The 52,829-nt window shown below is 40.1% G+C and carries 49 protein-coding genes and 1 riboswitch; of the genes, 20 read left to right on the forward strand and 29 right to left on the reverse strand.

Going from position 1 to position 52,829, the window contains the following annotated elements; genetic code table 11:
- Positions 1 to 328 precede the first annotated feature (328 nt).
- Together DRW42_RS26170 and DRW42_RS26175 are read left to right on the forward strand one after the other, a co-directional pair.
- On the forward strand, positions 329 to 1,348 hold the full coding sequence (locus tag DRW42_RS26170) for a sensor histidine kinase (RefSeq protein ID WP_113951814.1): 1,020 nt from the start codon (positions 329 to 331) through the stop codon (positions 1,346 to 1,348).
- The gene (locus DRW42_RS26175) at positions 1,329 to 2,090 is read left to right on the forward strand and encodes a LytR/AlgR family response regulator transcription factor (protein WP_113951815.1); all 762 of its coding nucleotides are present in this window, start codon (positions 1,329 to 1,331) and stop codon (positions 2,088 to 2,090) included. The genes DRW42_RS26170 and DRW42_RS26175 overlap by 20 nt, the downstream gene beginning before the upstream one ends.
- On the opposite strand, the gene DRW42_RS28620 is transcribed toward DRW42_RS26175, so the two are convergent.
- The 6 genes from DRW42_RS28620 to DRW42_RS26205 form a co-directional block, all read right to left on the reverse strand.
- Entirely contained in the window at positions 1,982 to 2,554 is a 573-nt protein-coding gene (locus DRW42_RS28620) for a hypothetical protein (protein WP_147243812.1), read from the reverse strand. The two genes, DRW42_RS26175 and DRW42_RS28620, sit on opposite strands and share 109 nt — an antisense overlap.
- Positions 2,555 to 2,747: 193 nt before the next feature.
- Entirely contained in the window at positions 2,748 to 3,608 is an 861-nt protein-coding gene (locus tag DRW42_RS26190) for a heme-binding domain-containing protein (RefSeq protein ID WP_208643651.1), read from the reverse strand.
- Positions 3,609 to 3,624: 16 nt separating this feature from the next.
- Positions 3,625 to 4,668 (reverse strand): alpha/beta fold hydrolase, encoded by a 1,044-nt coding sequence (locus DRW42_RS26195; RefSeq protein WP_113951818.1) that lies wholly within the window; start codon positions 4,666 to 4,668, stop codon positions 3,625 to 3,627.
- 147 nt (positions 4,669 to 4,815) lie between these two features.
- The gene (locus tag DRW42_RS26200; RefSeq protein WP_113951819.1) at positions 4,816 to 5,265 is read right to left on the reverse strand and encodes an organic hydroperoxide resistance protein; all 450 of its coding nucleotides are present in this window, start codon (positions 5,263 to 5,265) and stop codon (positions 4,816 to 4,818) included.
- Between the two features lie 120 nt (positions 5,266 to 5,385).
- On the reverse strand, positions 5,386 to 5,562 hold the full coding sequence (locus DRW42_RS28915; protein WP_158544410.1) for a hypothetical protein: 177 nt from the start codon (positions 5,560 to 5,562) through the stop codon (positions 5,386 to 5,388).
- Positions 5,563 to 5,574: 12 nt separating this feature from the next.
- Entirely contained in the window at positions 5,575 to 6,384 is an 810-nt protein-coding gene (locus DRW42_RS26205) for a DUF1223 domain-containing protein (RefSeq protein ID WP_113951820.1), read from the reverse strand.
- A 995-nt stretch (positions 6,385 to 7,379) separates the two neighbouring features.
- Here DRW42_RS26205 and DRW42_RS26215 point away from each other — a divergent pair.
- Positions 7,380 to 7,580 (forward strand): YtxH domain-containing protein, encoded by a 201-nt coding sequence (locus DRW42_RS26215; protein WP_113951822.1) that lies wholly within the window; start codon positions 7,380 to 7,382, stop codon positions 7,578 to 7,580.
- Between the two features lie 247 nt (positions 7,581 to 7,827).
- On the opposite strand, the gene DRW42_RS26220 is transcribed toward DRW42_RS26215, so the two are convergent.
- Positions 7,828 to 9,261, reverse strand: a complete 1,434-nt coding sequence (locus DRW42_RS26220) for a SusD/RagB family nutrient-binding outer membrane lipoprotein (protein WP_113951823.1) — start codon at positions 9,259 to 9,261, stop codon at positions 7,828 to 7,830.
- A gap of 11 nt (positions 9,262 to 9,272) precedes the next feature.
- A complete protein-coding gene (locus tag DRW42_RS26225; protein ID WP_113951824.1) occupies positions 9,273 to 12,437 on the reverse strand; it encodes a SusC/RagA family TonB-linked outer membrane protein in 3,165 nt (1,054 codons plus the stop codon).
- 323 nt (positions 12,438 to 12,760) lie between these two features.
- A riboswitch (SAM riboswitch) is annotated at positions 12,761 to 12,867 on the reverse strand.
- Positions 12,868 to 13,004: 137 nt separating this feature from the next.
- Here DRW42_RS26225 and DRW42_RS26230 point away from each other — a divergent pair.
- Positions 13,005 to 14,273, forward strand: a complete 1,269-nt coding sequence (locus DRW42_RS26230) for a peroxiredoxin family protein (protein WP_113951825.1) — start codon at positions 13,005 to 13,007, stop codon at positions 14,271 to 14,273.
- A 389-nt stretch (positions 14,274 to 14,662) separates the two neighbouring features.
- On the opposite strand, the gene DRW42_RS26235 is transcribed toward DRW42_RS26230, so the two are convergent.
- The 8 genes from DRW42_RS26235 to DRW42_RS26270 form a co-directional block, all read right to left on the reverse strand.
- Positions 14,663 to 15,229, reverse strand: a complete 567-nt coding sequence (locus DRW42_RS26235; RefSeq protein ID WP_113951826.1) for a biliverdin-producing heme oxygenase — start codon at positions 15,227 to 15,229, stop codon at positions 14,663 to 14,665.
- A gap of 27 nt (positions 15,230 to 15,256) precedes the next feature.
- Positions 15,257 to 17,617, reverse strand: coding sequence for a TonB-dependent receptor (locus tag DRW42_RS26240; RefSeq protein ID WP_113951827.1), 2,361 nt, complete (start codon positions 17,615 to 17,617; stop codon positions 15,257 to 15,259).
- A 44-nt stretch (positions 17,618 to 17,661) separates the two neighbouring features.
- On the reverse strand, positions 17,662 to 18,891 hold the full coding sequence (locus DRW42_RS26245) for a S41 family peptidase (protein WP_158544411.1): 1,230 nt from the start codon (positions 18,889 to 18,891) through the stop codon (positions 17,662 to 17,664).
- 52 nt (positions 18,892 to 18,943) lie between these two features.
- Complete coding sequence (locus tag DRW42_RS26250; protein WP_113951829.1) at positions 18,944 to 19,921, reverse strand: DUF5018 domain-containing protein; 978 nt, start codon at positions 19,919 to 19,921, stop codon at positions 18,944 to 18,946.
- 161 nt (positions 19,922 to 20,082) lie between these two features.
- A complete protein-coding gene (locus DRW42_RS26255; protein ID WP_147243813.1) occupies positions 20,083 to 20,676 on the reverse strand; it encodes a hypothetical protein in 594 nt (197 codons plus the stop codon).
- Positions 20,677 to 20,753: 77 nt separating this feature from the next.
- Positions 20,754 to 21,719, reverse strand: coding sequence for a hypothetical protein (locus tag DRW42_RS26260; protein WP_113951831.1), 966 nt, complete (start codon positions 21,717 to 21,719; stop codon positions 20,754 to 20,756).
- 29 nt (positions 21,720 to 21,748) lie between these two features.
- A complete protein-coding gene (locus tag DRW42_RS26265; RefSeq protein WP_147243814.1) occupies positions 21,749 to 22,495 on the reverse strand; it encodes an HmuY family protein in 747 nt (248 codons plus the stop codon).
- Positions 22,496 to 22,512: 17 nt separating this feature from the next.
- Positions 22,513 to 23,241 carry an HmuY family protein gene (locus DRW42_RS26270; protein WP_113951833.1) on the reverse strand — a complete coding sequence of 243 codons (729 nt, stop codon included), beginning with the start codon at positions 23,239 to 23,241 and terminating at the stop codon, positions 22,513 to 22,515.
- Positions 23,242 to 23,566: 325 nt separating this feature from the next.
- On the opposite strand from DRW42_RS26270, the gene DRW42_RS26275 reads away from it, so the two are divergent.
- The 4 genes from DRW42_RS26275 to DRW42_RS26290 are packed head-to-tail and all read left to right on the forward strand — an operon-like array spanning position 23,567 to position 26,712.
- On the forward strand, positions 23,567 to 24,409 hold the full coding sequence (locus DRW42_RS26275) for a heme/hemin ABC transporter substrate-binding protein (protein WP_113951834.1): 843 nt from the start codon (positions 23,567 to 23,569) through the stop codon (positions 24,407 to 24,409).
- Positions 24,409 to 25,452: a FecCD family ABC transporter permease gene (locus DRW42_RS26280; protein WP_113951835.1), complete on the forward strand. Its 1,044-nt coding sequence runs from the start codon at positions 24,409 to 24,411 to the stop codon at positions 25,450 to 25,452. Before DRW42_RS26275 ends, DRW42_RS26280 begins: the two co-directional genes overlap by 1 nt.
- Positions 25,452 to 26,348 (forward strand): heme ABC transporter ATP-binding protein, encoded by an 897-nt coding sequence (locus DRW42_RS26285; protein ID WP_482811917.1) that lies wholly within the window; start codon positions 25,452 to 25,454, stop codon positions 26,346 to 26,348. The genes DRW42_RS26280 and DRW42_RS26285 overlap by 1 nt, the downstream gene beginning before the upstream one ends.
- Positions 26,349 to 26,361: 13 nt before the next feature.
- Positions 26,362 to 26,712 (forward strand): transcriptional repressor, encoded by a 351-nt coding sequence (locus DRW42_RS26290; protein WP_113951837.1) that lies wholly within the window; start codon positions 26,362 to 26,364, stop codon positions 26,710 to 26,712.
- Here DRW42_RS26290 and DRW42_RS26295 read toward each other — a convergent pair.
- Positions 26,693 to 27,673, reverse strand: a complete 981-nt coding sequence (locus tag DRW42_RS26295; RefSeq protein ID WP_113951838.1) for a helix-turn-helix transcriptional regulator — start codon at positions 27,671 to 27,673, stop codon at positions 26,693 to 26,695. The genes DRW42_RS26290 and DRW42_RS26295 overlap by 20 nt on opposite strands.
- 483 nt (positions 27,674 to 28,156) lie before the next feature.
- The gene (locus DRW42_RS26300) at positions 28,157 to 28,621 is read right to left on the reverse strand and encodes an anthrone oxygenase family protein (RefSeq protein WP_208643652.1); all 465 of its coding nucleotides are present in this window, start codon (positions 28,619 to 28,621) and stop codon (positions 28,157 to 28,159) included.
- Between the two features lie 627 nt (positions 28,622 to 29,248).
- Here DRW42_RS26300 and DRW42_RS26305 point away from each other — a divergent pair.
- Both DRW42_RS26305 and DRW42_RS26310 read left to right on the forward strand, forming a co-directional pair.
- Positions 29,249 to 29,974 carry a LytR/AlgR family response regulator transcription factor gene (locus DRW42_RS26305; RefSeq protein WP_113951840.1) on the forward strand — a complete coding sequence of 242 codons (726 nt, stop codon included), beginning with the start codon at positions 29,249 to 29,251 and terminating at the stop codon, positions 29,972 to 29,974.
- Between the two features lie 236 nt (positions 29,975 to 30,210).
- Positions 30,211 to 31,356, forward strand: a complete 1,146-nt coding sequence (locus tag DRW42_RS26310; protein WP_113951841.1) for a sensor histidine kinase — start codon at positions 30,211 to 30,213, stop codon at positions 31,354 to 31,356.
- 4 nt (positions 31,357 to 31,360) lie between these two features.
- Here DRW42_RS26310 and DRW42_RS26315 read toward each other — a convergent pair whose 3' ends face one another.
- The 3 genes from DRW42_RS26315 to DRW42_RS26325 all read right to left on the reverse strand — a co-directional run bounded on the left by DRW42_RS26315 (position 31,361) and on the right by DRW42_RS26325 (position 32,877).
- Positions 31,361 to 31,828 (reverse strand): hypothetical protein, encoded by a 468-nt coding sequence (locus DRW42_RS26315; RefSeq protein WP_113951842.1) that lies wholly within the window; start codon positions 31,826 to 31,828, stop codon positions 31,361 to 31,363.
- 14 nt (positions 31,829 to 31,842) lie between these two features.
- Positions 31,843 to 32,223, reverse strand: a complete 381-nt coding sequence (locus DRW42_RS26320) for a LytR/AlgR family response regulator transcription factor (protein WP_113951843.1) — start codon at positions 32,221 to 32,223, stop codon at positions 31,843 to 31,845.
- A gap of 279 nt (positions 32,224 to 32,502) precedes the next feature.
- Positions 32,503 to 32,877, reverse strand: a complete 375-nt coding sequence (locus DRW42_RS26325; RefSeq protein ID WP_113951844.1) for a hypothetical protein — start codon at positions 32,875 to 32,877, stop codon at positions 32,503 to 32,505.
- Between the two features lie 636 nt (positions 32,878 to 33,513).
- Here DRW42_RS26325 and DRW42_RS26330 point away from each other — a divergent pair.
- Entirely contained in the window at positions 33,514 to 34,200 is a 687-nt protein-coding gene (locus DRW42_RS26330; protein WP_244215371.1) for a hypothetical protein, read from the forward strand.
- An 11-nt stretch (positions 34,201 to 34,211) separates the two neighbouring features.
- Positions 34,212 to 34,943 (forward strand): hypothetical protein, encoded by a 732-nt coding sequence (locus DRW42_RS26335; protein WP_113951846.1) that lies wholly within the window; start codon positions 34,212 to 34,214, stop codon positions 34,941 to 34,943.
- A 58-nt stretch (positions 34,944 to 35,001) separates the two neighbouring features.
- Here DRW42_RS26335 and DRW42_RS26340 read toward each other — a convergent pair whose 3' ends face one another.
- Complete coding sequence (locus DRW42_RS26340) at positions 35,002 to 35,463, reverse strand: PA2169 family four-helix-bundle protein (protein WP_113951847.1); 462 nt, start codon at positions 35,461 to 35,463, stop codon at positions 35,002 to 35,004.
- 546 nt (positions 35,464 to 36,009) lie between these two features.
- Between DRW42_RS26340 and DRW42_RS26345 the strand changes: the two genes are divergently transcribed.
- Positions 36,010 to 36,396: a DoxX family protein gene (locus DRW42_RS26345; RefSeq protein WP_113951848.1), complete on the forward strand. Its 387-nt coding sequence runs from the start codon at positions 36,010 to 36,012 to the stop codon at positions 36,394 to 36,396.
- A 170-nt stretch (positions 36,397 to 36,566) separates the two neighbouring features.
- On the opposite strand, the gene DRW42_RS26350 is transcribed toward DRW42_RS26345, so the two are convergent.
- Positions 36,567 to 36,947 carry a winged helix-turn-helix transcriptional regulator gene (locus DRW42_RS26350; protein ID WP_113951849.1) on the reverse strand — a complete coding sequence of 127 codons (381 nt, stop codon included), beginning with the start codon at positions 36,945 to 36,947 and terminating at the stop codon, positions 36,567 to 36,569.
- Between the two features lie 81 nt (positions 36,948 to 37,028).
- Between DRW42_RS26350 and DRW42_RS26355 the strand changes: the two genes are divergently transcribed.
- Positions 37,029 to 37,775 (forward strand): SDR family oxidoreductase, encoded by a 747-nt coding sequence (locus tag DRW42_RS26355; RefSeq protein ID WP_113951850.1) that lies wholly within the window; start codon positions 37,029 to 37,031, stop codon positions 37,773 to 37,775.
- Between the two features lie 693 nt (positions 37,776 to 38,468).
- Here the strand turns inward: DRW42_RS26355 and DRW42_RS26360 are convergent.
- Both DRW42_RS26360 and tam read right to left on the reverse strand, forming a co-directional pair.
- Positions 38,469 to 39,155: a DUF2461 domain-containing protein gene (locus DRW42_RS26360; RefSeq protein WP_113951851.1), complete on the reverse strand. Its 687-nt coding sequence runs from the start codon at positions 39,153 to 39,155 to the stop codon at positions 38,469 to 38,471.
- Positions 39,156 to 39,363: 208 nt separating this feature from the next.
- Entirely contained in the window at positions 39,364 to 40,149 is a 786-nt protein-coding gene (gene tam, locus DRW42_RS26365; protein WP_244215372.1) for a trans-aconitate 2-methyltransferase, read from the reverse strand.
- 157 nt (positions 40,150 to 40,306) lie between these two features.
- Between tam and map the strand changes: the two genes are divergently transcribed.
- Together map and DRW42_RS26375 are read left to right on the forward strand one after the other, a co-directional pair.
- Complete coding sequence (map, locus tag DRW42_RS26370; protein WP_113951853.1) at positions 40,307 to 41,107, forward strand: type I methionyl aminopeptidase; 801 nt, start codon at positions 40,307 to 40,309, stop codon at positions 41,105 to 41,107.
- A gap of 513 nt (positions 41,108 to 41,620) precedes the next feature.
- On the forward strand, positions 41,621 to 44,263 hold the full coding sequence (locus tag DRW42_RS26375; RefSeq protein WP_113951854.1) for a TonB-dependent receptor: 2,643 nt from the start codon (positions 41,621 to 41,623) through the stop codon (positions 44,261 to 44,263).
- 442 nt (positions 44,264 to 44,705) lie between these two features.
- Here the strand turns inward: DRW42_RS26375 and DRW42_RS26380 are convergent, their stop codons facing one another.
- The 4 genes from DRW42_RS26380 to DRW42_RS26395 form a co-directional block, all read right to left on the reverse strand.
- The gene (locus DRW42_RS26380) at positions 44,706 to 45,431 is read right to left on the reverse strand and encodes a hypothetical protein (RefSeq protein WP_147243816.1); all 726 of its coding nucleotides are present in this window, start codon (positions 45,429 to 45,431) and stop codon (positions 44,706 to 44,708) included.
- Positions 45,432 to 45,504: 73 nt separating this feature from the next.
- On the reverse strand, positions 45,505 to 46,413 hold the full coding sequence (locus DRW42_RS26385; RefSeq protein ID WP_147243817.1) for a DUF4097 family beta strand repeat-containing protein: 909 nt from the start codon (positions 46,411 to 46,413) through the stop codon (positions 45,505 to 45,507).
- Positions 46,414 to 46,436: 23 nt separating this feature from the next.
- Entirely contained in the window at positions 46,437 to 47,219 is a 783-nt protein-coding gene (locus DRW42_RS26390) for a HEAT repeat domain-containing protein (protein ID WP_113951857.1), read from the reverse strand.
- Positions 47,212 to 47,772: an RNA polymerase sigma factor gene (locus DRW42_RS26395; RefSeq protein ID WP_158544412.1), complete on the reverse strand. Its 561-nt coding sequence runs from the start codon at positions 47,770 to 47,772 to the stop codon at positions 47,212 to 47,214. Before DRW42_RS26395 ends, DRW42_RS26390 begins: the two co-directional genes overlap by 8 nt.
- A 316-nt stretch (positions 47,773 to 48,088) precedes the next feature.
- On the opposite strand from DRW42_RS26395, the gene DRW42_RS26400 reads away from it, so the two are divergent.
- The 4 genes from DRW42_RS26400 (at position 48,089) to lpdA (ending at position 52,696) form a co-directional block, all read left to right on the forward strand.
- Positions 48,089 to 49,570 carry a PAS domain-containing sensor histidine kinase gene (locus DRW42_RS26400; protein ID WP_113951859.1) on the forward strand — a complete coding sequence of 494 codons (1,482 nt, stop codon included), beginning with the start codon at positions 48,089 to 48,091 and terminating at the stop codon, positions 49,568 to 49,570.
- 107 nt (positions 49,571 to 49,677) lie between these two features.
- Complete coding sequence (gene blaB3PEDO / locus DRW42_RS26405; RefSeq protein WP_113951860.1) at positions 49,678 to 50,538, forward strand: PEDO-1 family subclass B3 metallo-beta-lactamase; 861 nt, start codon at positions 49,678 to 49,680, stop codon at positions 50,536 to 50,538.
- Between the two features lie 116 nt (positions 50,539 to 50,654).
- Positions 50,655 to 51,236, forward strand: coding sequence for a TetR/AcrR family transcriptional regulator (locus DRW42_RS26410; RefSeq protein ID WP_113951861.1), 582 nt, complete (start codon positions 50,655 to 50,657; stop codon positions 51,234 to 51,236).
- Between the two features lie 53 nt (positions 51,237 to 51,289).
- A complete protein-coding gene (lpdA, locus tag DRW42_RS26415) occupies positions 51,290 to 52,696 on the forward strand; it encodes a dihydrolipoyl dehydrogenase (RefSeq protein ID WP_113951862.1) in 1,407 nt (468 codons plus the stop codon).
- The last annotated feature ends 133 nt before the right edge of the window (positions 52,697 to 52,829 follow it).

The following is a 52,829-nucleotide window of genomic DNA, read 5'->3' on the forward strand; positions in this document are numbered from 1 at the left end:
ATAACACTAAGTTAATAGCATTGGTGTCCCCACAGACCACCTCAACTACTCTTTCTTAAATTTCACACACCTGCCCAGCCATTCAGGCGGGGATGTACCCAGATACCTATCGGTAGAGGGCACGCCCATCAAAACAGCGTAATAATTGCCACAGAGACACTGATTAACACGGAACAGGGCTTACCCATTCTTTGTGTCATCATGATCGGAGAATGATTCCGTGCTTCCCGTGCATCCGTGGCAAAAAACAAAACAAGATCTGTTCACCGTCAGATCGCAACATCTGACAGCAATCAGTCAACCAGATTTATATTATCTTTGGGCAGGCATGAAAAAGAAAACATTTAAGATTTCGCACAAAGTAATATGGCTGAGTTCCTTTTTTCTCGGGATATTAACTTCTGTGCCCAAAATTGCCGAGCATCGTTTTAACCTTTACGAGGCACTGGTTGATGCTGCCGTAACTTTTCTCTTTGCCGTAATCATCTGGTATTACAATGTACTAACCCTCCCCGCCTATTCATCGCGTGATGTAGCCAGCGGTTTTTCGGTAATGCGCCTGGTTAAAGGGCTTTTCTTCGGGATACTTTTAATGTTTATCCTGGCCTGTTTACAGCAGTTTTTATTATCGCATATCAATTTCGGACCAATTATGCTGATGTTTGAGGTAAGGGGAATATTGGTGAACATTACCTTTTACATGTTCCTGAACCTGCTTTACCAGAATTACCAGAACCAGCAGGTAGGCATTGAACTGGAACGTACAAAATCCGACAACCTGGGCGCACAATACGAGCTATTGAAACAACAGGTTAACCCGCATTTTCTGTTCAACAGCCTTAATACGCTTAAATATATGGTTGAGAGCAGCGATAAACACAGTGTAGAGTTTATCCTTAAACTTTCTGATTTTTACCGCTATACGCTCGAGAGCCGCAAACATGACCTGATCAAACTTGCAGAAGAACTCGATATTTTAGATGCTTATCTTTTTTTATTAAAAGCCCGTTTTGAGGAAGGTATCGATCTTGCCATTGATATGGATAAAAGCTACCACCAAACCCTTATCCCTCCTTTTACTTTACAGCTTTTGATCGAAAACTGCATCAAACACAATGTGCTTTCCCTTCAAAAACCGCTGCATATTAAAATCTTTATCGAAGGTGATTTTATTGTGGTGGAGAATAAGATCCAGCCGAAACGTACACCAGAAGCATCAACCGGAATTGGTCTCGAAAACATCAACCAGCGCTACCAGCACCTGTTAGATAAGGAAATCGAAATTATTAAAAACGAAACCCATTTTAGTATAAAACTCCCTGTTATACATGAAGATTATCATCATTGAAGATGAGTTAAAGGCTGCAAAGTCATTGGCAAACCTGATTACCAAAATACGTCCGAAGGCGCAGATTGTGGCCAACCTGCAAAGTATTGATGATGCGGTGCAGTATTTTTCGGAAAACGAAAATCCCGACTTGATATTTATGGATATCCAGCTATCAGACGGATTGTCATTTGAAATTTTTCAATCGGTTAAAATCAGCTGTCCGGTAATTTTTTGTACCGCTTATGGGGAATACGCCATGGATGCCATCAAGGCCAATGGGATCGATTATCTCCTGAAACCTTTCTCTCAGGACGACCTTCAAAAAGCATTTGAAAAGGTAGATCAGTTTCAGAATTTCTTCCAGCAGAACAAGCTGCCCAATATGAATGAACTGCTTAAACGCATTGGTCCGGATGAAGGAAAAAAGAGTTTTCTGGTGTTTAAACACAACAAATATACTACAGTGCCTACCGAGCAGATTGCTTTTATTTACATCAGGAATGAATCGCCTACCATCATGACATTGAAGGAGGAAGAATATACATTAAGTCAGTCGCTCGATACCATACAAAATCAACTCTCCAGTTTACAGTTTTTCAGGCTTAACAGGCAGTATATCATTAATTTCAGCGCGATTAAAGAAGTAGAACATTATTTCGACCGCAAATTATTCGTAAAACTGGTGATCCCTTCTCCCGAAAAATTATTGATCGGGAAAGAGAAAACTACGGCATTTTTAAACTGGCTTGAAAACCGGTAATTAATCAGGGAACTGCGAAAAATTTTGTGACAAAATATACCTGATCCGCTTCCTGACATCCATTTCTTCAGCCTTTTCTCCATTTGGAGCTGATTGTTTTTGGTAATGAATGTCTGTGAAGCCGTTGGCATCTTTTGAGAGGTTATTTTCTCCACCGAAAGTATTTTGCCATTGGTATTTCCGCCAAACCATAAGGGATGTGGTTTCTGTTCCCAGCGCACCAGGGTATATTTCCCGGCACCTGTATGAAGGTTTTTTCTCACCACATCATTCGCATAGAGGACAGAAATTACCTGCTTTTTGGTATTAAAGCTAGAAGTAACAGGGTGCATTCCCATTTCCTGATAAAGGGCTGTTGGTGCCAGTTCGGGCTGTTTTTCTCTGCTGCAGGCGTTAAAGATGAGCATTGCAAAGGCCGACGCCAGGCATTTAATGATGAGGTTATTATTTGTAGTTGTTTTCATTTTTATTATTTTTTTGGTCGTCATCTCGACCGAAACGCAGTGAAGTGGAGAGATCTATCTCGAGATAGATTTCTCGATTTCGTTACACTTCACTCGAAATGACGGTACGGTATTAGCTACTTCTTCGGAATATCAAAAACAAAACCCGTTTTTGAAGCCAGCTGATGGCAATTGATACACTCGGTGGCAAAACCTACATTTTACCATAAGCCAGTAATTTCTGACCAGAAAATCTGGCGAAGCCCCAACCTTCAGTACTCTTAAACTTTTTACTGTTTTTTACCATAAACTGCGCATTGTTAAAATCGCCGGTACGTACTTCTCCGTTTTCATCTTCGGCACTTTTATTCCATACTACTTTTACAATAACCGAACCTTCGGGCCATGGATTGATCCGCCCCTCTTTAATCGCTTTTACGGTAATGGCATTGCCATAAATAATCCGCATGGTGCCATTATCAAAGCGGTTGGTTGTGCTGATCACCTCCCAGTTTTTATAATCGCCGCTATAAGCCACTCCATTTAAGGCCACTGGTTGTTGAAGTTTAATGTCTGTTTCATTATGCATGGTTACAACCTTCAATCCTTTCTTTTTCATAGCTTTTTCTGCCGAATAGGAAATCACAAATGTTTTTAGCAATGCCAGTTCCTCTTTTGAAACTCTTGCCGAAGGATGCAGCGCGACATAACTTTTTAAGGGCATTTTACCCTGACCGATCATGTTTACAATGTACCAGAGTTTTGTTTCCTGCTCGGCTTCACTAAGATCATTCCATTGCGAGAAGTTAAAACGGCTTCTGGCATTAGCTACATCGTTGGCTACCTTCCAGGATATGGGCGCAATTTTATCATACCAGGCCAGGTCCGTTTCGTTTGAATGGCAATCGTAACAGGCTTTTTTAAAAATCTGCTCTACGGCTGCAGGTCCTTTAAAGGTGTTTTTAACTGCCGGGTTTGCCACTTTTGGCCCCGTAAACTGGATACTGATGAAGATAAATACGGCAATTACTCCTGCAATTGATAGCAGCCTTTTTCTTTGCTTTAAATTTTCCATGGCCTATATCGATTATCTATTTATTTTTCGCGTAACCATCTACCGTTACTATCGCATCAGTAAATGCATCAGGCTGTTCCTGAGGCAGGTTATGCCCGGCACCTTTAACAATCAGGTGTTTGTATTTCCCTGTAAATTTATTGGCATAAGCAGCGCCATCAGTTGCGAGGGCCACGCCATCGGCATCACCATCAAGTGTAATGACAGGTACCGTAATTACCGGGGCTTGGGCCAGTTTATTTTCGTACACTTCATATTTGGCTTCGCCAGGTTCTAAACTTAATCTCCAGCGGTAATTGTGGATCACGATATTGATGTAATCAGGATTGTGGAATGCAGCAGCACTGCGCTGAAAAGTCTGCTCATCAAATTTCCATTCGGGCGATACATTTTTCCAGATCAGTTTGGCAAATTCGTTCCTGTTGGCTTCATAACCTGCCTTTCCGCGTGCTGTTGCAAAATAATACTGATACCACCAACCCTGTTCTGCTTTTGGCGAAAGTGGTAATTTATTCCGCTCCAGGTTGTTGATCAGGTAGCCACTTACCGAAACCAGTCCGATGGTACGTTCAGGCCATAAAGCAGCAATAATATCAGCCGTTCTGGCACCCCAATCATAACCGCCCAAAATGGCTTTATCTATCTTCAAGGCATCCATTAAGGCTATGATATCCAGGGCTACCGCAGCCTGCTGTCCGTTGCGAAAGGTTTTATCAGAAAGAAAAGTTGTGGTGCCATGTCCCCTTAAATAAGGAACAATTACGTGGTAACCTTTAGCCGCTAAACCTGGTGTTACGGTTTCGTAACTGTGGATATCGTAAGGCCAGCCATGTAGTAAAATTACGGGTGTGCCGTTGGCTGGTCCGGCTTCTACGTAGCCTACATTTAACAGACCTGCATTTATCTGTTTCAATTTTCCGAAGGTAGTCTGATCAGCAGTGATTATATTTATTGCTGATTGTGCAAGAACCGCTTTAGCAGCAAATAGCTGTACAAATGCGATTAATAATACCGCAAATACTGATGTGTAATTCCGGTGGTTTTTATGTTTTGGTATCATGTTTTTAGTTTTAAAGGATCGTCATTTCGAGTGGAGTGCAATGCAGTCGAGAACCACGTAAGTGCTCAGCGAAGCTAAATCTGTTTCGAGATAGATCTCTCCATTTCGCTGCGCTTCAGTCGAGATGACGATGTGTGTGAAGGTTATTTACACCAAATTAATTTCTACATTGATGTTGCCACGGGTTGCTTTAGAATACGGACAGGTTTGGTGTGCAGCATCGGTTAGCAATCGCGCTATTTCAGGCGATAAACCCGGAAGGCTCACATTTAACCTGGCCTGCAAACTGTATGCACCATCTGCTAAACAAAGATCTACTTCGGTATCAACTGCTAAATCAGCAGGTAAAGTGATTTTGTTTTTTGCAGCTGCCAGCCCAATAGCGCCGATAAAACATGCCGACCAGCCAGCGGCGAACAATTGCTCGGGGTTGGTACCGGCTCCGTTCGAACCCGGAGAAGAAAGCGAAATATCAAGTCTTCCATCTGAGCTTTTCGAGCTGCCATCTCTGCCACCTGTAGTGTGGGTTTTTCCTGTATACAATACTTTTTGTGCTTTAGCATCCACTGTTGGGTTGCTGTTCTGATTATTTTCCATTTTGTTATTTATTTATTTGTTGATCAAAATTATAGTGTTAAAGGCCTTTTAACGACCTTATTCGGGTGAAGCAGGCAGATTAATAGCTGAATTAGTCATTTAATAACCCGGATATTTTTGTTATTCCATTTCGCCATCCAACAGAAATCCGGTTTTCTTTTTCCTGCCGATTTCCCTGATCATTTCGCATTGTTGTACATTCCTTTCGAAGGGTGGAGTGATGAGAAAGAGCATCGATAACATCGAAATGATGGCGACTAAAAATCGGCTCTGGCTTCTTTTATGTGTATTTTCCATGGCTTTATTATTTTAATGTTGATTGTGATCAACAATGGTTTCGAATTTTGTGGCTTTTGCTGCCGCGATTACCTTTCCATTGCTTTGATTCTGAATCAGGCCGATTACTTCCCAATCTTTTTCGTTGTATCCTTTGGGTAGTGTAACCGTAACTGCTCCGTTTCCGGCTTCCGTTAACTTTTCGTACTGTAGTTTACGTACAATCTGAACATGCGATAAGGTGCGGCCTTCATTCTCCCCCCTGGCCACTTGGGTACGAGCTGCCTTTTGTATAATAGCAATTAAAAGATTGCTCCCCTGAACTGCTCCGGAAGCCTGATAATGTACCTTAAATGAATTTTCGCTAAGGTGCGATTGAAGTTTTATTTCTGGATTCGACCTGGTATTTAACTGAGCCGAGATTGCCTTACGGATACTGGCTTCTTCTGAACCGATAAACTCAGTGCTGCCGTTAACAATTACCTGCGGGGTATAAATTTGCGGTAACCTTAACCATTGACCATACTGCACCTGTCGTTTGGAGTATTCGGGACTACCGAAAGTATCTTTCCAGTCCAAACGATCGAAATAATCTACATGGTAAGCCAGTACAAACAGTTCTTTACCTGCCGATTCCTTTTCTAACCTGGCAAGTAATTCATCGGCGGGCGGACAGCTGGAGCAGCCTTCGGAAGTAAAAAGTTCTACCACTGCAAAACCTTTTCCGGGATTGTTAACCGTTATCTTTTTTACCGGTGTTTTATACATTGCCGCAAAGGCCGTAATGGAAAGGGTAATTGCAAGGAAGAAATTAGCCAGCCATAAAATTTTCGTTGTTTTCATGTTTCTGTGTTTTTTGTTGATCAAAACTATTTCAAAAGATGCCCCTCACAGAGTAGAAAATAGCTTAGTCAGGCGTAATCAGATCCGAATTGGGAAATGTGGGGATTGAAATAGACAGGCCTCCAAAGAAGTCAAGTTTTTAGACATCGTTTACATACAACATATTTTAAAACTCGACTTCACTGGCAAGATGGTAGGTAATGCTTCGTATCGCCACGAACCATGGCAGGAGATCGTCATTACAGAAAGGCTTTTTCAGCCGACAGCCTGCCCCGGTTTTCGGGAAAGCAATCTTATATCGCTCGCTACCAGCATGCGCTTTAAATTCAAAAAGGGCCTTTAAACGTATTTAAAAGTACTTCGGAAGCGCAATTTGGTCTTCCGAAGTAGAAAAAGGTACTCCGGTAGTACAAAAAAGTCCTTCCGGAGTAATAAAAGCTACTCGCGGAGTATAAAAAGGTCCTTCCAGAGGACTATTAAATAGCTCCGGAAGTAGAAAAAGGTACCCCGGAAGTACTAAGCCGAACTACAGGAGTACTAAAAGCTACTGCCGGAGTACAATTAAAGAGCTTCAGAAGTAGAAAAAGGTACTCCGGAAGTACCAAGCCGAACTGCTGAAGTACTAAAAGCTACTGCCGGAGTACAATTAAAGAGCTTCAGAAGTAGAAAAATGTCCTTCCGGGGTACTAAAAGCTATTCGCGGAGTACAAAAGGGTCTTTTGGAAGTACTAAGCCGGGCTCTAGAGAGACTAAAAGCTACTGCCAAAGCATAAAAAGATACTCCGGAAACACAAAAATGCGATTTGTCATCCTGAGCGTAGTCGAAGGATCCCATTACAATATTTTTCCTTGCCTCCGTGGCTAAAAGAATAAGAATTGTTTCAGTATCAGATGCTAACATCCAGTAGCACTCAAAGCTATTTGTAACAATGCCAATATTAAATCGTCTAAAACTTTTAACGATCTTATAATGTTTAACTAAAAAAGACAAGAACATGGGAATTTTAAAAACAGCAATTATTGGCGCCGCAGTATATGCAGGCGTAAAATATATCACAAAGAAAGATCCGGTTACCGGACAATCAATTGTAGACGATTTATTCGATAGAGCACCACAGTGGGCAGATAAAGCGAAAGGTTATGCAGAAGAACTGAAAACCAGAGCAAGCAACGCCGCTGAAGATTTAGCGAGATGAATACCAATTAAAAGAAAGCAACCTGAACAGGTTTATCTTTTTCTTTGATGGTAAAAAGCAAAAAAGTCCCGGTTTTAAAAACCCGGGACTTTTGTTTTAAAAGGATGTACCGTAAATATAGATTGTCATCCTGAGCTTGTCGAAGGATCTTCCATAACACCTTTTAAGGCGTTTCGACAAGCTCAACATGACAATTTTCTTGAGAAACCAAGTTTATGACACAGCTTCCACTAAAACCACTATTGACTTAAAAAGCATCAAACCAAAGTTTGGTGGTTAATAAATCAGCTCCCTGACTGCTTACCGCATTTTTATAACTCTGTCCGTTTAACGATTGCTCGGTACCCGGGTAAATAAAACGTACCGGGATTTTACCGTTAAGCACTGTATTTACCGATGCGCTTAACTGAGGATAATCCAGCCTGCGTTGCTCAGCCCAGGCTTCTAAACCCTGACCAAATAAAGCAATCCATTTTTGCTCACCGATTGATTTTTTATAGTTGCTGGCATCATACTGCACTGCGGCCTGCGCTGCGTAAGTATCGGCAGTTGCATCGCTGATATTGTATTGCTTTAAAGATGCTTTAATTGCTTGTTTATATAAATCAGCCGCATTTTCGGTGGTTAATCCCCTTGCCGCAGCTTCTGCCCTGTCGAAAAGTAATTCCGAATAACTAAAAATAACCGCAGGTGCCTGTGGCAACAGGAAATAAGCTCCTGGTTTTGATGTTTTTGCAAAACCTAAGGCACTCGCTTCCGAATTGGTTGATCCGTTAGGTACGCCGATATATTCTTCTGGTGTTGGCGTTTGTGTTTTACTTGCATAAACCGGTAAACGTGGATCGTTTAAGGCAAAAAGCTTATCTACAAGGGTTTTGCTCACCCTATAATCATCCCTGGTTTCGAAAAGTGCACTCACCGGGTTTTGTTGCGGAGAGGTTAAATAAATTAACTGGGCAACATCTGTATTATCGCTTAAATAAGTATCGCCATCTGCTGCAATTTCGTCCAATACTTGTTTGGCCCTGGCAGGTTCTTTATCCGCAATACGGAGCGCAATGCGCAAACGCAGTGAATTGGCCAGTTTTTTCCAGCGGGCAATATTACCACTGTAAATAATATCACCACTAATGGCTTTACCTGCCGGATCCAAAGCCGTTTTTGCTGCTTTTAAATCAGTTAACAATCCAAAATAAACATCCTTTTGTTTATCGTAAGCTGGTGTGATAAAATCGCTTATTTTTCCGGCCTGCGAATAAGGCACATCGCCATAAGCATCGGTTAACAATAAAAACACCCACGACCTTAATACCAGGGCCACACCTTTATAATTTGGATTGGCCTGTGCATCGCCAAGCTGTGCAATTTTATTAAAAGCCGTAATGCTCTGCGAATACCCAGTAGACCATAGCGAAGTAAAACTGCTGTTCGAATAGATGAAACGGTCTTCTTCGGTATATTGTACTTTGGCCCAGTGTTGTACAAACAACGAACTCGAGTTCATGGTATTGGTTGTGCTCCAATAGGCATCTACCGTGTTTTTAATGGCACCGGTAAGCAGATAATCGGGCTGTGCATTTTCGGTATTATTCGGATTGATATTTACCTCATCCAGTTCTTTACCACAAGATGAAAGCGTAATTGCCAATGCGGCCAGTATATATAGTTTTTTATTTTTCATGATGGGAATGATTAAAATTTGATATTCAGGTTAAGTCCGTAGGTACGGGTAGTTGGGTTAGAAAGACTCTCTAAACCCTGACCATTACCTGTATTGAAGGCCACTTCAGGATCAATATCAACAGTGTTACGGTGAATAATCCAAAGGTTACGCCCAACAAGTGATACCGAAACACCCTGTAAACTTAAGGGGCGCAACCATTTTGCAGGCAGGTTATAGCTTAATTTAACCTCACGTAGTTTTACATACGAAGCATCGAAAATATTCGCTTCATCAATGGTGCGGAACGATTTATAGTATTGCTGTGCAGGTAATATCTTATCGTTGCGTTTGCCATCGGCTGTTACACCGTCAAAAATAATCCCGTCATCATAAACCGTTTCTCCTGCCGGAGCAGCTCCGTTTACTCTAACTGTTCCGTTGGCTTTATTGTTGCCGGGGTAGTAATAAGAAATACCACCATATTCGGCTGCCCTGCCCGGTAAAGTAGAAGCTAAAACGCCAGTATAAGTTCCGGTAGCATAAGTTCCGTTATAAATAGAGCCACCAAAACTGGCATCGATTAATACGCCCAAACTCACACCTTTATAACTGAAAGTATTGTAAACACCACCAATCCAGTCAGGTGTGTATTTACCCAATACCTTTTTGGTAGGATCGGTTTGCGGGGCACCGGTTGAGTTTACCACGATGTTGCCATTGCCATCCCTCAAAAATGCATTACCAAATAAGGCACCATAAGGCTGACCGACCGCTGCAATTACCTGTGCTGAGTTAGAAGCCACTACATAATTCTGCAATAATCCGGCTTTATCCAGTTCGATCACTTTACTTCTGTTGGCTGCATAGTTAAAATCAATATCCCAGATAAACTGTTTTTTTACCGGGGTTAGTCCTAACTGCACCTCGATACCTTTATTGTTAATTTTACCTGCATTAAGCAATTTAGAACGGAAACCTGTACTCTGGCTCACATCCACACTTAAAATCTGGTCGTAACTGTTGGTATTGTACAAACTTAAATCCAGGCGGACTCTTTTACCGAAAAAGGTTGCTTCAGTACCCAATTCTGTTGAGGTAGTGGTTTCGGGTTTAAGATCGCGGTTAAGATCGGTTGTTGCCGGGCTTAATTGCGGGCTCGAACCATAAGGTGCACTAAACGAATAAGTATTGATCAAACGGTAAGGATCTGCATCTTTACCCACTTTAGACCAGCCTCCACGGATTTTCCAGTAATCGAGCACGCCTCCTTTAATATCAAACGCCTCTGTTGCTACAAAACTTCCATTAAAAGATGGGTAGAAATATGACCTGTTTTGTGCCGGTAAAGTTGATGACCAATCGTTACGGGCAGTAATATTAGCAAAAAGGTAGTTTCTAAACCCAATCTGACCAGATGCATAAACACTGTAAGATTTTAATTTGCTGTAGTTGTTGGATGAGGTTAAAGGATCCCTTGAGTTGCTTAACGAGTAAAGTCCGGCAACGGCCAGTCGTGGTGCACTCTGATCATTCTGTTCGATATAACGCGTACGAATGTTGCTTCCGCCCAATACTTCAAGGCTAAAATCATCATTCAATTGCCTGTTAAAGTTTAAGGTTGCATCGGTATTGCTTTCGCTTACAGTAAATGCACTTTCGGTATAAGACCCAAATGGGGTTCCGTTGGTTCCGTAAGCAATTTTCACCTTACGTCTGTCATTGTAATAATCGGTTCCTGTACGGAAATTGAATTCCAGGCCTTTAATAATTTTATAATTCAGCCCAATGCTACCGATAAGCCTGTTACGGTTTTGCGAAACAGTATTTTCATAAGCTACCCAATACGGATTGCTGTAATAGCTGTTGTTCCAGTTAAAGGTATTTCCGTTTTCATCCAGGTAGTTTTTTAACTGGTTAATATCAACCTGACGGCCGAACCAGGTAAACTGCAACATGGTACTGGTAGAACGCGAACCGCCTGTACCCGGTAAATTATCAGAAGATAGTTTACTGTAATTTGCATTGGCGGTAACACTCAGTTTTGGTGTGATCCTTAAAGTTGAATTTAAAACAAAAGAGTTTTTCCCCTGACCGGAGTTAGGAATTACGCCTACTTCTTTAAGGTTGTTATATGATAAACGGTAATCGAATTTTTCTCCTGCATCGGCAACAGATACGCCATTGTTTAAAGAATAACCGGTTTCGAAGAAATCGCGTACATTATCAGGATGTGCCACAAATGGAACAGCAACACCTTTAGAATAAAATTGTGGAATCAATCTTCCGTCCAGTTTTGGTCCCCAGCTCTCATCAACCCCATCATTAACACCGGCTCCTTTACCATCTACGTAGCTAAATTTACCTTCCGAACCCTGACCAAATGCATTTTGGTACACCGGTAAGGTTAATATGCTTTCTATTACGGCATTTGAGTTAACTGCGATGCCCAATCCTTTTTTCGATTTACCTGTTTTGGTTTTGATCAGGATAACCCCTGCTGCAGCCCTCGAGCCATATAACGCAGCCGCGTTTGGTCCTTTTAATACACTCATTGATTCGATATCTTCCGGATTGATATCTGAAATGGTATTGGCATAATCCCTTGCTCCTGCCGAATTTAACTGCGAGTTATCAACCGGGATCCCATCAACCACAAATAATGGTTGGTTATTTCCTGCAATTGAAGTTTCTCCCCTGATCACCACACGAGATGAACCCATGCTCCCCTGACTATTGGTTACCCTTACACCGGCAATTTTACCCGCAAGCGCATTTACCAGGTTCGATTCTTTTGCTTCGGCCAAACTTTGTCCTTTCACTTCCTGAACGGCATAACCAAGCGATTTTTTCTCTCTCGAAATGCCCAATGCAGTAACCACCACTTCATCAAGCGCATTATCGCTCGATTGAAGGATTACTGAAATCGGTCCGTTTTTGCTGATTTGTATCTCCTGGGTTTTGAACCCGATATAAGAAAATACCAATGTGCCCTTTTCTGGTGCATTAATGCTAAAAGCACCCTTACCATCGCTAATGGTGGTTTGCTTGGTTTCTTTTATAAAGATGGATACACCGGGCAGTGTTTCACCATCCGCCGACTTCACCGTTCCGGTAATGATGGCATTTTGAGCGAATAGCTGCTGCGTGATAAAGAGCAGCAGGATAAACGCTATTGAGTTAATTTTTTTAAACATGTGTGTGTAATTAATGATTAGATAAAGGATAAATAATTTGGGCAAAACAATTCCTGCACGGTTAAAAACCGTGTTTTTATTAAAGAATAAGAAGGAATGGTTAGATCAAAAAAGCCTGTTAAAATAGCGTTACTTTAACAGGACATGCGCATTCGGAAATATGCACGGAGGTTTGCATCAATGGATTTTAGCTCGTCTGTTTTTTTCATTTCAATGATTTTCTATAAAACACATTTACTTATCAGGATGGCATCGGGGCAAAAAAAAGCACCCCTTAAATCAGAAGTGCTCCATATATTTTAATAAGGATATCGCAAACTACTGACTTAACTACCCCAGATTCATCCGGGATGGAATTAGCACCATTTCTAAAAATTAGTTGGTTGCTAAGGCTTCACAGGGCCATTCCCTCCGCCTTTCTTGATAAGTATTTTAAAATAACTGGGGCAAAGGTATAACTTATTCGATTTATCCTATAGTTTTTATAGATTTTTTTTGAAATATTTTTTCTTTGGTGATTTGGTCAGTATATTTGTCGACTAATTTAGTCGATTAACACACATCCCAATGAACATAAAATCCATATTCACCGCCGCACTGGCTATATCAACCTCTCTAACCTTTGCCCAACAAAATACTACTTTAGCAAATCAAGTGGTAAAACTTCATAAAATAAAGCCAAGGGCATTTGTTGCCTTGGGTACCTGGCGTGGAATTGCCAAAGTAAAGGAAGGTTTGGAGATCCCTTTCAATTTTGAAATGAACGAAAAAAGCGGACAACAGAAACTTTATTTCCGCAATGCGGAAGAAAGATTTGAAGGCGGTTTGGTAAAACAGACAGCGGATTCGCTTTTTGTAAAACTCGATCAGTTTGATAATGAGCTTGCTTTTGCAATAGATGGTGATCAGTTAACAGGTACTTTACGTAAACAGGATAAAGCAGGCAGGCCATTAAACATTGTGGCCGAGCGCAAAAACTACCGATTCGAACCTATTAACAAACCAGCTACAGCAGATTACTCAGGCAGTTATGATGTGGTTTTTAAATCGCCCAATGGTAAAGACGAAAAAACCGTAGGTTTATTTAAACAAACAGGCAACAAACTTACCGGTACTTTTTTACGCGTAACCGGCGATTCGCGTTACCTCGAAGGTGTGGTAGAAGGTAATGAGTTCCAGCTTTCGAGTTTCATCGGCTCCTCTCCTGCTTATTACAAGGGTACTTTTCAGCCGGATGGCACTTTAACAGGTGAAATTTTGGGTGCAAGGGGAAGTCAGGCTTTTACCGGAACCAAAAATAACAATGCTGCCCTTCCTGATCCTTACAAGCTTACTTACCTGAAAACAGGCTACAAAACCCTCGATTTCAGTTTCCCTGATGTAAACGGCAAAAAAATTTCGTTAAAAGATGAGAAGTATAAAAACAAGGTGGTGATTTTAACCATTACCGGAAGCTGGTGCCCCAACTGTGTTGATGAAGCCACATTTATTGCACCATGGTACAAAGCAAACAAAAAACGTGGTGTAGAAATTATTGCTTTACATTACGAACGCTCAACTGAGCCTGAATATGCGAAAAAAGTAATGACGCGTTTCCGTGAGCGTTTTGGTATCGAATACGATCAGGTACTTGCAGGCACAGCCGATAAACAGGTGGTATCGCAATCATTACCAGCGCTTGATTCGTTTTTATCATTTCCTACTACCATCATTATTGATAAAGAGGGAAATGTAGCACAAATCCACACGGGTTTTAATGGTCCGGCCACCGGAAAGTTTTACGATGAATTTGTAAAGGAATTTAATACCGAGATTGATACGTTGCTGAAGAAGTAATAAAAGTGTCGTCATTGTGAGGAGGTACGACAGCCGGCCCCGACTTCTCGGGGAAGAAATCTTAAAGTGTATGCTGCTAGCGATCGTTGTAAGATTGCTTCGTCGGCTGAAATAGCCTTCTCGCAATGACGACTTTTCTCATTGTAACCCGTTAATGGTTGCGGATAGATTTTGAGTGGAGTGCAAAGCCGTCGAGAACCCGAAGGCTCTGCGAAGCAAAATCTACTTCGAGATAGATCTCCGTTACGCTGCGCTTCAGTCGAGATGACGACCTTTCCAAGCCAACCGTCATGCTGAATTTATTTCAGCATCCATCATACAAGAAAGACCCTGATCCCGATATGAAAGCGGGACAGGGTGACGACACGAATAATATAAATTTATTTCCTTTAAACCGTTCCTATCCTCTCTTTCTCAAACACATAAACAAAATGTTTGAACGTCTCATTTGCTGCAACAATCGCTTCTTCTTCATCTTGTTCGGTTTTTGCCTGTGCATTTAAAACCGCTACAAAGTTACCCCACATCATTCCGGTAGCTTCGCCATAACCCGAAAAGAAAGAAACGCCTTGGGTAACGCCTCCTTTTTCGAGCATTTTTACAATGATGCTTCCGCCCATAATCGAACCTTCCAACACATACAAGGCGCCCAATGCTTGCACTGCATTTTCGATTTTTGGTACAGTGGTGTAAGGTAGGTCAGTGATATCGCCACCCAGTTCTAAAATATCAGCTTTGATGTAACTCGAGTTTCTGCGCTGTGCATAATCAGGCAGGATAGATTCGGTAATGTATGGTTTTATGCTTGCTTCAATATGGTTGAAATAAGCATAAAAATGTTTCAACAGATCCGCATAATCTGCATTGCTTCTGATGGCTTTTAGTTTTAAAACAACCTGTTTCTCGAGGTTCTGGTGCTCGGCTTTTGTAGCCTCTTTAATATTGGTACTTAACATGTTTTGTAATTTATGGTGATTGAATAATTAATCTTTATATAAACGATAGGTTAATCCGGCCAGCAGTACACGCCCCGGCTGACCTGGCATCAACCGATCAGTATAATTTAAAATATTGTCGGCCGTAAGCCTGATACTTAAATGCTGTTTCATCAGTTTTTTTTCGAAAGCGGCATTGAGCATAAAAAAGCCATTCACAAAGGTGTCGTAACGATCGATAAACTGGTTTCCGTTACGGTCGCCGAATGGATATTTGCCCCTGTAATTTACGCGGATGTTTAAACTGGCATCCCATGGGCGATAGTTATAAAATGCCTTAAAATTAGCCATGTGACGTGATCGGTTTTCAATTCCCCAATAATCTGAAAGTTTTGGCGCATAAGAATTTCCTGTTGCCGGATCGTGGATGTTTTGGTTATAAGGATAATGACCAGCCTTAATGCTGTCGATCACACTGAGGTCTTTAGCAATCAAATACTGATAACCCGCACTTAATTCTAAATTTTTAAGCGGACTCACGGCAAACGATACATCTATACCTTTATTTACCGCTTCAGGAAGATTTTGATAAGTATAAATATTCCGGTTCCCGCTACCCGTTGCCACCTGGATGCTGTTGATCTGGTTGTGTAAGCTGTGATGAAATACGCCTGCCTCTACTTTTACATTATCTTTAGGTTTCCACTCGAAACTTAAATTTAACGAAGTGCTCCGTTCTGCCTGCAAATTCTGATCGAGCTGATTCAATAAAAACTGTCTGATCTCGCTGATCTGCCCCTGCTGATCCAGCTGATTTAGCGTTTGCCTTAACACTTCGTTACCAATAACCAGGTAATTGGCCGCCGGGTTATAAAAAACAAGGTACCTCGATTTAAAATCAGGCGCTTTAAATCCTGTACCGGCACCGGCTTTAAAGGTTAAAGTTGGTACAATTTTATACTGCAAACCTAAACTGGGGTTCAGTTTGCTGCCATAGGCGTTGGTTAAATCGTAACGCAATCCCGCCACTATTCCCAATTGTTTGTTCAGCTGCCAATCGCCCTGTAAAAAGGCAAAACCGGTACTTACAGAACCCGGATTGGTGAGCGAAACATCGTTCATGGTTTCGATACTGCCACCTAAACCGCCGGTAAATTTAAGTTCATCGCTTACACCATAAGCAAACTGCTGTTCGAAACGGTGCAGGTTCTGCACAAAAATATCTTTGGTAATGCTGCTGTTCGTTTGCTGCCAGTCTACACTTTGATCGGACCGGAAATTGGTAAAATAATAACGGCTCATGCTACGCAAACCTGACTGGAAATTATGATCAAAAGTGGCCGAAAGGTTTAAATCCTGCTCATCCTGACTATCGCCAGAAATAATGCCGAGGCCAAAATCTTTGGCCATAAAAGATTTCCTCAACCCATACCTGCCGCTAAAGCCAATCGTACTGCTTGGTGTTAAACGATACCTCAGTCTGCCCTGCAAAGCATAATTATCATAAGGTGGTGCTGTTGTACCCTGTTGGATGTATTTTGGGTTGGTATTAAAACCATCGGTCCGGTAATAATTGGCAGAGATATTGGCCGATCCCCTTTGCGAAGCGAATGGTGTTTCGCCTTCGAGGGTAATATCGGCAATGTTTAAACTCCCGTAATTGGCCGCAATAAGTGCCTGTGGCTGTAAAGCGCCATAGCGGGTAACGATGTTAATCGCCCCGCCGAGCGCCTCGCTTCCGAAGAGACAGGAAGATGCACCTTTAATAATTTCTATCCGTTCGATATTGGAAACACTGATCCTGGATAAATCAAAATTTCCGCTGTTGCGGCCAACCATGGGCTGTCCGTCGATTAAGATCATCACATATTCACTGCTAAAACCCTGCATCTGCACGCCTACTGACCGGGCACCACCGCCAATGTTATTTACAATCGCAATCCCGGTTTGTTCTTTCAATACCTCATCGAGCCTTCTGCTGCCCATCAATTGGATGGTGCGCCTGCTGATTACGGTAACAGGCATGGCGCTGCGTTCTAATTTCATCAGGTTATCAGGGGCAGCACGGTTTTCGGATACGGCAACCTCGTTAAGTTCGCGTTCATCACCCAATAGTTTAATGATCAGGTTATCGGCAGTTGTACCAATTTTAATATTATTCTGGTAACTGGCCTTACCAACCATGGTTACCGTAATGCTGTAATTACCGGTAAATAGCTTGTTGAAAACAAAATTACCTTTGGTATCGGTTTCAGTGGTATGTCCATCTGGCTCCAGGTGTACGGTTGCCCCACGTAAAGCTTTGCCCTGTTCGTCGCTAACTGTGCCTTTTAAACTTCCATAATCCTGCGCAGTAACCTTTAAATGGAAAAACGCGAGAAAAAGTATGATGGCGGATAGTTTAAACATGTTTTATTTTATTGTTGCAGGATCAGGTTTTGACCTTTTTCCAATTATTTTCTTAATCTTAATCTGTTTTCGAACATGATGCCCTCTACAAGGGTTGGCTGTAAAAAATCAGTTCTATTGGTTGTAATTTTATCTGTTGAAGCCAGTTTGCTTACAGCCAGTTTTTTTGTTCCGTTGATCAATTCCAAAGCTGCGCTTAAGCAACTTTCAGCCGGATCACCCAAAACAGGATTATCTGCGCCTTTTACAGGAACATCAGGCTGCATGCCCGTAAAATAATCCGACCAGCCACTGGCATTTTTAATGAGGAAACTGCTCAGGTAGATACTGTACTGATCGATATTAATGCCGAAAAAGCCTACAGGCTTGCCATAGGTTTTCTCTCCGATGAGTTTAATATCAAAAAAAGGTTTCAAGCTGCTGATCAGCATTTCGCTGGCCGAAGCGGTATTGCCCGAAACGATGAAGTAAACTGATTGAATGGTTTGTAAACTTCCTTTTTTATTGAATTTATAGGTATTGCCCGCTATGGTATAATCTACATCGGCCATGGTGGCGTTACGCCCATTGTAAACAGCCGTTTTTCCATTGGCATCTAAATAAGGCTGATGCTTTAGTATTTTTGCAGTGCCATTCTGCATGGCAGGATTAAATACCTCGCTGTACATCACTTTACCGTTCAGGCTTGCAGGAACAATTAAATTGGCTACATATTCTGCAGTTTCGAGATAACCGCCACCGTTGCTGCGCAGGTCGATTACAATAACTTTTGGATTAGCAGTTGCCAGATCATCAAAAGCCTGATCCAGTACTGCCTTACTGCTGCTTAATGAAGGGAATGAACCCAATGCGATATAAGCAACAGGTGTATTTCCACTGGAAATTATTTTACTGGCAAGCACAGCTGTGTTCGGATTTACCACGGCAGCGGTACTTCCCGGAGTGCTCCTCCCCAACTGCAGGTTAGAATATTTCGGATTTTCGAAATACACAGGCAATTCGTATGGGCTACCTGTAATTGTATTTATTTTAAGCTGCGAAATATCGAACAGCTCCTTCTTAAAAGCCGTAATATCAGAACTGATCCCACCGTATTTTTGCCTTGGGTTAAATTCGGCATAGCCTGGCAAAACATCATTCCATAAGTATACCTGTTTGGCATACAAAAAAATAGAATCTAATGTAAACTGGCTACGCGTACCCGTTGTAGGCGAAACAATCTCGTCCGCATCATCAACAGAAACCTGTGCCTTTTTACAGGCAGAGGTTCCCATTAGAATCAGCGTTAAGAGCGTGGTATATATTTTTAAGTTGTGCTTCACTTCATTAATTCGTGATCGTAACCGGCTCATCAAAATAGCCAAAAGCTGAACCTGCCGCATAATACTCTCCACCAGGGAAATAGTAGATATAAAGGTCGTACTGACCGGTAGGCAAGTTTTCGGGTACTTTTAAAGTTAACTGACCTGTTTTCGCCTCTTTAATCGGAAGTTCGTAAAGCTGTTGATTATCCAGATTCCGGATGGTAAACTTAGTGAGTTGTTCAATCCTGTTTGTGCCATTTAATGTAAATTCTTCCCCGAGTTTAAAGGTTTTCTTTAAAGCAGCTATTTCTTCCAGGCTTACACGCGGGAAACCAGAAGATATGCCAAAAGTGCGTTCTATAATAACAGTTCGTTGTCCGGAAACAACCTTTAATTTATAAATACCATCTGGTGTAGTACTGCCCAAAGTTACATTTATGGCAATTGGGGTAATTGTTCCGATGGCAAGCTCTTTTTCAGCATTATCGGCTGTATTGATCAGGTAAACCTTTGTCTGATTCTTATCAGCAATGATATTATCGCCACCGATAGCAATGTTATTCCCCCTTAACGCGTAATTTTTTGTATTGTAAACTAAAACCCCGCCGGTAACATTTACCTTAAGTAACGGCTGATTGATTACCTTTTTAATCAGATATTCTTTAGTGGCACCATTCTGCGCAGTTACCACAAATTTGGTTGTTTCATTAAAAGCTACGCTTTGTCCTGAAGCCGGACTAACCGTTGCCCTTTCGGATAATACAATATCTGGCACAATATGATCTGGTACGGCCTGGTTGGATGGCCAGTATATAATGAGGTTCTTTTCGTTTATTACCGCTTTCAACGGATTTCCGGCTGCGTCTTTTATTGTAAAGCTTACAATGTCGGTATAAGGAAAATCTTCGTATTCCTTTTTACAGGAACTGAATATGCTTAATAAGCATAAAAGCAAAAGATAATATGAACTGGCAGAGAAGCGTTTATATATTGTATTCATGATCTATTATTGTTAGGTTTGCATTTTTAAAGCCCGCAAATATGGTCTTACCAAAGGCTGATATTTTTAAAACGATTCGGGGATTATCCCCTTAATTTGGGTATTTATGATTTATAGAGCGGTATTAGTGGTACCGCTCTTTTTTTTAACCGAAGGTTTGTTTATTTCAATCTTTTGATGTGGAAATTAACAGTGGTATTGTAAGTACCAGAAGTGGTTACCCCATCAAGCTGAACTGCATAAAGTTGTGTAGAGCTAGAAACAGAAGTGTTATTACCTACAAGTGCATATCTTTTAGCAACAGGTGTAATGGTGCGGAAAGTTCTGTCGTAGTCGTACCAGCCAGTTACAGCCGGAACAGAATTGTTGATTCCTAAAGTACTGATACCACCTAATGTAACACTTGCAACATCTGTTAAGGTAATGTTCGCTACATCGGTGATGGTTGCCGAATCATAGTAACCCAATTGGTAGGTTCCAACCACAGTGATGTTTCCATCAAAGTTATTGTCGAAGTTTACCTGATTAGTAGTGCTTGATGGTGAATTATTTAACAGATCGTAGCCAACTGCTGTCCAGGATGTTGGAGAAGTAGACGAATTGGTTACTACGCCTGCCTGCGTACCGCCTACCGGTATAACTGCCTGGGTATTTTGTAAAGCAAGTTTATTGTCTGGTTGAGCAGCATCTTTTTTACAGGCGGTTCCTAATATGGCTAAAGTTGCAATTGCAAACGTAAGTTTTAAAAATTTCATTTTCATTTTTTTAAGATTTATGATTTTTTATATAAATGGGAATAATCTCCCGAATCGTTTTTCAATGGTATAGGTTGTTATTTAGCAGTTACGGTAACGGCCCAGTTTAGTGTGAGCAATGGCCAGGTACCAAATGCTGCTGTTGGTGTATATAAGCCTGGCGGCACAGTTTCAGGAATCCGGATTACCGCCTCGGTTCTGCTGTAGGATACAATTGGTAAAAGCGTTTTCTGCCCGTTTACCATGATGTAAAACTCTTTAAAATCGTTAAATACAGTTGTGGTGGTTACAATTTTAAAGGTTTCGCCCTGTTTAGCGGTTACGGGACCATAGTTTATCCCTGATCTGCCAAAAACTACATTTACAGGATTCTTCATTTCTGCCGTTAAAGCCTGTACCTTAACCCGGATTTTGTAAGCGCCCGGCTCTAATGTCTGCGGAGCCATCAACCGCCCGTAGGTATAAGTTTTAGTACTGCCTATCATAGAAACAGTTACGGCTGGAGCACCAAATGATGGAGAGGGTAAAAATTCGTATTCCTTATTGTTGGCATCTACCAGATATGCCTTGATCTTTTTGATATCCGAAACATTAAAATTACCCTGAAGCGCAATATCTGCACCACCTATGGCAATATTTGCAGTATTGGTAGCCGTTGACAGTTCTGTTAATACCAATGGCGATTCCTGATTTAATTTAATAATCAGTGTATAGGTTGAGATACTTTGATCGGCAGCTATAACGGTATAGGTCTTTTTGGTATCCAAAACTTCTACCGGGGTAATGGCTTCTTTGAGTTTAGCCCCTGCCGAAAGTTTGATTACAGGCTCTATTACGTCCAGTTCGTAATAATATGGCAGATAGAGCGTAATGGTTTTATCGGTTTCGTCAATGGCTCCAAAAATATTTCCATCCGATACAGCAACCTTAAATTCGGTGATTTTATTTGCAGGAAGCGGATCCAATCCAATTGTTTTTTTGCAGGCGGCAAGCGTGGCAACTGTTAATATAATACAAAGGAGTTGCGTTAATTTATTCTTCATTTTAATGATGGTGTTGATTTATTTGTGGTTTATTTAATCTCGAATTTTGTACTTCCTTTCGGCACAATTACATATTCAAAGGTGAAATACATGTGCGGGGTGGTCCTGAACCATTTATCTGCTGTAAAGGCATCTTTATAACAGCTGATCATTTTGATCTTGGCATAATCGCCTTTAGCTGTGCGGATAACAATGGTACGTTTTTCGGGCAGGGCGTAGGCCACATGCTGTTTATCGTAACTGCCATCCCCTCTTTTTGTTCCGCCAAAATCGTACAGGTACCAGCCTATTCCTTCACCAAAATCACCTTCATCATCGGTACCAATGGTTTTCGTGATGCTCAATGTGCCGTCTGCCGGTATGTCGGTAACCTGATCAAATGGTTTTTGTATGATGGTAATCGCACCTGTACCTGTGCTCCCAGCACCCAGACTAGTACCCGATTGCCCATTATTGCTACTTAAAAAACTATTGTAAAGACCATTAAAGCAGATATCCCAGCGGTTGGTTTTGGCATATAATAATGGAACAATGGCCTTGGTTTCTAAACTGAACAGCACGGCTGTTGGTGGCACAGTTGGGTTGGCATCATCAGTTTCTACAACTAAATTTTCGATCCGTTGTAGTTTATAATATGGTGTGCCGCCTTCTGTTTTGACAGGTATTTCTTTTTCAGGTTCAGGCGAAATGATTTCGTCTTTTTTGCAACTGATAAAAAGCAAGCCCAATACCAAACAGGCTGAGGTCCATTTAAGCAGGTTTTTGTTTATAGTCATTGATTTATCCATCTCCTTTATTTGGTTTGTAAGTTTTTGCTTCCATCCTGCTGTACATAATATTTAAAAGTGTAGTAAGGTGCAGGCCAGTTTAAATCGGTAACACTCGGTGGATTACCTTTATACGCATTGATTAACTGTAATTTGGCATATTTACCATCTGGCAACCTGATGGCGTAGGTGCGGTTAGGGATAGCCTGCATAATGTGGGTATTGAGACTGTAAAAAAACCATCCGTTTGAAGCGGCCGACGATGCCCAGCCTATTTTGGTTACTTCGCTGGCATTAAAAGTCTGATCGGATGGTGCCTGGTTAACTGTATCGTAACTTTGTTCCAATAACAGCACCGCGCTTTTTGCCATTCCACCAAAACCGGGGTTGTACTGATAATCTTTATCGTTGACATAAACCTCGCTGTTGTAAGGTCCGGTGAAAGCTAAATCCCAGTCTTTTGTTTTCAGCCATTGTGCCGAATCGGCTGCATTGCGGATCCAGATCTGTTTCTGATCCCTGAAACGGAAAAGAAAAGTATAAAACGGACGTACTTCTTTACCAGGAGTTCCACTGCCCATGGCGGCCTGTGTATCGCCGGCCAGATCGGTAATCACCACACTTTTACCATCCTGTAAAACTTCATTCGGATCCGGTTCATCTTTCTTGCACGAACCAAAAGCGACCGTTAAAAGCAACAGAGCAGCAGTGATCGTCTTTTTAGTGAACCGGCAAGTATATTTTGTGTACTTCATTACGGATATTATTTTTAATCATTCTAAATAAGAACACTGCAAACATCCATATTAAGCACCATAAATGGTTTGTGCAATCCGTATTTTAATTTGTGCAATCCGTATTTTCTTTTGTTCAAAGCGTATTTTTTCAGCCTCTATTTTGCACAAATCGACAGATTAAAGCGGATAAAAATCAAATCAATAAATTGATTATCAGATATATAATCAAAAAACACAATAATACTTTCTCCAAAAAATACATTTAGGCTAAAATCCTAATGAGGCTTAAACACTTGTATTTAGATTAATTAAACACTTTTTTTGTCTCGATAACAAAGCCTACATGAGCATAAAAAAATATTACATTATACTAGTTACCCTTTCTTTTTCCCTTATCCTGCAGCAAGCGGCCGCACAGGCGAAACGAATTATTACCCTAAGCAGTGCCATTAGCGAAACGGTTAACGCATTAGGTTATGGCAAGTGTATTTTAGCTACCGATGTAACCAGTGTATCGCCCGAAGAAATTAACAGATTGCCAAAAGTGAGCCGCAACAGGTCATTCTCTGTAGAAAGTATTACGGCTTTCCGTCCCGATCTTATTTTAGTACCCGAAGGCGATTTCTCCAAAGAAAACCTTTACCAGTTTAAATCGCTGGGCATTAGAGTGGTGAGCATCCGTCAGGAGTTTTCGGTTGAGGGCGCTATGAAATTTATCAGGCAGATTGCCGCAGCCATTGGTGATAAAAACCGTGGCGAACAGCTTGCACAAAAAACAGAGAACAGCGTTAATAGCACTTTAAACCAGTTAAAAAAGGGAAATAAGACTCCGAAAATATTGTTTATTTATGCCCGGGGTGTGGGCACCATGAACGTGGCCGGAAAAGGCAGCAGTATTGATGCGATAATCAAACTGGCCGGTGGTAAAAATGCGATACAAGAATTCAGCGATTTTAAGCCCTACACTACCGAAGCATTGATTAAAAGTAATCCGGATATCATCCTGATGTTCGATTTTGGGTTAAGCAGTTTAGGTGGCAGGGAAGCCTTTTTAGATCTTCCTGGTGTAGCCTATACCAATGCAGGAAAAAACAAGAGGATAGTAGAAATGAACGGACCATTGCTCATCAACTTCAGCAACCGTTTACCCGAAGCCATTAAAACACTTAATAACCGAATTTTATAATGAAAAGAACGGTTATTTATACCTGCCTGAGTACAGGATTACTGGTTTCCATCTGCTTTTCCCTTGCACTGGGTGCGATGCGCATCCCTTTAAAAGAAGTAATTGATACCCTAACCCATACCGTGGGTTTTACTGTTTTTGGCGGTACAGATCATGGCATAAATGAAGGCGTAATCATGATGATCAGGCTACCGCGTACCTTAATGGGCGTACTGGTTGGTGCCGCATTGGGCATATCGGGTGCTGCGATACAGGGTATATTCAGGAACCCTTTAGCCGAACCCAGTTTAGTAGGGATATCGGCCGGAGCATCTTTAATGGCGGTGTTGATTATTGCTTTCGAAACTTTATTATTTTCGAGTTTAAGCCAGGTAATGGGTTATTATTTATTGGCTTTTGGTGCTTTTGCCGGCGCAGGTTTTACCGCCATGCTGGTGTATAACCTTTCGAAAGTAAACGGACAGGCCAATGTTTCTACCATGCTACTTGCAGGTATTGCCATTAATGCCATGGCAGGAGCTTTAACCGGATTGGTAACCTATCTGGCAGATGAACAGAAACTCCGCAGCATTACCTTTTGGATGATGGGCAGTTTGGGTGGTGCTACCTGGCAAAATGTAAGCTGTTTGTTCCCTTTTGTGTTAATCCCCGTAATCGGACTTCCTTTTCTATCCAGGGGATTAAATCTATTTGCCATCGGCGAAAGTCAGGTAGAGCTGATCGGCCTAAACCCTAACCGAATTAAAATACTGGTGGTGGTACTGGCTACTATGGCCGTTGGGGCATCTGTTGCTGTTTCGGGCATTATCGGTTTTATCGGATTGCTTATCCCCCACCTCACCCGTTTGCTGGGTGGTGTAGATCACCGTTTTGTGCTTCCGGTTTCGGCATTGATGGGGGCTTTGGTGCTTACCCTGGCCGATATGGTTTCGAGATTGATTGTTCAACCCATAGAACTGCCTATTGGTGTGGTTACCGCTTTAATGGGTACACCCATATTTTTATATATCCTCATTAAAGACAAAAAGAAATTAGTTAATTAATACCGGTTATGCTTAGAGTAGAATCCATCAGCTATAAATTAAATAACAGGCCGCTGTTAAAAGATATCTCATTTAGTATCAGGCCGGGAGAAATGGTTGCGCTTTTAGGCTCGAACGGTGCAGGTAAATCAACCCTGATGCGTTTGCTCTCGGGCGAACGAAAACCTGATACCGGACGTATTATGTTGTATGGGGATGACCTCGCAGCTTATAACCGGAAAATTCTGGCCACTAGGAGGGCTTACCTGCAACAGCACAATCCCATTTCGATGGCTTTTACCGTAAGAGAAGTGGTAATGATGGGCAGATATGGTTTTAAAAGTGGCTCATCAGCAAAAAACGACCAAACAGCACTACTCGAAACCATGGAACTATGCGGTTTAACCGATCTTGCCGACCGGTCGATGTTAAGCCTTTCGGGTGGCGAACAACAACGGGTGCACCTGGCTAGGGTTTTGGCTCAGTTGTGGGATAATAAAGATGCTGTATTGCTCCTGGACGAACCAACCAATAACATGGATCTTCAGTTTCAGCACCAAACCCTGGCTATAGCTGCTGCGATGGCAAAAAAAGGTTATATGATTGTTGTAGTGCTGCACGAGGTTAACCTTGCCGCACAATATGCCAGCCGTATCATTATTTTAAAAGATGGGCGGAAATGGTGGGACGGTACCCCGGTACAGGTACTTACACCACAACATATATACACAGCGTTTGGCATCCATGCACAGGCCTATACCGACCAAAGCAGCTTGAAAACGGTTATTGTACCTAAAGAAATTAAACTGGATGCGGCAAAATTCAATTCCAATCTGCAAGTGCTCCACCAGCCTGTTTATAAGTTAAAAACTACCGAAACCGATGAATTAATTAACCTCCAATCTGTAAAGATTTAAATCTCCGCTACCTATGGAAAACATTCAAAAACTATTCAATACCGCGCAAAGTATTAGTCAACTACCTCAATCGGCCTGTACAGATGCCTTTAAAGAAACCATTTTAAAAACCATAAACGATTATTGCAGGCTAAAACGCCTGTTGTTTTCGGAAAAAAGGCTATGGATCGCTTTTAAACTACTGGAAGTAAGCGATTTTACCCATCCCGAATCACTTTGGCTGATGCTTAAAGAAGATAAAATGCCCATTAGTATTGGTTGTGTGTACAGCAACCTTAAACTGATGGAAGCCGCCGGCGTAGTTGAAGCGCAAATTGCAGGATCGCGGTTAACCCTTTACAAGATCAGAGCCGCACATCACTAGGCAATATGCCGTAATATTTTTTAAAGGCATTGGTAAAACTGGCCTGGTGTTTAAAACCGACATTAACACCCACTTCGTACATGTTTTTACCTTCTTCCAAAATCAACCGTTTGGCTTCTTCCATCCGTAACCGGGTTACGAAATCGTAAATGGTACTGCCAAAATATTTTTTAAATCCTGTACGCAATTTAAACTCATTGAGCAGGATCATTTTAGAAAGCTGTTTGTGTGTTGGCGGATCAATATAATCGCGTTCTAAAATCTCGCGGGCTTCTTCCAGTTTGGGGATATCACGGTCAAGGAGCGATTCCCGCCCACCCTGTATGTGCTGACTAAATTGTTCCAACTGGTACATAATCAGTTCGGTAATCCTGGCATCGGTAAAAAGACGTTTTAATTCGCCATCCTGTCTGCATGAGATAATCGCTTCAATAGATCTGCGCATTTCGGGCGTCATAAAAAGATCGTGTTCCGCAAAAGATGTCGAAATTCCCTTTTCCATTTCCTGTACAAACTGCTCGTGCAGTGGCGAATACAGATCAACCAAACGCAGGTAATAATCTTTGGATAAAACGATCAGAAAATAAACGAATTCTACGTCGGGTTTAACATCGTAAGCTTCTTTTGCCGAAGGGATATAACGGATATTATGCCGGCTACGCCCGTATTTTGCCGATTGTTTGCCGTTGGGACTTGAGCTGTTTTTATTGCTAAAAATAAACTGGCTGGTAATGGCCTCACCTTCTACCTCGGTGAGGATGCGGGCCGGACCATCAAACTTCATTTCCGAATGCACCAAAAACAGACCATTTGTTGAGAGCTGGTAATTTTTGATACCCACCGGGGCATCTTTTATGGTAATTGATTTTTCGGATAATCGGTGATCGGGAACGTACGTATCTGGAATTTCTTCCATGAACAGAAAATCTTTCTGATGCTCTATTCTTGCCTTTACAATCATTTTCCGGTTAGTTAATATTAATCATGGGATAGAACAAATATACGATATTATTTATATTAATTCTAAATAAGATGATTCATTTACATTATCTATCAACCAGAGCGTAGTCGAAGGATCTTTTATTTCTATCCCGCTGATCACACCGAAATCGCAGATTAGGATTGGTTTAGCCACGGATGCACAGATTAACACAGAATACTCGAATCTAACTACTCTACTCCTGTTTTCTCTATCTGTCATCCTGAGCATAGTCGAAGGATCTTTTATTTTCCTCCCACTGATCACGCAGAAATCGCAGATTTGGAGCTTTTAGCCACGGAAGCACGGATTTACACCGACCACTCGAATCTAACTACTCTACTCCTGTTTTCTCTATCTGTCAATCCTGAGCGTAGTCGAAGGATCTTTTATTTTCTTCCCGCTGATCACACAGAAATCGGAGATATGTTGTTTTTAGCCACGCATGCGGGATTCATCCCACTACTAAGCATTCCTGCTCAATATTGCGGCACAAGCGGTTAATACAATACAGATAAATGAGGCAATTGTCCTGATCCTTTGAAATAAGCTCCAGCTGGGCTCGAATTTGTTGCGCAATGCCGTTAATTCCTCAGCACTTAATTTAGTTAAATCGGTACCATCCAATAAATCATTAAGCGGCACGTTGCCAATAACGGTTACCAAAAAAACACCTCCAAAATACAATAGCGCAGCTGCAAGCAGTAAATAAAAAACAGTAGACTGATCTTTAAAAAACCAGACACTGATGGGCAACAAAATTAGTGTTCCCATAAAAGAGGCAAAAAATAAAGGATTTAAAATAGCCCTGTTGATGGATTGCATGCCCTGAAGAAAAGAAATATCCGAAAGCCGGGTAAGGCCTGGTATTACCGAACAAGAATAGGCATAAAACAAACCACCAATAAGTGCAGTAGATACTGTACTCAATAAGAGTATAAGATTCTTAAGCGTCATAAATTGTTATCTGATGGTTTTTATAAATAACTAATTTAAGAAATTTTGAAAGGAAATCAGGGAAATATCCAAATCTAAAATGAGAGCGTCATTTTAGATAGGAAAGAGATTTAATTTAAATATAGATTTGATAGGTAGATGTAGATATGAGCGTATTTATGTATACTTAATTTATGGCTTCCGGACATTTTCAATCTTGTCCTTTACTTTAAGCTTAAACGAATATCGGACTTCCCGGCAGATTTAAGAATTAGGTTACATAGATCGGTTTATTTGCGTGATGGAAAGCGGTATTTCCCTGATGGGACGAATATCAATATCGGCCTAAAACAGTCGTTACGGTATTAAAATACCGCAATTGATAGCTTTGGAAGGATTTCCAATCAAAAAATCGCTATAAAAATCATTACCCAGGATTATGGAATTTGCCACAGAACGGCATCTATTACATAATATAATTACTCCTGTATGTTTCATAATACACATTTTTACACTATTTTAACCGAAGAATTTCAAAAATTGAAACAATTGCGTACAAACCGTGCTAATTTCGTTACGAAAAGGTGTAATTTCGTTATGCACGCAAAAGAAGATTAGGAGATGATAAAATGTATAGCCATAGATGATCAGCAGAGTTCGATAGTTGGACTGGAAAAATACATTGAGGATACACCAAATATGAGGTTGGTTGCGAGTTATAATGATCCGCTAACCGCTTTAATGGAACTGAAGAAGCTTGAATCCGTTGATGTGATTTTTATGGATGTGGAAATGCCACAGATTTCTGGTTTGGAGTTGGCAAAAGCCGTTCGTTCCAAAACTAGGAAACTCATTTTTACCACTTCCCATCAGGAATATGCATTTGAAGCCTTTGAGGCTGATGCGGATGCTTATTTGTTAAAACCTTATGGTTATGCAAAGTTTGCCCTGACTTTAAACAGGCTTTTTGGCGAAGAATTGGAAAGTGGCGATGAAGAGACGTTTTTCTTAGTCAAGAATAAATCAGAAGATCACAAAGCTGTACTGGTACGTTATGCCGATATTATTGCTTTTGAGAGCTTTCATAATTACATTAAAATCCACACAAAGGAAAAGATAATTATCGCTTACCTGAGTTTAAAGGATGTAAAAGAGCAGTTAAGCATTAAAAAAGGTTTTATTCAATTACACCGGGCATATATTATTGCAATAGAACATATACAACATATAGATGGAACAAGGATTACACTCTCTAACCAAACCAGTTTTACGGTTGGTGATATTTACAATAACGATTTCCGTGATTTTATTACAGATAAACTGATAATCAGCAGCCGCAAGAAATAGCGGCTGCTGATCAAAACATTAATTAGGCGCAAATCCTGTAGTTCCTAGGGTAAATGTAGTAGTGGTAGGATCAGAAGTGTTAGAAAAGTGTAGTTTTGTATTTTTAAAGTTATTATTTTTAAATACGAACAAGGTCCTTTTGTTTAATTTGATAGTTTTCATAATTTTTGTTTTTCTGAAAACTAACTGTAAAGTGGCCCTGTAACTTTAGGTATTATATATATGGTAAGATTATCATGACAGATCGTTTAAATTGGAAAAGTAACCTGATCAAAAATTGGGCATCAGAATATAAGATCCATATTATATCGTGGACATGCTTTATTTTTTGGGAAACGGTGCTCGTTGGTCTGTTTTTTGGTGTTTTTGGAAAATTTGGGAATTATGCTGTTCACTACGTGATCAACATTGCATTCTTCTATATCCATGCAAACCTTTTAAGAATAAGTACACAACCTTATCGTAATGCATACTGGAAAGTGCCTCTATTCATTACACTAGAGATTGCTATTTATATGTCTTTTGTGTACCAGTTTGACAATTTTCTTGCGCATTACACAAATTTATTGACCGGAGTACAATTGCCATTTTTAAAGCGGATTATCAACCTTGCATGGCGTTCCTCCTTTTTTATGCTTTTCTCAACGGGTTATTTCTTTTTAAAACGTTATTTAAGTGAAAAAGCAGAAAAAGAACGTATAGAAAAGCAGCGTTTCCAAATGCTCCTGGATAAAGAGCGGATGGATAAAGAACTGGTGATTTCTAAAAATGCTTTTTTAAAGGCGCAGATTAATCCGCATTTACTATTTAATACTTTTGAGTTTATCCATCAAAAAATCAGACAGCATTCGCCGGAAGATGCAGAGGTAATGGTTTACTTGTCGGATATGATGCGTTTTGCCGCCACCACCGAACATCACGAGGGTTATATAAAACTAAACGAAGAAATCACCCAATGCCAAAACCTGATCAAGCTATACCAGCTAACGCAGGGCAGGGTTTATATCGAGCTGGCTTTTTCTCCCGATGTACTGGGCATTAAACTTATTCCGTTGGTATTACTCACCATCCTGGAGAATATATTTAAACATGGTAACGTTTTTGATCGTGACAACAAAGCCACCATTGATGTTTTTATGGATGGTGAACTGCTGAGGATAGAAAGCAGAAATTTACCGGCAGTGGTTAGAAACCAGGTAGGATTTGGTTCAGGGTTGGATAATATCAGAACGAGACTTGAATACAGTTATGGAAAATATGCCGAAATGAAAGCCAGCCTTGACGAAGAAGGCTTTTATACGCTAAGCATTGCGATTGATGAAAAAGGTTTAGCGGCAGCATTTCCTGATCAGTTACATGAAATGGCACATTTAATTAAATAACCGGTTATACAAAACGGTCGATAGCAGGCGATTTTGTTACTTCGTAAAAGCTTGAGGTATTAAAGGACGAAACTTTAAATACAATTTCTTCCTCTCTTTTGGCCAGTGCATGAATACCCGGTGTAAACCTTTCCCTAAATCTTTTAATGCAGGCATTTGCATGGCAGATGATTTCGTAACGGTTTTTACTTTTAACAATTACCTCCATCACATAATCAGGCCATTGCTTCATAATCAGAGCCGGCAACCAGGAAAACTGCTGGCTTTTAATCATGACGCCAATTTCCTCAATTGCTACATCAGGAATACCTTCACCTACAATCTGTAACCATTTTTCGTCAACTTCATCTATAATGCCCAATACCTCAATACCTGATAACACCAGCCATGGATCTTCCATACTGGCCTGGATTAACTGAAAGGATTGATCCTCAAAAAAATCGTGTTGAAAATGGTAAGTAAGCTCGATCATAAGTTATTGGGATATCAGTTGTTTATCGGTAGGTTGTTAAGCTTCACTAATGTTTGGATGGTACTGGCAAAACGTTTCATTGAAATTGGTTTCCCGAGGTAACATTCAAAACTCGGATCAATCGTCCTCACATCGTGTTCTAAATTGGAAGATGCATAAATTACAAATCTTGCTTTATCCTTCAGTTTTTTAGATAGCTCTGTTCCTTCCATTCCGTCCATATCGATATCTAAAAACAGAAAATCTATTTTATCGCCATTTCCAATTATATTTAATGCATCGAGGGGATTATTGAACGTGCTGGAAACTTTTAGGAAATCGATTTCACTGATATAATCGTTCAGTGCATCAATGGCATGTTGCTCATCATCAACTATCGAACAGTTGTAATACATATTTGTAGATTAAAGTAGACTATACAAATCTTGCTAAAATCTATGGTATATCCAATAGCTAAAGGAAAAAAAGGTAAAAGTACGGTAGTATCTGTATTTATAATTTGAACATAAAACCCTTATAAAGCTGTATAAAACTGTATTTAGACTGTATTTAGACTGAAAATGAGGTTTAAATTTATAACATCATGTTATATTTTAACTTATTTTGGTAAAAACAACCTGATTTTTCTATACTTAACCGAACGCTTTAAAAACTAATAACTGATCAACTCCTGTTCACTCTAATAACACTGGTAAAAGATTGAGCAACAGGAATACTCTTGTTTTCTGCATCATACTTTTAAGCTTAAAGCTGATAATGGTTCCCGATAAAAATGTAACTAACTGCAAAATACCAAATACTGCGGCAAAGATCTCGCTTATAGAAATTTGTTTTCTCTTACTTTTTAATTGTTTGGCAATGGGTTCGAGGTATGGCAAAAGCATTTTATCTGTTGTTGAGAAACCAAACGCAGAAGTATTATCCCTGACCATAGTGCCACAAAAAAGATTGTCAATATTGATGGAATAAGCTCCACCTGATAGGGTTACATCAACAATAGAAGTTAGCGCTGTTTCTTTATTACTGATTTCGATACTAAAACTGTTCATGTGCCGTTATGGGGGGACAAAGAAAATAAAGACGATGTTTAGGTAACTGCGAAAAACTTAAAACTCCCGACAAAAAAGCTTTCCATGCCGGAAAAGGCAAATAAAAAAGTTGGATATAGCTGTTTTTAATACGAATAATAATTTCTGTTCGCATTTAATTTAAGGATAAGAAGACCGACTATAATCAGGTTTTGCCTGACGGAACAAAAATAATCATTCCATTGTTGCAACTCAAATATTTATTGACTGCCATCGCAATAAAAAAGAGTTAAATCCTAACCTGAAGCTTGAACCCCACATGTTTAAAAATCTTTTATCATCAATTACCGACTCAGATCATTTAAAATGATGCATTTTATGTTCATTAATGTTTTTGATTGTTGCTGCAGATCATCAGCAACAATTTTGTTATGAATGGTTTGGAGCCTTCTGACAGGATTTAACAGCTATATAGCCCATCCTTAATTAGAGTTTTAGGAGTAAAAATGTCATCAAAACCACGACTTAACCCGTTCATCCTGTTCATCTTAAATAAAATAAAACTTTACCATTTTAATTTCGTTACCTAATACATCTACATTAAGCGCAATAAAAGTAGTCAGAACCATTTTTTTATGCACCCTTAAACCGCTTGTTATGTATTTTCGCCGATCTATTGTACTATTATTAGCCATTTTATTGCGCTGTTATCAGGTTAACGCCCAAAATAACAATCAGCCTCCATCTTTGCTCGGTCAAAAATCCATCCTGCTTAACGTGGGTACCCAAGGTGTGGGTGCAGAATTTGCTTACGGTGTTCTACCCAATCTAGCACTAAGAGGCGGCTTGAATTTTATTCCTTTTAAAGCCCATAATGTTTTTAAAATTTCAGGTTTTAATTCAACTTCAAATTTATCTGCCGATTTTTATAATGTACATGCCCTGGCCGATTATGTGCCAGTTAAAACCGCATCCTGGTTTAGGCTGGTTGGTGGTTTTGCGTATTTCTTTAAAGCAAAAGGAGATATCAGGGTAATTCCCTCTGATGATTACAAATATGGCGATCTGGTATTAACGGAAGACCAGATCGGTTATGTAGATTTAAATGTAAACTGGAAAGGCCTTGCCCCTTATTTAGGTGTGGCTTTTGCAAACACCTTTCCACGCAATAAATTTAATGTAAGCTTCGATTTGGGTACTTATTATTTAAATAAACCAAAGGCGGATATCACAGGAACGGGCTTGCTCGAAGGAAATTCTTCACAAACGCCACAGTTCCAATCCAATATTAAAGATTACAGATGGTTGCCTATTGTTCAAATTAATTTTAGTTACAAATTATAAAGCTAATGATGATGGATACCCTAAGAAAAACGCGGTGGCTATTGGTTATGTTAACCCTTGCTGCCTGTAAAAAACCGACTGAAAATATTAAAATCGTAATTGATACGGATGTAATTAAATATACTGCATTGATAAATGTTACCGATGGACAAAATGGAAGTCCTGCGCCGGCTGCCACAACCATTGCCATTACAGGTACTGCGGCAAATGATATTTTTGAGTTATCGGGCAAAAAGGATATCAAATTAAGTTCGGGCATTGTAACCATAGGGCTTCGGCCAACTGTAGCGCCAACAACCAATCAACCCATTACCGTAACTGCTGAAATTAATGCCCCCGGATATAACAGGGAAACACGGCAGGTAACTTTCAGGGCAGAAACCAAACAGCAGGTAATTAATATTCAGTTAACAAAAACCGGCTCTACTGCCCCTCCTGTGGTTACGCCACCACCGCCTGTATTTAATAATGTATCTTTAACTTTTACGGGAAGATGCCCAAACAGAACAGACCTTGAAATCAGACCGAGTGTATATGTATATTTCAAAAAGTCTGACAGTAATGCTGCTTTTCAATATTTGGGTTATATGGATAAAGGTAATATCAGTACGAATTTACTGGAACAGGGCGGAACTTATGACTTTCAGATTGTTTATGGCGCTGAAACCTATAAGGTAAGTCAGAAGATAGATCAAACAAGTTATAATTTAACACTTGATATGCCCGCAGCCTGTAATTTTTAGGATTATAAAAAAAGCCGTCCTGATATAAATAGGGACGGCTTCTTTAGTTTACTCATTATTATAATGCAGCTTGTGCATCTCTTAATGCTTTAATGGCATCATGGCTGGTATTGATCCCCTCCTGCTGTTTTAAAAGCACGGTTCTGATTTCTTCGCCAAGCTCATTTTCCTGAAGTGCATCTCTGTATGCTTTTTTAATGGCGTCTTCACCGCGTTCACATTCGGCAAGAATGCTATGTCTGTCATCACCACCAAAATTGGCTTTAATATCAATCCATGCGCGGTGTAAACTTCCTAAAATGGTATTTCCGGTATCAGGGTTTTCGCCATTTCTTCCTACCAGTCCGGCAAGTTCGGTTACGTTTGCCCTGCTATCTGAAGAAAATTTACCGAAAGTTGCCTTTAAGTCTATGTTTTCGTCTTTTAAATCTGCACTGGCCTTATCAAAGCCATCAGCTCTATCGTTGTTAATCTGAATCAGGTCGTTTAATACCTCAACTGTTTTTTCTTGATTTTCCATAATATATAGTAGATAATTTTAATAGGAACAGTAGTTTGTGCAAATAGTTTAGATTATCTTACAACCTGTGCAAAAATGTGCTTTAATAGAAAAACTGTTTACGTAAAAATGGTAGAAAGAGAGAAAGCCCCATATTACTATGAGGCTATATATGAAGTTTTATAAGCATCCACCGATAAAACTAACCAAACAAACTACATAATAAACGCAGGAGGTTTTAAATTGTTTTAAAAAAAATGATTTTAATTTTAATAAGGAAAAATGATGCGAGCGGAGAGCGATGAGCGGGGAGCGGAATGACGAATAAACTAATGACCAATGACTAATTAACTAATGACCAATTGACTAATGACCAATGAACCAATTAACTAATGACCAATGAATCAATGACCAATTAACTAATGACCAATGAACCAATGACCAATTAACTAATGACCAGTGAACCATCCTAAAGCCTGGCTCAACTTTTAATTTGCCTACTTCAGCCTTTTTCAACTGGCTATGCTGCTATTTCTAACGCACTTTTGTGTTATAAACATAAACATTATGACACAGAAAACAACAAAAACAATTTATTGGGCCGGCGTAGCATTAACTTCTTTATGGTTTGGAACGAGCGGCATTTGCGAATTAATAAAAAGCCCGGTTGTATGGGATATTACCCTAAAATTAGGTTATCCCGCTTACTTTATCTATGTATTAGGTGTTGCAAAACTGGCAGGTATTATTGTATTGCTTACCCCTAACAGATTATTGAGATTGAAAGAATGGGTATTTGCAGGAATTTTCTTTGATATTATCTTCGCCTTTTGTTCCAAAATTGCAGTTTTAGGGCCATTAGATGCATTGGATGCTGTTGTGGCATTTTGCATTGTAGCAGTTACATATAGCATGTTCCGCAGGTTATACCCGGTTAGCTACAGCATTAGTTAGTTGAATGTTCAGCATTTGGTGTTACGCATTGACCATTAAGAAATTAAGGACATTAAGGCTTACTAGTAAAATAGCTATAAGCGTTGAGCACATGGCGTTTGACAATCCTCATTGGTTTTATTTTACTAATGACCAATTAACCAATGGCCAATGAACCCATGACCAGTGAACTAATCACCTGTCTTCAACTTTTGCCGGTGCTGTTTACCCCATTTGATCATTTCAAGAATGATATCGCCGAAAGATCTGCAATATTCAGTTGAAGTATATTCGATAGCAACTGGTGTATCATCAATCACCGTCCTTTTAATTAATTGATTGGCGGTCATTTCTTTCAACTCTTTCGAGAGCATCCTTGTGGTAATACCGGGGATGCTTCTTTCAATATCCCTGAATCTTTTATTGCCATTACAAATGGAATTAATAATGGGAAGTTTCCATTTTCCCCCAAGCACATAAAGGGTATCCTGTAAAGCCTGAATTTCTTCGTGCTGGTTACGCGGGTTTGATAGCACTTCGGCGGCCATCTGGTTTCTTTTTTCTGGTTCCATAACTGGTATACTCTGTTATACTACTTACAAAAGTATACCAATATAGTGATATTTTTGCATACATAAAATATATTTTTTATCATGAATAATTTAAACGGAAAAAAAGCGCTGGTAACCGGCGGAAATAGCGGCATTGGCTACGCCACCGCAAAAGAATTAAAAGCACAAGGTGCAGAAGTAATTATTACAGGAAGAAGGAAAGATGCGGTAGAAAAGGCTGCAAAAGAATTAGGCGTTATCGGTTTTGTGGCAGATCAGAGCCAGATTACTGCAATTGAAGGATTGGCAAAAGAGGTAGAAAAAACATTTGGTAAAATCGACATCCTGTTTATCAACGCAGGCGTAGTAGAACAGACCAGTATTGCAGATGCAACTGAAAAAATCTTTGATACGATTATCGGCATTAATTTTAAAGGTGCATATTTTACCCTAAGCAAATTTATCCCTTTATTAAATGATGGCGGATCTGTTGTGTTCCTATCATCAAATACTGCAAGCATGGATTTTCCGAGCAGTTCGATCTATTCTTCGGGTAAAGCGGCATTAAATTCGGTTATGCGTATTGCTGCATTAGAATTGGCACCCCGCCTGATCCGTGTAAATAGTGTAAGTCCGGGCCCAACAGCAACTGAGATTATGAATAAAAAAGGGCTTAACGAAGAACAGTTAGCAGGACTTAATGAGTGGATGATTAGCCGTATTCCGCTTAAAAAAATTGGAAAATCGGAAGATGTGGCAAAAATGGTTGCTTTCTTCTGTGGAGATGCTGCTACATTTATTACAGGTGCAGAAATTGTAATGGATGGGGGGATGAGCCTTAAGGGATAGTACCTAGTCTGAAGTCCTAAGTCCATAGTCTAGCTCATCATTAAGGAATTAAGGACATTAAGAACAAAGACCACATAAAGTTGCTTCGCGGGCGTAAAGTTGGTGGAGCAATTTTTAGTTTTGAGCAGTTAAGCATTCAGTTCAATTATCAATAATCAAATCACAATGTTCAAAATCCGGCAGTCGGTCTAGCAATGTAGAAATTTAACAATTTCAACAACTAGTTTTCACCATTAAGGAATTAAGAGCATTAAGAAGAACTAGTTTGCTTTAGAATTTATTATCAGTTAACCAATTTCAACAATTAACCGATTAACCATTTACACCAATGATCAAATTACAATGTTCAAAATCCAGAGATGTATAGCAATGTAACAATCCAGCAATCCAGCAATTTCAACAAGTAAGCTTTCCACCGTTAAGGAATTAACGGCATTAAGAAGACCTAATTTGCTTTTGAAGCTAATCGCAGTTAACCAATTTCAACAGTTAACCGATTAACCATTTACATCAATGATCAAATCACAATGTTCAAAATCCAGCAGTCAGTCTAGCAATGTAGCAATTTAACAATTTCAACAAATAGATTTTCACCATTAAGGAATTAAGGACATTAAGAAGAACTAATTTACTTTTGTAAGCTAATCGCAGTTAACCAATTTCAACAGTTAACCGATTAACCAATATAATAAGTTATTCTCCATTAGCATCACTACTCAACACACTGCTCATATAATCAAAAAAAGGCCGCATGTTTCTAAAGGCCTGCCCCATTTGCTGCACAAAATTATCGCTTAACACCGCTTCATCATCAAACTTTTTAACCAACAGAAATTGTTTAAAGCGTAAAAGATCAATATCAGGATGTTCGGCTTCGAAACCTTTTGGCGTAGTTTTAAGTTGTTCGCCCTTTAACTGATCAAAAGAAGCTATAAAATCTTTGCTGTTTAAAATATCACGCAGCGGTTTTGCATCAAAGGCAATATCATCCCTGATGAGTTTAAGATCGGCAGGAGAAGGTTCCCAGAAACCACCACCAACAAAAGTGTTTCCTTTTTCAATATGAAAATAATAGCCACCCCGCCTGCTTTTACCAGCGCGTTTAAAACTTCCGCTCCAATGTGTTTTATATGGTGTTTTATCATTCGAAAAACGGGTGTCGCGATAGATACGGTACAGGCTTTTTTTGCCAGACGGCGTTTCGATTACATCGTGAAGGTTTAATTCTGTTAGCAATGCCGAGGCGAAATTTTCAATATTGGCCTGCTCGGACAGAAATTCTGTTTTACGTTCGTTAAACCACTCGCGGTTATTATTCTTTTTTAATTTTTCTAAAAAATCAATATTGGAATGCTGTATTTTTATAGGTGTAGCTGGCATTTAATTGTTTGATATTTCTTTTTCAAATATAGTAGCAGGATAATGGATATTTTCCATTGCAGCGTAATAATTATTGATTTCCATCATCCACCTTACCTCTTCCATTTTCCATCTCTTTTACCATTAAGGAATGAAGAACATTAAGTTTTGTCGTTTATTTTACTTAACATTTCAACCTTCCAACATTTAACATTCTAACTTTTAGCGTCTACCTCACGGCAACAATAAACAACCTGGGGAACGGTAGCAGCACGGTTTCGTCGTCGAATATGTGGTATGCTTTTGAGAGTTCTTCTTCGTATTTATGTAAAAATAATGATTGTTCATCTTCGTTTAAAGCATCAAGGTATGGCCGCAAACCGGTTCCCTTCAGCCATTCTACAATTGCTTTGGCACCACCCTGAAGGGGATGAAAATAAGTTGTACGCCAAATTTCAATCGTAGTCACTTTATCGCGCAAATGAGCGTAATACCAATCGGCACCTTCTCTTGCTACCCGTTTTGTGGCGTCAAGCAATTTATTTTTCCATTGATCTTCGCTGGCAACTGTTCGCATTAAACGGTGAGTGGGTTCTTCAAAATTATCAGGCATCTGTACCGCAAGGATACCACCTTTGTTTAGTTTTTGAATCAATTTCGGAAACAGATTAATATGATCAGGCACCCATTGAAGCGCAGCATTTGCAAATATTAGATCGTAGGATTTCTGATCGTGCCATTGGGTAATATCTACCACATCAAACTGAATACCCGGCAGTCTTTTTTTTGCCGCATCTATCATATCTGCTGAACTATCTATCCCGGAAACATTTGCATCCGGGAATCTTGCTTTTAATAATTCTGTAGAGTTTCCCGGTCCGCAGCCGATATCTATTGCTTTGCTTACAGCGTTAACAGGTACGCGGTTAAGAAGATCAGTTATCGGGCGGTTGCGTTCGTTTTCGAATTTGGTGTACTGGCTGGCAGACCAGGTATCGGTTTTATTTGTATCCATGTTTCTCTCATTAAGGTTATTTGTAAAGTACAAAAGATGTTCCATTATTTGGGTTAATGGTTTACCCTTCGACTACGCTCAGGGGGTTAATCGTATTAAACTAATACTACACTTTCAACATTAAACACCATGGAGAAATTTTCTTAAATTTGCGGCAATGATTTTATACAAAACGAATGAAGAAGTAGAACTGATGCAGATCAGTGCGCTACTGGTAAGCGATACACTGGCAGAAGTGGCCAAAATGATTAAACCAGGTATTACCACATTACAAATTGATAAACTGGCCAATGAGTATATCCTTGATCATGGTGCTGTTCCTTCTTTTTACAATTATAATGATTTCCCTTTTCATATCATTACTTCGGTAAATGATGTGGTGGTTCATGGCTTCCCTAGTGATTATGAGCTGGTTGATGGCGATATTATTTCGGTTGATGTAGGTACCATTAAAAATGGATTCCATGGCGACCATGCCTATACTTTTATTATTGGTGAGGTATCGCCTGAAATATTAAAACTGGTAAAAACCACTAAAGATTCACTTTTCGTGGGCATTAAAGAGGCAGTTGTAGGCAAGCGTCTTGGCGATATTGGTTATGCCATACAAAACTATAATGAAAAAGAAGGTTATGGCGTGGTGAGGGATCTGGTAGGTCATGGTTTGGGCCGCGATATGCACGAAGATCCGCAGGTACCCAATTATGGCAGAAAAGGTACGGGCATGTTGCTAAAAGAAAACCTGGTAATGGCTATCGAACCGATGATTAACATGGGCAAAAAAGAAGTGTTTTTAGATGATGATGGCTGGACAATCAGAACGGTAGATGGAAGTCCATCGGTACATTTTGAGCATGATGTATGTGTTAAAAAAGGAGAAGCACTGATTCTTTCCAATTATGCCCCGATTGAGGCTGCAGAGAAGCAGAATATCAATCTGAATACTTCTTATTATTAAGAGAAATGAGCCGTGATGAAAGTTGCGGCTTTTTTGTTTTTACAGAAGAGTACACCAGGGATTACTATTACAATCAGGCTAACAACTTAATAAGCGAGCGTCATCTCGACTGAAACGCAGTGGAATGGAGAGATCTATCTCGAGACAGATTTCTCGGTTACGTTGCACTCCACTCGAAATGACGATAACTCGAGGGAATAGAGTGGCCGCTATTGATCATTGAAAATTGGGTATTGATTATTTCCCCTATCATCCATTTTACATCTTCCATCTTCTCAACTATTAAGAAATTAAGAACATTAAGGTTTTAGCTGTATTTTTAAAACGGTCGCTATTGATTATTGAAGATTGGGCATTGATTATTTTTACACCCCTCATCCATTTTACTTCTCTCCATCTTGCATCTTCTCCACTACATTACCTCTACTCTATCCCCCTCATCCGTAACATGTTGATTACGCTCCATGTGGTTAGCTTACAGCTCCGTATTTTTGAAGCACACACAGATAATTCATGAGGGTATTCACTAAATCAATTTCGATATTCCTGCTTTTTGCGGGTATTTTAACAAACAGTTACGCACAAAATTATACTGTAAAAGGTATTGTTTTGGATACTGCAGGACTGCCTTTACCAGGTGCCGTAGTACGCATTAAATCGGGTACCGACAGTATTGGTACATCGGCTAACCCCGACGGCACATTTATTTTAAGCAAAATAAAGCAAAAACAATTCACCTTATCAGCTGCTTTTATCGGTTATGATACTTTTAGCAAGCAATATATTATTGATAAAGGTACTATACTGAACATTACCGATATTAAGCTCAAACCATCGTCCAATACATTGGAAGGCGTAGTGATTTCGGGTGTTCCGCCAGTAAAAGTGACCGAAGATACGGTAAGTTTTAATGCCAAAGCTTTTCCGGTTAGGGAGGGCGATGCTGTGGATGAAGTGCTTAAAAGGCTTCCCGGAATTAAGGTAGATAAAGATGGCAATGTAACCAGTCAGGGGGCACCGGTAACCAAAATCCGCGTTAACGGAAAAGATTTTTTTGGAACAGATGTAGCCACCGCCATTAAAAACCTGCCTGCAGATATTATAAAAAACCTGCAATTTATTGATGATTACGGCGACCAGGCCAAACTTACGGGCATTAAAACAGGCGAACCAGAAAAGGTATTAAACCTTACCATAGAGGAAGATAAGAAAAAAGGTTATTTCGCACGTGCATCGGCCGGCGTAGGCAATTCAGACCGTTACAATACCAGTATCAGGGGAAACAGCATGAAGGGTGAGCAGCAGATTTCATTTGATGGAACCTCGGCAAACGCCAATATGCGTGGCGGCAATGGTGATGGCATTAATACGAGAAATGCTTTAGGACTCAATTATAAAAATGAATTCAGCACCAAACTTTCGGCTGATGCGGCATACAATTTCAATAATAACAAGAACAACACGATCAGTTCTACTTATACCCAGAGTGTTTTACAGGATGCTGATCAAAATCCGATAAACAGGCTTGAAAATGCAGGTAACAACAGCCGGAGCAATAACAACAACCATTGGTTTGGCGGTAACCTGGAGTATAAAATCGATACGATGAACTACCTGAAGATTTCGCCGAATTTCTCGTACAGTAACAACAGCGGAAACAGTGCCGGAGGTTCGGAGATTACCCAGGATACGCTATCTACCAACAGGCAAAGTACCAATTTTAATACCTCAAACAATATTAATGCACGCACCAATTTCTTTTTTAACCATAAATTTGAGAAGAAGGGACGCAACCTCACTTCGTGGGGAAACATCAGTTATACCAGCGGCGAGAATTACAGGGATGTTTACAATAAATATGTCAATACGCATAGCAACCTGAAAGATTCGGTTTTACAGAACCAGCTCAATAACCAAGATAACCGTAATCTGGGGCTAAATGCAGGTATTTCGTATATGGAGCCAATCTGGAAAAAGACTTTTCTGGAAGTTAATTATAACTGGAACCGCTCTGCAACGAATAATTCGCGTGATGCCTATGATGTGGTAAACGGAAATCAGGTATTCAATCCAAACCTCAGCAATATTTACGATTATCAGTTTATTACCAATAAAGTTGGTTTAAATTACCGGTATATCGGCGAAAAACTGAACTATACGCTTGGGCTTAATGTACAGCCGGCCATATTACGCGGCGAAAACCTGAGCAATAATATCCAGACGGTTAACCGCACATTCAATCTTATTCCTTCGGGCCGTTTTTCTTATAAGTTTTCGAACCAGGAATCTTTCGACATCAATTATTGGGGACGGAACAACCAGCCTAGCTTTTTACAATTGCAACCCATATCAGATAATTCGAACCTGCAGAATGTGGTTACCGGGAATCCGAACCTGAAACCCGAATTTATCCAAAGCGTTAATGCACACTATAAACAGGCTGATTGGAATGCAGGAAAAGTGATTCAGGCGAACTTTAAATACGAACGTACGGACGACAGGATTGTAAGTACCAAAGAGCGCGTACCTGGTACGGTTAACCAGCGTACAAGTTATATTAATGCTGATGGTTATTATACGTTGCAGGGTGATTACAATATCAGTAAACCATTATCTTCTGAACGCAAGTTTACCATTGGTTACTCCGGATCGGGGCAGCTGAACAACAACATTACTTTCACCGATGACAGCCGGATCGAAGCAAAGAACATATCGTGGCGCCAGGAACTGGAATTCAGGGTTGATTTAAAAGATATTGTAAACCTTCAACTGGAAACTTCCTATTCGCAAAACCTGACCAATTACTCGAGCGATAGTTTTGCCGACCGCCAATCGAACCGTTTCGAATGTGGTATAGAAGGCCGTAATTACTTTTTTAAAGACCTTACTTTCGGTTACGACTTTACCAAACAGGTTAACTCAGGATTTGATAACGGCGCTGTGCGCAACCCAACACTCCTACGCCTATCAATGGAATACAAATTTATGAAAAACGATATGGCGGCCCTAAGAGTGGAAGGTTTCGACCTCTTTGACCAGAATTCGGGCATTTCGAGAGATGTATTCGACAACGTGATCGTAGACAGACAGGTAAACCGATTGGGAAGGTATTTTATGTTGTCGCTGATTTACAGGGTGCGGAAATTTGGGGGATAGTTTGGGCGGAGAGCGTGGGGCGTTAAGCGAAGAGCGTTAAGTGGAGAGCGTTAAGCGCTAAGCGGAGAGCATAGACAGCGTAAAAAAAGCATCGTCATCTCGACCGGAATGCAGTGGAGCGGAGAGATCTATCTCGAGATAGATTCCTCGACTGCGTTGCACTCCGCTCGAAATGACGATATGGGTGAAACTTCACTCGAGATGACAGCAACTAAGTACTAAAGCAAGAACTATTGGTCATTGAAAACTGATTATTGGTTATTAATTTCCATCTCCCCTCTTACATTTTCCATCCCTTTCACCATTAAGAAATTAAGAATATTAAGGTTTCAGCAGGATTTCTTAGGCGGTAGCTATTGGTCATTGAAAAATTGATCATTGGTTATTTTTCCCCATTTTCCATCTTACATTCTCCATCCTACATCTTCCTTCTTACATCCTCCTACTGGTTCCGCAGGTAAATATTTCCGTATGATGAACTTAAATCGTAGCTTGGTCCAACACCAGGGGCAGCTGTTAAAGAGGTAAAGAAATTTTCTTCTTTCAATTCCGTTGGTTTAAGCACCATATCGGTATAAATTTTTCCATAGCGATTGGTGAGTTTAATTTTGCCAATGGCACTTTGGCCGATACTCGCATCAATGCCGCCATATCTCGCATCAACTTTTATAGGCCCTTTAAAATCTTTAATCTCCACAATGCCATAAACAGATCTTACTTCGGTATTGATATTTGCCGGAAGTTTAATGTTGATGGTAATTTCGATATCCTTGGTTTGATAGCTTGATATTTTGGTACCGCTTTTCTCTTTGATATAAGCATCAAGATCAGCTTTTGAGTTTAAGCGTGTTTTAATGCCGTTTTCTTTCACATAGTAAGCTTCAGGAATTTTATCCATATCAAGCTTATTCTGGATGGTAATGGTGCCATCCGCAGTGCTTTCGTGAAGGGTAAAGGCCGAATCGTTTTCTCCGCCATTTATTTTTACGATAGCTTCTATTCCGATTTCGTTTTTATCCCAGCTTGAAATATGGATAACTTTCGGATAATCGAAGTTCAAGACCACTGCATCGCCCTTTTTTACCGGGTAAGCCTTATTGATTTTTGTTTGCGAAAGGGCAATACCCGGCACCATGGCCATGATAAGCCAATATAATATTGTTTTCATAATTAAAATATTTGTTGCCTGCAGCAGCGAAATGGCCTTGGGCAGATGAAGGAAGAAAACTTAAGAGAGCAGGTTATTTCTCTCTTAAGTATACATTTTTATAATTCGATTTTAAGATCAGATCGGCACCGCCACCATTAATCTTACCTTTGATGTTTTCAGAATTACGGCTGCTGCTACCATACTCAAAAACAGATGCTTCGCCATTTACAGAAGTTAAACTTGATAATGACTGACCTGATCCTGAACGTACAGTAGTTACCCCCTGACCGTTATTGCTGCCACTGATAGTGGTAAACCCGCTACGTTCTGCTTTTTCCGATTTATCGATCGCTATTTTTAAACCTTCTGCCGCGTAAAGTTTGCCATAGTTTGTAGCCATTTCTACGTTTGCTTTTGCGTTTGCAGGCAGCGAAACATCTACATAACCATATACCGAAACAATAGAAACCGGGCCTTTAATGGCTTCATTAAAAATAGCATCAACCGAACCATATAGGGTTTTAATGTTCATTGGGCCGCTATTGTTCTCCAATTTGATTTTATTGTAACTGGTAGAAACCTCTATTTCATTTTTAAGGTTTTTTAAAATAATTTCATTCTGGTAAACATTGCTTTTATTCACAAAAGATATTTTAATATTTTGAGGTACTTTAATGGTGATGATGCCTTTAATCTCTCTGTTTACTGCATTTACATTAATTTCTTCGCCTTTTGTAGAAACATCTATGCCCAAGCCGGTATTATCGGTAAAACCTGATCCACTTATTGCACGCAGGCCTTTTGCACGTTCATCAACTTCTTCTTTTTCTGATGCCGGCACCGAAAATATAATCTCGTTACCACTATACCCCTCTACTACTGCGCCCGAGATATTCAGGTTAAGTTGCCCTGAACTCTTGCTTAATTTGTATTCTTTCTGTGCCGATGCCGATAAAGTAATGGCCAGCATGGAAAAAAGAACGATAAATTGCTTTTTCATAATTCTTGTTGTTGTTTATGGATTTATAATTTGTCTTGATTTAATAATACACTATAGGCCTCATCGCGTACAGCAGCAAAAGTTTCGGGGTTATTGGCCAGTGCGTAAAGTTTTTCGCCAATTTCTACATTCTTCATTTTGCCTAAAAAGCTAACCAGACCGAGTTGTACCATCGGATCGTCTTGTTTATTAAGCGAATTCACCAGCAATGATGATGCATATTTATTGCTACTGTATTTTTGCAGCACCCCAAGAGCCGCCAAACGCACATTTGTATTACCATCGCTGTTAAGGGTTTTAGATAACATATCGAGGGTTTTATTGTCCATCTGCTTTGTTTTCTCGATTTTTAATATGGCCAGTAACCTTACACTTGCCGAACTGCTGTCTTTTAATTCGCGGTAAATATTACCTTCATTTTTAACCGGTTGAACCTGCTCTTTAATTATTGCCGGTTTCGTTATTACCGGTTTAACCACATCTTTTGTTGTTGTTTTGGCTAAATCCGGTTGAGCTAAAACAACATTGTTTTTCTTCGTATTTTTAGGCTGTACTGTAGCTATACTGTTGTTTTTCGTTTCTACATCACTCTGCTGATTAAAAAACATCCATGTTGCACCTGCAAGCAGTATAATTGATGCTGCAGCTACCCATTTGCGCCAGGTAAACAGTTTTACCGTTTTAACTTCTGGCTGTTCTGCCTGAACCTGCATCCTTTTAAAGCGGCCCATATCAAAGGCCGGTGCTTCGAGATGATCGAATTCTTCCCGGTGCTGTTCCACAAAATCCTTTATCTGATCATTCATAATAACATTTATCTTTAAGTGATAATAAAACACGTTTTTTCGCCCGGTGGTACTGTGTGCGTACGGTACTTGCCGATACTCCGAGCATCACTGCAATCTCTTCATGCGTCATCTTTTCAAATACATACAGGTTTAAAATCGTTTTATAACCTGATGAAAGCTCTTCGATACTTTTTTTCACATCCTCTACCCTGCAATCGAAAATTTCCATATCATCGCTGTCGTTGTTTACCTCATCTTCCACATCCATTTCACCGAGATCGGAAAAAGTTATTTTTCTTTTCCTCAGGTGCGAAATAGACCGGTTAATAGCCATCCGCCTTACCCAGGCTTCGATACTGAGCACCCCTTTTAATTTGCTCACATCACTAAAAACAGTACAGAAAGTATCCTGTAAAATGTCTTCCGCTTCGCCGGTATGGCTTATCATCCGGCTGATCGAGTTATAAACTTTCCGGGCATAGCGGTTGTACAATCCGGTATAGCCCGCATCTTTACCCTCAAGGCAGAGTACAATTAATTCCTGATCTGTGATCTGTTCAGCAGTGCGCAATGTTGAGCTTTTAATTTATCTTTTTAATACGTTTCTATTCTCTAGTCGCAGCATGTACAATAGTGTTGCATCCTTTTTTAAAAAAAATAAAAAATAATGTAAATCTAATCAATAGCTAACGGAAAAAACACCTGTTAAACCTATCAGAGATCATTTAACAAACATTTAGCATGGCTGTGCTGTTAAAGCCTATTAAGATAATAAGCATCGTTTTGGAAGTAAACCCAGGTTTAAAGAAAAAATGTACAGACCTGAGTTTTTTGAAAACCAGCTTTTAAAACTAATTTAGTGTTAAGTTTAATATCGTGCCCATTATATGTGTAGTATACATGAAGATAACCAGGCGAGCAAAAAAGCAATTACCGCCAACGAAGAGCGTTTTAGGGCCCTTGTAACCGCTACATCTGATATTGTTTATATTATGAGTGCCGACTGGCGCGAAATGAAACAACTGGACGGCAGGAATTTCTTAGAGGATACCAATGAACCACTGGCCGACTGGATCCCGAAATATATTCATGTTCTCGATCAGGATAAAGTGAGGGCAGCTATTGACGAAGCACGAAGGGAAACCAAGATTTTCCAATTGGAACACCGTGTACTCAGGGCTGATGGAACCATTGGCTGGACACTATCGCGGGCCGTACCTATTTTAGATGAACATGGCAATGTACGCGAATGGTTTGGTGCGGCAAGTGATATTACGGAAACAAAACGGGCTGAAGAACTCCTTAAACGGACAAAAGAACTCACCGAACAGCAAAAACGGGTTTACGAAACAATCGCCAACAACACACCCGATTTAATGTATGTTTTTGGTCTGGATTATAATTTCATTTACGCAAATGAGGCATTGCTTACCATGTGGGGCAAAAGCTGGGAAAATGCCATAGGAAAAAGCCTTTTAGAAAATGGTTACGAACCCTGGCATGCCGAAATGCATGAGCGCGAAATAGACCATGTTCGTGCCACCAAAGAGTCGATACGTGGTGAAGTTTCTTTTCCTCATGCGGTACTCGGTAAACGTGTATACGATTATATTTTTACCCCTGTAATTAATAAAGCCGGAGAGGTTGAAGCTGTGGCCGGTACCACCCGTGATATTACAGATATTAAACAAAATGAGCAGCGTAAAAATGATTTTATCGGTATGGTAAGCCACGAACTTAAAACACCCCTTACCTCATTAACCGCTTATCTCCAGCTCATGGAAAAGAACAATCCAGAGCAACAAAACCCGCTGACCAAAAAAATACTGGAACAATCGGTTAAGCAGACCCGCCGTATGACGAATATGATTAATGGTTTTTTAAACCTTGCGAGACTGGAATCGGGCAAAATGTTTATCGAAAGTGCTCCTTTTGAACTTCATAACTTTTTAGAAGAAATTGCGGAAGAAACGCACATGCTTTATTCTCAGCATCGCTTTGTATTCCCCGAAATTAAATCTGTAATTGTTACCGGTGATACCGGAAAACTTGCCCAGGTGGTAAATAACCTGATCGGCAATGCCGTAAAATATTCTAATCTGGGCAGCCAGATTACCATTTCAGCAACAGTTGAGCATGATGAACTTAAAATAAGTGTTACCGATGAGGGTACAGGTATTCCACAGGAAGAAATTTCGAGGCTTTTTAACCGTTTTTACCGCGGCCAGAACAATAATCTTATTGCAGGTTTTGGCATCGGGCTGTATGTTTGCCGCGAAATTATTGAAGCACACGGAGGTAAAATCTGGGTAGAGAGCATTGCGGGTAAGGGAAGTACTTTTTCTTTTACATTACCAACATCTAAATAGAAAACAACATTGTAGAATGTTCAGGTAATTCTCGGGATGTGTGGATTACTACGCCATAATTTTTCTAATTTTAGTGCATCATTTAACCCTGAAATTATCTTACACCTATGAAAGTCAATATTATTTTTTTCCTCCTGCTTTTTCCCTTTTTTGTTTTTTCACAAAACGTACGTGAACCTGCCGATACCCCGAAAGAATGGTCGGCGAGTTATGCTCCTTTCCGCATTGTGGGCAATGTATATTATGTGGGCACTTACGATCTGGCCTGTTACCTTATTACTACACCAAAAGGAAATATTTTAATTAACACAGGTTTGGCCTCATCCGCAACTCAGATCGAAAAAAATGTAGCGGCATTAGGTTTTAAATTCAAGGATATCAAAATATTGCTGACTACACAGGCACATTACGATCATTTAGGTGCAATGGCAGAGATTAAAAAGCTTACCGGCGCTAAAATGATGGTGGATGAAAAAGATGCCCAGGTAATGAAAGATGGTGGCCGTACTGATTATGCTCTTGGTGGTAAAGAAAGCAGTTATACTCCAATTGTAGCAGACCGCCTGTTAAAAGATAAAGACCCGATCCAGTTGGGCGGCACCAGTATTACCATGCTTCACCACCCTGGCCACACCAAAGGATCCTGCAGTTTTTTACTGAAAACGAAAGATGAAAAGCGCAGTTATAAGGTACTTATTGCCAATATGCCGAGTATTGTTACCGATAAAAAATTCTCTGATATACCGGCTTACCCAACCATCAGTAAAGATTATGCTTATAGTTTCAGCTCACTTAAAAAGCTATCTTTCGATATCTGGTTATCTTCGCACGCAAGTCAGTTTAACCTTCACGAAAAACATAAACCCGGCGATGCTTATAACCCTGCAGCGTTTATGGATCGTAAGGGCTATGATGAGACATTGAAAAACCTCGAAGCTACTTACCTTAAAAAGATTGCCGCTGAATAAAAATCTTGTCTTGATGACAGTGGAAAACGCATAAAATCCAAAATACTCAAATAAGATTTATGTAAAATTACGATAAATGATTTGCAGATTTGGACAGTCGTCTATAACTTTACACCATGGATCAGAAAGAAAAAATTCTTAGTGCCGGCCTCGACCTCTTTTCTACCCGTTCGTATCATCAAACAGGGATCAGGGAGATCACCAAAGTGGTAGGGATGCCCACAGGTTCATTCCATTATTATTTTAAAAACAAGGAAGATTTTTCTGTTGAGGTATTAAATCATTTCTTTAAAACCGAAATCCTTCCCTCCTTTTCAATAATCAATAATGATGCAACGCTCAATCCAAAACAGAAGATTATTGCCTATTTTTCATCCAGGATTGAACGGTATAACACTTTAAGTTCCCCAAACGAGATGTGGAGCTGTATTATGGGTAATCTTGGTCAGGATGTTGCGGCACAAAGTGAAATTATTGCAGCACAACTGCAAAAACTGACTACAGAACATCTGGTAAAAGGACTGGAGAAATTGATTGAACACGGTCAGAAAGATGGATCTGTAAAGTCTCCCATCGCGCCCAAAGTGCTTGCTCCGATGATTTTTAATGCTTACGAAGGCAGCCTGATCCAACGGAAAATTGAACGCAGTGATGAAGCATTGCAATTATTTTTAAACTTTTTAGACTGTTTACTTTAAAAAAATTTGACTGCATGTAGACAGTCGTCCAAATACAAATTTATATTAAAAATATGGATCATCAATATGACATTATCGTAATCGGCTCTGGACCAGGCGGCTATGCATCAGCCATCCGTGCCGCTCAGTTGGGGAAAAAAGTTGCCCTGGTAGAGAAATATGCCGGCTTGGGCGGTACCTGTACCAATGTAGGATGTATTCCTGCCAAAGCATTGTTAGATAGCTCGGAACATTATCATCAGGCTAAAACCGAATTTACGGCGCATGGTATAGAAACTGGTGATCTGAAACTTAACTTTAACCAGTTTATTGCCCGCAAAAAAGAAGTAATTGCTCAAAACAACGCAGGTTTAAACTTCCTGATGCGTAAAAACAAAATCACGCTATATCAGGGTACCGGTAGTTTTGAAGATGCAAAAACATTACGCGTTAGCAATGCAAAAGGCGAAAATATCATCCTTAAAACAACTGATTTTATCATTGCTACGGGTTCAAAACCATCAAGTTTACCAGGTATCGATATCGACAAAAAACGGATCATCAGCTCTACCGAAGCCATGGATTTGCCTCAACTGCCAAAATCAATGGTTATTATTGGCGGCGGTGTAATCGGTATAGAACTGGCTTCGATGTTTGCGAGACTGGGTACACAGATTACCATTATCGAATATGCCGATTCCATCCTGCCCACCATGGATAGGGAGCTTGGAAAAACACTGCAAAAAAGCTTGGGCAAACTGAACATTACCTTTAAACTCAACCATCGTGTACAACAGGTTGTAAATCAAGGCGAATCGGTTTCCGCTTCTTACCTTGATGATAAACAACAGCTTCAAACAGAAACGGCCGAATATTGCTTAATGGCCGTTGGCCGTAAGCCATATACATTGGGTTTAAACCTCGAAAAAGTTGGAATTAAAACCGATCAGGGAGGAAGAATTTTAGTGAACGAGCGTTTACAAACCAGTCAACCAAGCATTTATGCCGTTGGTGATGTAATAAACGGTCCGATGCTGGCACACAAAGCGGAAGAAGACGGAAAATATGTGGCAGAACTTATTTGTGGCGAAACGGCCCATTTAGATTATCATCTGATTCCGGGAGTGGTATATACCTGGCCAGAAGTAGCATCTGTTGGTAAAACCGAGGAACAGCTAAAAAGCGAAGGAAAGCCATATAATATCGGGAAATTCCCTTTTATGGCCAGTGGCAGGGCCAGGGCTTCGAGGGATCTGGATGGTTTTGCAAAAGTTTTGGTTGATCCCACTTATGGGGAAATATTAGGTGTACATATTATTGGGGCAAGGGCAGCCGACCTGATTGCGCATGCCACACTCGGCATCAGGCACGAAATTACTGCCGCTGCGATGAATGAAATGGTATATCCCCATCCTACCTTTTCCGAGGTTTTAAAAGAAGCTTATCTTTTAGCTACCGGACAGCCATCCATTAATTATTAAGCAATTATTCCTGGGGGAAAAACGGTATGCAGCATATTCCCGCAGATTACACAGATTAGCGCAGAATAACCATCCAACCAATCTGGAGAAGTTCTGCGCTTATCATCTTAAATCTGCGGGATAACCATACGCA

Source organism: Pedobacter miscanthi (genome assembly GCF_003315595.1).
GTDB classification, from domain to species: Bacteria; Bacteroidota; Bacteroidia; order Sphingobacteriales; family Sphingobacteriaceae; genus Pedobacter; species Pedobacter miscanthi.

What these genes read in the sequence shown, in the direction of transcription:
- DRW42_RS26170 (WP_113951814.1), top strand. Translation starts at nt 329, where the DNA reads ATGAAAAAGAAAACATTTAAGATTTCGCACAAAGTAATATGGCTGAGT.
- DRW42_RS26175 (WP_113951815.1), top strand. Translation starts at nt 1,329, where the DNA reads ATGAAGATTATCATCATTGAAGATGAGTTAAAGGCTGCAAAGTCATTG.
- DRW42_RS28620 (WP_147243812.1), bottom strand. Translation starts at nt 2,554, where the DNA reads ATGAAAACAACTACAAATAATAACCTCATCATTAAATGCCTGGCGTCG.
- DRW42_RS26190 (WP_208643651.1), bottom strand. Translation starts at nt 3,608, where the DNA reads ATGGAAAATTTAAAGCAAAGAAAAAGGCTGCTATCAATTGCAGGAGTA.
- DRW42_RS26195 (WP_113951818.1), bottom strand. Translation starts at nt 4,668, where the DNA reads ATGATACCAAAACATAAAAACCACCGGAATTACACATCAGTATTTGCG.
- DRW42_RS26200 (WP_113951819.1), bottom strand. Translation starts at nt 5,265, where the DNA reads ATGGAAAATAATCAGAACAGCAACCCAACAGTGGATGCTAAAGCACAA.
- DRW42_RS28915 (WP_158544410.1), bottom strand. Translation starts at nt 5,562, where the DNA reads ATGGAAAATACACATAAAAGAAGCCAGAGCCGATTTTTAGTCGCCATC.
- DRW42_RS26205 (WP_113951820.1), bottom strand. Translation starts at nt 6,384, where the DNA reads ATGAAAACAACGAAAATTTTATGGCTGGCTAATTTCTTCCTTGCAATT.
- DRW42_RS26215 (WP_113951822.1), top strand. Translation starts at nt 7,380, where the DNA reads ATGGGAATTTTAAAAACAGCAATTATTGGCGCCGCAGTATATGCAGGC.
- DRW42_RS26220 (WP_113951823.1), bottom strand. Translation starts at nt 9,261, where the DNA reads ATGAAAAATAAAAAACTATATATACTGGCCGCATTGGCAATTACGCTT.
- DRW42_RS26225 (WP_113951824.1), bottom strand. Translation starts at nt 12,437, where the DNA reads ATGTTTAAAAAAATTAACTCAATAGCGTTTATCCTGCTGCTCTTTATC.
- DRW42_RS26230 (WP_113951825.1), top strand. Translation starts at nt 13,005, where the DNA reads ATGAACATAAAATCCATATTCACCGCCGCACTGGCTATATCAACCTCT.
- DRW42_RS26235 (WP_113951826.1), bottom strand. Translation starts at nt 15,229, where the DNA reads ATGTTAAGTACCAATATTAAAGAGGCTACAAAAGCCGAGCACCAGAAC.
- DRW42_RS26240 (WP_113951827.1), bottom strand. Translation starts at nt 17,617, where the DNA reads ATGTTTAAACTATCCGCCATCATACTTTTTCTCGCGTTTTTCCATTTA.
- DRW42_RS26245 (WP_158544411.1), bottom strand. Translation starts at nt 18,891, where the DNA reads ATGGGAACCTCTGCCTGTAAAAAGGCACAGGTTTCTGTTGATGATGCG.
- DRW42_RS26250 (WP_113951829.1), bottom strand. Translation starts at nt 19,921, where the DNA reads ATGAATACAATATATAAACGCTTCTCTGCCAGTTCATATTATCTTTTG.
- DRW42_RS26255 (WP_147243813.1), bottom strand. Translation starts at nt 20,676, where the DNA reads ATGAAATTTTTAAAACTTACGTTTGCAATTGCAACTTTAGCCATATTA.
- DRW42_RS26260 (WP_113951831.1), bottom strand. Translation starts at nt 21,719, where the DNA reads ATGAAGAATAAATTAACGCAACTCCTTTGTATTATATTAACAGTTGCC.
- DRW42_RS26265 (WP_147243814.1), bottom strand. Translation starts at nt 22,495, where the DNA reads ATGACTATAAACAAAAACCTGCTTAAATGGACCTCAGCCTGTTTGGTA.
- DRW42_RS26270 (WP_113951833.1), bottom strand. Translation starts at nt 23,241, where the DNA reads ATGAAGTACACAAAATATACTTGCCGGTTCACTAAAAAGACGATCACT.
- DRW42_RS26275 (WP_113951834.1), top strand. Translation starts at nt 23,567, where the DNA reads ATGAGCATAAAAAAATATTACATTATACTAGTTACCCTTTCTTTTTCC.
- DRW42_RS26280 (WP_113951835.1), top strand. Translation starts at nt 24,409, where the DNA reads ATGAAAAGAACGGTTATTTATACCTGCCTGAGTACAGGATTACTGGTT.
- DRW42_RS26290 (WP_113951837.1), top strand. Translation starts at nt 26,362, where the DNA reads ATGGAAAACATTCAAAAACTATTCAATACCGCGCAAAGTATTAGTCAA.
- DRW42_RS26295 (WP_113951838.1), bottom strand. Translation starts at nt 27,673, where the DNA reads ATGATTGTAAAGGCAAGAATAGAGCATCAGAAAGATTTTCTGTTCATG.
- DRW42_RS26305 (WP_113951840.1), top strand. Translation starts at nt 29,249, where the DNA reads ATGATAAAATGTATAGCCATAGATGATCAGCAGAGTTCGATAGTTGGA.
- DRW42_RS26310 (WP_113951841.1), top strand. Translation starts at nt 30,211, where the DNA reads ATGACAGATCGTTTAAATTGGAAAAGTAACCTGATCAAAAATTGGGCA.
- DRW42_RS26315 (WP_113951842.1), bottom strand. Translation starts at nt 31,828, where the DNA reads ATGATCGAGCTTACTTACCATTTTCAACACGATTTTTTTGAGGATCAA.
- DRW42_RS26320 (WP_113951843.1), bottom strand. Translation starts at nt 32,223, where the DNA reads ATGTATTACAACTGTTCGATAGTTGATGATGAGCAACATGCCATTGAT.
- DRW42_RS26325 (WP_113951844.1), bottom strand. Translation starts at nt 32,877, where the DNA reads ATGAACAGTTTTAGTATCGAAATCAGTAATAAAGAAACAGCGCTAACT.
- DRW42_RS26330 (WP_244215371.1), top strand. Translation starts at nt 33,514, where the DNA reads ATGTATTTTCGCCGATCTATTGTACTATTATTAGCCATTTTATTGCGC.
- DRW42_RS26335 (WP_113951846.1), top strand. Translation starts at nt 34,212, where the DNA reads ATGGATACCCTAAGAAAAACGCGGTGGCTATTGGTTATGTTAACCCTT.
- DRW42_RS26340 (WP_113951847.1), bottom strand. Translation starts at nt 35,463, where the DNA reads ATGGAAAATCAAGAAAAAACAGTTGAGGTATTAAACGACCTGATTCAG.
- DRW42_RS26345 (WP_113951848.1), top strand. Translation starts at nt 36,010, where the DNA reads ATGACACAGAAAACAACAAAAACAATTTATTGGGCCGGCGTAGCATTA.
- DRW42_RS26350 (WP_113951849.1), bottom strand. Translation starts at nt 36,947, where the DNA reads ATGGAACCAGAAAAAAGAAACCAGATGGCCGCCGAAGTGCTATCAAAC.
- DRW42_RS26355 (WP_113951850.1), top strand. Translation starts at nt 37,029, where the DNA reads ATGAATAATTTAAACGGAAAAAAAGCGCTGGTAACCGGCGGAAATAGC.
- DRW42_RS26360 (WP_113951851.1), bottom strand. Translation starts at nt 39,155, where the DNA reads ATGCCAGCTACACCTATAAAAATACAGCATTCCAATATTGATTTTTTA.
- tam (WP_244215372.1), bottom strand. Translation starts at nt 40,149, where the DNA reads ATGGATACAAATAAAACCGATACCTGGTCTGCCAGCCAGTACACCAAA.
- map (WP_113951853.1), top strand. Translation starts at nt 40,307, where the DNA reads ATGATTTTATACAAAACGAATGAAGAAGTAGAACTGATGCAGATCAGT.
- DRW42_RS26375 (WP_113951854.1), top strand. Translation starts at nt 41,621, where the DNA reads ATGAGGGTATTCACTAAATCAATTTCGATATTCCTGCTTTTTGCGGGT.
- DRW42_RS26380 (WP_147243816.1), bottom strand. Translation starts at nt 45,431, where the DNA reads ATGAAAACAATATTATATTGGCTTATCATGGCCATGGTGCCGGGTATT.
- DRW42_RS26385 (WP_147243817.1), bottom strand. Translation starts at nt 46,413, where the DNA reads ATGAAAAAGCAATTTATCGTTCTTTTTTCCATGCTGGCCATTACTTTA.
- DRW42_RS26390 (WP_113951857.1), bottom strand. Translation starts at nt 47,219, where the DNA reads ATGAATGATCAGATAAAGGATTTTGTGGAACAGCACCGGGAAGAATTC.
- DRW42_RS26400 (WP_113951859.1), top strand. Translation starts at nt 48,089, where the DNA reads ATGTGTAGTATACATGAAGATAACCAGGCGAGCAAAAAAGCAATTACC.
- blaB3PEDO (WP_113951860.1), top strand. Translation starts at nt 49,678, where the DNA reads ATGAAAGTCAATATTATTTTTTTCCTCCTGCTTTTTCCCTTTTTTGTT.
- DRW42_RS26410 (WP_113951861.1), top strand. Translation starts at nt 50,655, where the DNA reads ATGGATCAGAAAGAAAAAATTCTTAGTGCCGGCCTCGACCTCTTTTCT.
- lpdA (WP_113951862.1), top strand. Translation starts at nt 51,290, where the DNA reads ATGGATCATCAATATGACATTATCGTAATCGGCTCTGGACCAGGCGGC.